The organism is Nocardia sp. Marseille-Q1738, assembly GCF_965283145.1.
Window position 1 is genome coordinate 1,482,289 of record NZ_CBDIMS010000001.1, and the last position, 54,843, is coordinate 1,537,131.

Annotated in this window: 56 protein-coding genes (2 of these 56 cut by a window edge); 21 read left to right on the top strand and 35 right to left on the bottom strand. The window is 69.1% G+C overall.

Annotation, left to right across the window (positions count from 1 at the left end; all coding sequences use genetic code 11):
- Window positions 1-892 carry the 5' portion of a helix-turn-helix transcriptional regulator gene (locus tag ACWPXK_RS06575; RefSeq protein WP_454195078.1) on the bottom strand. The gene continues 59 nt to the left of window position 1, outside the view, so the window shows 892 of its 951 coding nt (coding positions 1-892); the start codon lies at window positions 890-892; its stop codon lies off the left edge, out of view.
- Between the two features lie 62 nt (window positions 893-954).
- On the opposite strand from ACWPXK_RS06575, the gene ACWPXK_RS06580 reads away from it, so the two are divergent.
- Window positions 955-2,109: an epoxide hydrolase family protein gene (locus ACWPXK_RS06580; RefSeq protein ID WP_454195079.1), complete on the top strand. Its 1,155-nt coding sequence runs from the start codon at window positions 955-957 to the stop codon at window positions 2,107-2,109.
- A gap of 60 nt (window positions 2,110-2,169) precedes the next feature.
- Here ACWPXK_RS06580 and ACWPXK_RS06585 read toward each other — a convergent pair whose 3' ends face one another.
- The 4 genes from ACWPXK_RS06585 to ACWPXK_RS06600 form a co-directional block, all read right to left on the bottom strand.
- A complete protein-coding gene (locus ACWPXK_RS06585) occupies window positions 2,170-4,143 on the bottom strand; it encodes a 5-oxoprolinase/urea amidolyase family protein (RefSeq protein WP_454195469.1) in 1,974 nt (657 codons plus the stop codon).
- An 80-nt stretch (window positions 4,144-4,223) separates the two neighbouring features.
- The gene (locus tag ACWPXK_RS06590; protein ID WP_454195080.1) at window positions 4,224-4,838 is read right to left on the bottom strand and encodes an urea amidolyase associated protein UAAP2; all 615 of its coding nucleotides are present in this window, start codon (window positions 4,836-4,838) and stop codon (window positions 4,224-4,226) included.
- Window positions 4,835-5,635, bottom strand: coding sequence for a DUF1989 domain-containing protein (locus ACWPXK_RS06595; RefSeq protein WP_454195081.1), 801 nt, complete (start codon window positions 5,633-5,635; stop codon window positions 4,835-4,837). The genes ACWPXK_RS06590 and ACWPXK_RS06595 overlap by 4 nt, the downstream gene beginning before the upstream one ends.
- 283 nt (window positions 5,636-5,918) lie before the next feature.
- Window positions 5,919-7,454, bottom strand: a complete 1,536-nt coding sequence (locus tag ACWPXK_RS06600) for an amino acid permease (RefSeq protein ID WP_454195082.1) — start codon at window positions 7,452-7,454, stop codon at window positions 5,919-5,921.
- Window positions 7,455-7,674: 220 nt separating this feature from the next.
- On the opposite strand from ACWPXK_RS06600, the gene ACWPXK_RS06605 reads away from it, so the two are divergent.
- The gene (locus tag ACWPXK_RS06605; protein ID WP_454195083.1) at window positions 7,675-8,349 is read left to right on the top strand and encodes a TetR/AcrR family transcriptional regulator; all 675 of its coding nucleotides are present in this window, start codon (window positions 7,675-7,677) and stop codon (window positions 8,347-8,349) included.
- Here ACWPXK_RS06605 and ACWPXK_RS06610 read toward each other — a convergent pair whose 3' ends face one another.
- The 7 genes from ACWPXK_RS06610 to ACWPXK_RS06640 form a co-directional block, all read right to left on the bottom strand.
- On the bottom strand, window positions 8,350-9,966 hold the full coding sequence (locus ACWPXK_RS06610) for a TerD family protein (RefSeq protein WP_454195470.1): 1,617 nt from the start codon (window positions 9,964-9,966) through the stop codon (window positions 8,350-8,352). It abuts the gene before it with no gap.
- 152 nt (window positions 9,967-10,118) lie between these two features.
- Complete coding sequence (locus ACWPXK_RS06615) at window positions 10,119-10,649, bottom strand: hypothetical protein (protein ID WP_454195084.1); 531 nt, start codon at window positions 10,647-10,649, stop codon at window positions 10,119-10,121.
- A gap of 108 nt (window positions 10,650-10,757) precedes the next feature.
- Window positions 10,758-11,558: a family 1 encapsulin nanocompartment shell protein gene (locus ACWPXK_RS06620; protein ID WP_454195085.1), complete on the bottom strand. Its 801-nt coding sequence runs from the start codon at window positions 11,556-11,558 to the stop codon at window positions 10,758-10,760.
- Window positions 11,555-12,607, bottom strand: a complete 1,053-nt coding sequence (locus tag ACWPXK_RS06625) for a Dyp-type peroxidase (RefSeq protein ID WP_454195086.1) — start codon at window positions 12,605-12,607, stop codon at window positions 11,555-11,557. Before ACWPXK_RS06625 ends, ACWPXK_RS06620 begins: the two co-directional genes overlap by 4 nt.
- 59 nt (window positions 12,608-12,666) lie before the next feature.
- Window positions 12,667-12,993, bottom strand: a complete 327-nt coding sequence (locus tag ACWPXK_RS06630) for a cupin domain-containing protein (RefSeq protein ID WP_040782960.1) — start codon at window positions 12,991-12,993, stop codon at window positions 12,667-12,669.
- 193 nt (window positions 12,994-13,186) lie between these two features.
- Window positions 13,187-13,711 (bottom strand): dihydrofolate reductase, encoded by a 525-nt coding sequence (locus ACWPXK_RS06635; protein ID WP_454195087.1) that lies wholly within the window; start codon window positions 13,709-13,711, stop codon window positions 13,187-13,189.
- On the bottom strand, window positions 13,708-14,535 hold the full coding sequence (locus ACWPXK_RS06640; protein ID WP_454195088.1) for a thymidylate synthase: 828 nt from the start codon (window positions 14,533-14,535) through the stop codon (window positions 13,708-13,710). Before ACWPXK_RS06640 ends, ACWPXK_RS06635 begins: the two co-directional genes overlap by 4 nt.
- 37 nt (window positions 14,536-14,572) lie before the next feature.
- Here ACWPXK_RS06640 and cobF point away from each other — a divergent pair, with 37 nt between their 5' ends.
- Window positions 14,573-15,316 carry a precorrin-6A synthase (deacetylating) gene (gene cobF / locus ACWPXK_RS06645; RefSeq protein WP_454195089.1) on the top strand — a complete coding sequence of 248 codons (744 nt, stop codon included), beginning with the start codon at window positions 14,573-14,575 and terminating at the stop codon, window positions 15,314-15,316.
- A gap of 276 nt (window positions 15,317-15,592) precedes the next feature.
- Window positions 15,593-16,462, top strand: coding sequence for an Fpg/Nei family DNA glycosylase (locus ACWPXK_RS06650; protein ID WP_454195090.1), 870 nt, complete (start codon window positions 15,593-15,595; stop codon window positions 16,460-16,462).
- 12 nt (window positions 16,463-16,474) lie between these two features.
- Here ACWPXK_RS06650 and ACWPXK_RS06655 read toward each other — a convergent pair whose 3' ends face one another.
- Genes ACWPXK_RS06655 through pdxR form a run of 4 tightly spaced genes read right to left on the bottom strand, consistent with a single transcriptional unit; the run spans window position 16,475 to window position 21,071 of the window.
- A complete protein-coding gene (locus ACWPXK_RS06655; RefSeq protein WP_454195091.1) occupies window positions 16,475-17,986 on the bottom strand; it encodes a carboxylesterase/lipase family protein in 1,512 nt (503 codons plus the stop codon).
- A 13-nt stretch (window positions 17,987-17,999) separates the two neighbouring features.
- A complete protein-coding gene (locus ACWPXK_RS06660) occupies window positions 18,000-19,436 on the bottom strand; it encodes a dihydrolipoyl dehydrogenase family protein (protein WP_454195092.1) in 1,437 nt (478 codons plus the stop codon).
- A 7-nt stretch (window positions 19,437-19,443) separates the two neighbouring features.
- Window positions 19,444-19,689, bottom strand: a complete 246-nt coding sequence (locus tag ACWPXK_RS06665; RefSeq protein ID WP_454195093.1) for a DUF2630 family protein — start codon at window positions 19,687-19,689, stop codon at window positions 19,444-19,446.
- Window positions 19,686-21,071, bottom strand: a complete 1,386-nt coding sequence (gene pdxR, locus ACWPXK_RS06670; protein WP_454195094.1) for a MocR-like pyridoxine biosynthesis transcription factor PdxR — start codon at window positions 21,069-21,071, stop codon at window positions 19,686-19,688. The genes ACWPXK_RS06665 and pdxR overlap by 4 nt, the downstream gene beginning before the upstream one ends.
- A gap of 81 nt (window positions 21,072-21,152) precedes the next feature.
- Between pdxR and ACWPXK_RS06675 the strand changes: the two genes are divergently transcribed.
- Window positions 21,153-21,839, top strand: coding sequence for a pyridoxamine 5'-phosphate oxidase family protein (locus ACWPXK_RS06675; protein WP_454195095.1), 687 nt, complete (start codon window positions 21,153-21,155; stop codon window positions 21,837-21,839).
- Between the two features lie 148 nt (window positions 21,840-21,987).
- Here the strand turns inward: ACWPXK_RS06675 and ACWPXK_RS06680 are convergent, their stop codons facing one another.
- From ACWPXK_RS06680 to ACWPXK_RS06690, 3 genes are all read right to left on the bottom strand, one after another.
- Window positions 21,988-22,725 carry an MspA family porin gene (locus ACWPXK_RS06680; protein ID WP_454195096.1) on the bottom strand — a complete coding sequence of 246 codons (738 nt, stop codon included), beginning with the start codon at window positions 22,723-22,725 and terminating at the stop codon, window positions 21,988-21,990.
- Window positions 22,726-23,122: 397 nt separating this feature from the next.
- A complete protein-coding gene (locus ACWPXK_RS06685) occupies window positions 23,123-24,403 on the bottom strand; it encodes a hypothetical protein (RefSeq protein ID WP_454195097.1) in 1,281 nt (426 codons plus the stop codon).
- A 5-nt stretch (window positions 24,404-24,408) separates the two neighbouring features.
- Window positions 24,409-25,182, bottom strand: coding sequence for a crotonase/enoyl-CoA hydratase family protein (locus ACWPXK_RS06690; protein ID WP_454195098.1), 774 nt, complete (start codon window positions 25,180-25,182; stop codon window positions 24,409-24,411).
- Between the two features lie 53 nt (window positions 25,183-25,235).
- Between ACWPXK_RS06690 and ACWPXK_RS06695 the strand changes: the two genes are divergently transcribed.
- Together ACWPXK_RS06695 and ACWPXK_RS06700 are read left to right on the top strand one after the other, a co-directional pair.
- Window positions 25,236-25,886: a TetR/AcrR family transcriptional regulator gene (locus ACWPXK_RS06695; protein WP_454195099.1), complete on the top strand. Its 651-nt coding sequence runs from the start codon at window positions 25,236-25,238 to the stop codon at window positions 25,884-25,886.
- On the top strand, window positions 25,873-27,492 hold the full coding sequence (locus ACWPXK_RS06700) for an acyl-CoA dehydrogenase family protein (RefSeq protein ID WP_454195100.1): 1,620 nt from the start codon (window positions 25,873-25,875) through the stop codon (window positions 27,490-27,492). Before ACWPXK_RS06695 ends, ACWPXK_RS06700 begins: the two co-directional genes overlap by 14 nt.
- A gap of 80 nt (window positions 27,493-27,572) precedes the next feature.
- On the opposite strand, the gene ACWPXK_RS06705 is transcribed toward ACWPXK_RS06700, so the two are convergent.
- Window positions 27,573-27,995: a nuclear transport factor 2 family protein gene (locus ACWPXK_RS06705; RefSeq protein ID WP_454195101.1), complete on the bottom strand. Its 423-nt coding sequence runs from the start codon at window positions 27,993-27,995 to the stop codon at window positions 27,573-27,575.
- A 71-nt stretch (window positions 27,996-28,066) separates the two neighbouring features.
- Here ACWPXK_RS06705 and ACWPXK_RS06710 point away from each other — a divergent pair, with 71 nt between their 5' ends.
- Entirely contained in the window at window positions 28,067-28,981 is a 915-nt protein-coding gene (locus ACWPXK_RS06710) for a LysR family transcriptional regulator (RefSeq protein ID WP_454195102.1), read from the top strand.
- Window positions 28,982-29,192: 211 nt separating this feature from the next.
- Complete coding sequence (locus ACWPXK_RS06715) at window positions 29,193-29,876, top strand: nucleoside/nucleotide kinase family protein (RefSeq protein WP_454195103.1); 684 nt, start codon at window positions 29,193-29,195, stop codon at window positions 29,874-29,876.
- A gap of 250 nt (window positions 29,877-30,126) precedes the next feature.
- Here the strand turns inward: ACWPXK_RS06715 and pgi are convergent, their stop codons facing one another.
- Window positions 30,127-31,764, bottom strand: a complete 1,638-nt coding sequence (pgi, locus tag ACWPXK_RS06720; RefSeq protein ID WP_454195104.1) for a glucose-6-phosphate isomerase — start codon at window positions 31,762-31,764, stop codon at window positions 30,127-30,129.
- Between the two features lie 105 nt (window positions 31,765-31,869).
- Between pgi and ACWPXK_RS06725 the strand changes: the two genes are divergently transcribed.
- Entirely contained in the window at window positions 31,870-33,324 is a 1,455-nt protein-coding gene (locus ACWPXK_RS06725; protein ID WP_454195105.1) for an NAD-dependent succinate-semialdehyde dehydrogenase, read from the top strand.
- A gap of 46 nt (window positions 33,325-33,370) precedes the next feature.
- On the opposite strand, the gene ACWPXK_RS06730 is transcribed toward ACWPXK_RS06725, so the two are convergent.
- A complete protein-coding gene (locus tag ACWPXK_RS06730; RefSeq protein ID WP_454195106.1) occupies window positions 33,371-33,565 on the bottom strand; it encodes a hypothetical protein in 195 nt (64 codons plus the stop codon).
- Between the two features lie 168 nt (window positions 33,566-33,733).
- Window positions 33,734-34,027: a chorismate mutase gene (locus ACWPXK_RS06735; protein WP_067478964.1), complete on the bottom strand. Its 294-nt coding sequence runs from the start codon at window positions 34,025-34,027 to the stop codon at window positions 33,734-33,736.
- Between the two features lie 381 nt (window positions 34,028-34,408).
- Here ACWPXK_RS06735 and pcrA point away from each other — a divergent pair, with 381 nt between their 5' ends.
- Both pcrA and ACWPXK_RS06745 read left to right on the top strand, forming a co-directional pair.
- Window positions 34,409-37,000: a DNA helicase PcrA gene (gene pcrA / locus ACWPXK_RS06740; RefSeq protein WP_454195107.1), complete on the top strand. Its 2,592-nt coding sequence runs from the start codon at window positions 34,409-34,411 to the stop codon at window positions 36,998-37,000.
- A gap of 90 nt (window positions 37,001-37,090) precedes the next feature.
- Window positions 37,091-37,516, top strand: coding sequence for a hypothetical protein (locus ACWPXK_RS06745; RefSeq protein WP_454195108.1), 426 nt, complete (start codon window positions 37,091-37,093; stop codon window positions 37,514-37,516).
- Between the two features lie 80 nt (window positions 37,517-37,596).
- On the opposite strand, the gene ACWPXK_RS06750 is transcribed toward ACWPXK_RS06745, so the two are convergent.
- Window positions 37,597-38,889: a M23 family metallopeptidase gene (locus ACWPXK_RS06750; protein WP_454195109.1), complete on the bottom strand. Its 1,293-nt coding sequence runs from the start codon at window positions 38,887-38,889 to the stop codon at window positions 37,597-37,599.
- Between the two features lie 539 nt (window positions 38,890-39,428).
- On the opposite strand from ACWPXK_RS06750, the gene sucC reads away from it, so the two are divergent.
- From sucC to purH, 6 genes are all read left to right on the top strand, one after another.
- A complete protein-coding gene (sucC, locus tag ACWPXK_RS06755; RefSeq protein ID WP_454195110.1) occupies window positions 39,429-40,595 on the top strand; it encodes an ADP-forming succinate--CoA ligase subunit beta in 1,167 nt (388 codons plus the stop codon).
- Between the two features lie 25 nt (window positions 40,596-40,620).
- Window positions 40,621-41,535, top strand: coding sequence for a succinate--CoA ligase subunit alpha (gene sucD / locus ACWPXK_RS06760; RefSeq protein ID WP_040782761.1), 915 nt, complete (start codon window positions 40,621-40,623; stop codon window positions 41,533-41,535).
- A gap of 452 nt (window positions 41,536-41,987) precedes the next feature.
- Window positions 41,988-43,049 carry a DUF5336 domain-containing protein gene (locus ACWPXK_RS06765; protein ID WP_454195111.1) on the top strand — a complete coding sequence of 354 codons (1,062 nt, stop codon included), beginning with the start codon at window positions 41,988-41,990 and terminating at the stop codon, window positions 43,047-43,049.
- Between the two features lie 95 nt (window positions 43,050-43,144).
- Window positions 43,145-44,656: a cell division protein PerM gene (locus ACWPXK_RS06770; protein WP_454195112.1), complete on the top strand. Its 1,512-nt coding sequence runs from the start codon at window positions 43,145-43,147 to the stop codon at window positions 44,654-44,656.
- A 38-nt stretch (window positions 44,657-44,694) separates the two neighbouring features.
- Window positions 44,695-45,372 (top strand): phosphoribosylglycinamide formyltransferase, encoded by a 678-nt coding sequence (purN, locus tag ACWPXK_RS06775; RefSeq protein ID WP_454195471.1) that lies wholly within the window; start codon window positions 44,695-44,697, stop codon window positions 45,370-45,372.
- On the top strand, window positions 45,369-46,940 hold the full coding sequence (purH, locus tag ACWPXK_RS06780; protein WP_454195113.1) for a bifunctional phosphoribosylaminoimidazolecarboxamide formyltransferase/IMP cyclohydrolase: 1,572 nt from the start codon (window positions 45,369-45,371) through the stop codon (window positions 46,938-46,940). Before purN ends, purH begins: the two co-directional genes overlap by 4 nt.
- 63 nt (window positions 46,941-47,003) lie before the next feature.
- On the opposite strand, the gene ACWPXK_RS06785 is transcribed toward purH, so the two are convergent.
- From ACWPXK_RS06785 to rpmB, 5 genes are all read right to left on the bottom strand, one after another.
- Entirely contained in the window at window positions 47,004-47,465 is a 462-nt protein-coding gene (locus ACWPXK_RS06785) for a hypothetical protein (protein WP_454195114.1), read from the bottom strand.
- Between the two features lie 102 nt (window positions 47,466-47,567).
- Window positions 47,568-47,822: a 30S ribosomal protein S18 gene (gene rpsR / locus ACWPXK_RS06790; protein WP_011211513.1), complete on the bottom strand. Its 255-nt coding sequence runs from the start codon at window positions 47,820-47,822 to the stop codon at window positions 47,568-47,570.
- A gap of 34 nt (window positions 47,823-47,856) precedes the next feature.
- On the bottom strand, window positions 47,857-48,162 hold the full coding sequence (rpsN, locus tag ACWPXK_RS06795) for a 30S ribosomal protein S14 (protein WP_454195115.1): 306 nt from the start codon (window positions 48,160-48,162) through the stop codon (window positions 47,857-47,859).
- Window position 48,163: 1 nt separating this feature from the next.
- Entirely contained in the window at window positions 48,164-48,334 is a 171-nt protein-coding gene (rpmG, locus tag ACWPXK_RS06800) for a 50S ribosomal protein L33 (protein WP_019049259.1), read from the bottom strand.
- Window positions 48,335-48,345: 11 nt separating this feature from the next.
- A complete protein-coding gene (rpmB, locus tag ACWPXK_RS06805) occupies window positions 48,346-48,582 on the bottom strand; it encodes a 50S ribosomal protein L28 (protein ID WP_067474136.1) in 237 nt (78 codons plus the stop codon).
- A 102-nt stretch (window positions 48,583-48,684) separates the two neighbouring features.
- Here rpmB and mrf point away from each other — a divergent pair, with 102 nt between their 5' ends.
- The 3 genes from mrf to rpmF are packed head-to-tail and all read left to right on the top strand — an operon-like array spanning window position 48,685 to window position 50,466.
- Complete coding sequence (mrf, locus tag ACWPXK_RS06810) at window positions 48,685-50,034, top strand: ribosome hibernation factor-recruiting GTPase MRF (protein ID WP_454195116.1); 1,350 nt, start codon at window positions 48,685-48,687, stop codon at window positions 50,032-50,034.
- The gene (locus tag ACWPXK_RS06815) at window positions 50,031-50,291 is read left to right on the top strand and encodes a type B 50S ribosomal protein L31 (RefSeq protein ID WP_454195117.1); all 261 of its coding nucleotides are present in this window, start codon (window positions 50,031-50,033) and stop codon (window positions 50,289-50,291) included. Before mrf ends, ACWPXK_RS06815 begins: the two co-directional genes overlap by 4 nt.
- 1 nt (window position 50,292) lies before the next feature.
- Window positions 50,293-50,466 (top strand): 50S ribosomal protein L32, encoded by a 174-nt coding sequence (gene rpmF / locus ACWPXK_RS06820; protein ID WP_364324093.1) that lies wholly within the window; start codon window positions 50,293-50,295, stop codon window positions 50,464-50,466.
- Window positions 50,467-50,926: 460 nt separating this feature from the next.
- Here the strand turns inward: rpmF and ACWPXK_RS06825 are convergent, their stop codons facing one another.
- From ACWPXK_RS06825 to ACWPXK_RS06850, 6 genes are all read right to left on the bottom strand, one after another.
- The gene (locus tag ACWPXK_RS06825) at window positions 50,927-51,370 is read right to left on the bottom strand and encodes a hypothetical protein (RefSeq protein ID WP_454195118.1); all 444 of its coding nucleotides are present in this window, start codon (window positions 51,368-51,370) and stop codon (window positions 50,927-50,929) included.
- A gap of 379 nt (window positions 51,371-51,749) precedes the next feature.
- On the bottom strand, window positions 51,750-52,559 hold the full coding sequence (locus tag ACWPXK_RS06830) for an MHYT domain-containing protein (protein ID WP_454195119.1): 810 nt from the start codon (window positions 52,557-52,559) through the stop codon (window positions 51,750-51,752).
- Window positions 52,552-53,109: a GTP-binding protein gene (locus ACWPXK_RS06835; protein WP_039801302.1), complete on the bottom strand. Its 558-nt coding sequence runs from the start codon at window positions 53,107-53,109 to the stop codon at window positions 52,552-52,554. Before ACWPXK_RS06835 ends, ACWPXK_RS06830 begins: the two co-directional genes overlap by 8 nt.
- 100 nt (window positions 53,110-53,209) lie before the next feature.
- Entirely contained in the window at window positions 53,210-53,581 is a 372-nt protein-coding gene (locus ACWPXK_RS06840) for a DUF742 domain-containing protein (RefSeq protein ID WP_364324099.1), read from the bottom strand.
- A gap of 7 nt (window positions 53,582-53,588) precedes the next feature.
- Window positions 53,589-53,999 carry a roadblock/LC7 domain-containing protein gene (locus ACWPXK_RS06845; protein ID WP_039801134.1) on the bottom strand — a complete coding sequence of 137 codons (411 nt, stop codon included), beginning with the start codon at window positions 53,997-53,999 and terminating at the stop codon, window positions 53,589-53,591.
- Window positions 53,996-54,843, bottom strand: the final stretch of a protein-coding gene (locus tag ACWPXK_RS06850) for an ATP-binding protein (protein ID WP_454195120.1). 2,053 nt of this gene lie beyond the right edge of the window; 848 of the gene's 2,901 nt are visible here — the last part of the coding sequence; the start codon falls outside the window, past its right edge; it ends in the stop codon at window positions 53,996-53,998. Before ACWPXK_RS06850 ends, ACWPXK_RS06845 begins: the two co-directional genes overlap by 4 nt.

A 54,843-nucleotide genomic window follows, 5' to 3' on the forward strand; every position in this document is an offset into this window, starting at 1 on the left:
GTGGTTCGTGGACACGGAACGGGAAGCCGAAGGTGGCGACGTAGATCGCCAGCTCGTCGAGCGAGTTGGCTCCGGTTCGGAGTAAACAGCTCTCGGCGTCCAGCGCCTCGATCACTCCGATGGTCGGAGGGATGCGTTCGGCGGCGACTTCGGCGGGGACGCCCAGGGTGATGCGTGCCGCGTAGGCGTACGGCGCGGTCGTGACGCCACGCGAGAGGTACCCGGACAGGTCGGCGTCGGGCGACTCGCGCGGCGTGAAACGGGGTCCGGTGGGGATGCGGGGCTGCATGCGGTCGACGCGATAGGTACGCCAGTCGTCGCGGTCGACGTCCCATCCGACGAGGTACCAGCGGCGGCCGGTGTGGGCCAGCCGATGCGGCTCGGTGGTGCGCAGCGACGCGACGCCGTCGTGACCGCGATAGTCGAACCGCAGACGGTGGTTGTCGCGGATGGCGCCCGCGACGGCGGTGAGGGTGTCGGGGTGGACGGTGGGGCCGCCCGCGGGCACCGTGATGGTGGCCGCTTGCAGCATGCCGACGCGATGGCGCAGCCGCGACGGCAGCACCTGCTCGAGTTTGGCGAGGGCGCGCAGGGAACTGTCCTCGATGCCGGCGATGGTGCCGCCCGCCGCGGTGCGCAAGCCGAGCGCCACGGCCACCGCCTCGTCGTCGTCCAGGAGCAGCGGCGGCAGTTTCGCGCCCGCGCCGAGCCGATACCCGGCCACTCCGGGCGTCGCGTCCACCGGGTAACCGAGATTGCGCAGCTTGTCGATGTCGCGGCGGACGGTGCGCACATCCACATCGAGCCGTTCGGCCAGTTCGGCGCCGGTCCAGTCGCGCGGGGTCTGTAACAGCGACAGCAGGCGCAACAATCTTGCGGAGGTTTCCAGCATGGGAAAAGTCTGCCCGAATGCTAGGGCGGAACCTGTCCTAGGTGGGTCATACGGTCGAAGGCATGAGCAACGACATCCACCCGTTCCGCATCGACGTTCCGCAGCAGCAGCTCGACGATCTGCACTCCCGCCTCGACGCCACGCGCTGGCCCACCCCGCTGCCGGGCGACGGCTGGGACACCGGGACGCCGACCGCCTGGCTGCGCGAGCTGGTCGAATACTGGCGTGCCGAATACGACTGGCGGGCAGCCGAACAGCAGCTCAACGCCTACCCGCAGTACACGACGCGGATCGACGGGCAAACCATCCACTTTCTGCACGTGCGCTCGCCGGAAGCCGACGCGCTGCCCCTGCTGATGACGCACGGCTGGCCGGGCTCGGTCGTCGAATTCCTCGACGTGATCGGTCCTTTGACCGATCCGCGAGCGCACGGGGGCGACCCCGCCGACGCCTTCCACTTGGTCATCCCTTCACTGCCGGGATTCGGGTTCTCCGGACCCGTCGCCGACGCGGGCTGGACCATAGCTCGGATCGCCGCGGCTTGGGACGAGCTCATGCGCAGGCTGGGTTACCCCCGCTACGGCGTGCAGGGCGGTGACATCGGGGCGGCGGTGAGCCCGCAGGTCGGCCGCACCACGCCCAGCCGGGTGGTGGGAGTGCACGTCAACGGCGGACCCGGTCCCTTCCCACCGCTGCCGCTCGCGGAGGAGGAGCTGGCGAGCCTGACCGATCTGGAACGCGATCGCATCCGGCGGATCGAGGCGTTCATGCAAGAGGAGTTCGGTTACATCGCCATCCAGTCCACCCGGCCACAGACCCTGGCCTACGGGTTGGTGGATTCCCCGGTGGGCCAGCTCGCCTGGATCATGGACAAGTTCCGGGAGTGGACGCATCCTCGCGGCGTCGACCCGGACAAGATCATCGGCCGGGATCGCTTGCTGACCAACGTGATGCTCTACTGGCTCACCGGAACCGCAGGCTCGGCGGCCTACGTCGGCTATGCCCAGGACGCTCCGTGGGGCGAAACACAGCAGAACTCCGGCGTGCCGACGGCAGCCTTGGTCTTCGCCCACGACATCGGCATCCGCCGCTACGCCGAGACCGAGAACACCATCACGCGCTGGAACGACGTCGACCGCGGCGGTCACTTCGCCGCGATGGAGGAACCCGTCCTGCTCACCGCGGACATTCGCGAGTTCTTCCGCGACCTGCGCTGAAACCGATATCGATGGGGACTGCTCCGGCCGTGGCGGAGCTCTTCGGCTGGTGACGGGAACCTAGACGGTGAGCTCGCCCGCCGATCGCCAGGAGTTGCGTTCGGCGGTGAAGGCCTCCGCTTGCCTCGCGCGAAAGACCTCGATTGATTCCGCATTGCCGGCGAGGAACTTCCGGTAGTCCGCCAGGCGGAATTCCCCGTCCTCGGCCCGCACCCGGACGTTGCCCGCGGCGAAGTCGGCGCGCAGGTCGAGGAGTTCGTCCGCCTCGACCGGATACCACCGGATGCGGTCGAAATACCGCAGCAGCCATGGTGTTTCAGCGCCAGAGGCGGCTCGATCGGCGCCCGGCGGCAGCGCGGACGTCGTCGCGGTGCGGTGATTCCACATCTGGGTGGTACGCCCGACGAACTGGTAGCCGCCCGGTCCTTCCATGCCGTAAACGCACAGGTAGGCGCCGCCGATGCCGACCGCGTTCTCCGGGGTCCAGGTACGGGCGGGGTTGTACTTCGTCGTGACCAGCCGATGCCGGGGGTCGGTGGGGGTGGCGACCGGCGCGCCGAGGTAGACGTCGCCGAGTCCGAGCACCAGGTACTCGGCCCCGAACACGGTGTCGTAGACATCGGAGACGGTGTCCAGGCCGTTCATGCGACGAATGAACTCGATGTTCCACGGACACCACGGCGCGTCGGCGCGCACGCCGTGCAGGTAGCGGGTGATGGCCTCGCGCGTGGACGGGTCGTCCCAGGACAGCGGCAGGTGGACGACGCGGCTCGGCACCACGAGCTGATCGGAAGCGGGCAGCCGCGCCTCGGCCTCGGCGAGCAGGTCGAGCAGCACGGGCACCGGCAGGACGTGCGGATCCACCCGGATCTGCAACGAGCGGATGCCGGGCGTCAGTTCGGTCACCCCACGCACGCGAGCCACCAGCAGGTGCTGGTGCAGGGCGTGCACGCGGGCGCGCAGGCCCAGATCCAAGGTCATGGCGCCGTATTCGACGAGCACCCCGTCGTCGCCCGCGCGGCGGTAGGTCACGGCGGTCTCGTCGTCCACGTCGGCGCGGCGCAGCACGCCGTCGTCACCGTCGCCGCCCGTCGACAGCACGGTCGGCCACGCGGCGCGGCGCGCGGTCCCCAACTCCCGGATCGAGGCGGCGCGGTCGCCGCGCACGAGCACGAAACGCACGGTGTCGCCGGGGGACAGCTGGCCGAGCTTCCAGCGGTCGGCCGCCACGACGGTGACCGGGCAGACGAAACCGCCCAGGCTCGGTCCGTCGGGGCCGAGCAGGATGGGAGTGTCGCCGGTGAAATCCAGCGCGCCAACCGAATACGGCGTGTCGTGGATATTGGACGGGTGCAGTCCCGCTTCGCCGCCATCGGTGCGAGCCCACTCCGGTTTCGGGCCGATCAGCCGGACGCCGGTGCGATCGGAGTTGAAGTGCACCTCGTAATCGGTCACGACCACGGTGTCGAAGTCGGCGCGGGTGAAGAATTCCGGTGCGCCGTGCGGTCCTTCGGTAACCGCGAGTTCCCAGCGCCGGGCCAGCACGGGCTGTTCGTCCATCGGGACGGCCGCCACGACCCTGCCGTGGTGCGCGCCCAGCGGAAGCGATTCACCGGCGCGCAGTGCTCCGCGGTTGCTGCCCCCGAACCGGCCGAGGGTGAATGTGGCGGCGCTGCCGAGATATTCGGGCAGATCAATGCCGCCCCCGATCAGCACATAGCAGCGCATACCCGGCCCGCGTACGGCGCCCACGTCCAGCATGCCGCCCGCGGGCACCCGTACGGTGCGCCACTGCGGAACACGGATACCGTCCACGGTCACGTCGGTCGGTGCGCCGGTGACGCACACCCAGGTCGCCGCGGTGAACCGGAGCGCGGGACCGGCGAGAGTGCACTCCAGACCGGCGGCGCCCTCGTCGTTGCCGACCGCGCGATTGCCCAGCCGGAACGACAGATCGTCCATCGGTCCCGACGGCGGGACGCCGATATGCCAGTACCCCACCCGGCCGGGCCAGTCCTGCACCGTGGTCAGCATCCCGGGACGAACGACCTCCACCGTGTTCGGTTCCGCTGCGCCGGGGAGCGATCCGGTGCCCACCGGGAGCTGGGCGACGGTCATCGCGACACCACCATGCGCACCGGGGTCGGATCGAAGCCGTTGCACGGGTTGTTGATCTGCGGGCAGTTGGAGACCAGCACCAGCGTGTCGATCTCGGCGCGCAGGGTGACCCGCTTGCCCGGTGCGGACAGACCGTCCACGATCCCCAACGTGCCGTCCGCCTCGACCGGGACGTTCATGAACCAGTTGATGTTCGACACCAGATCTCGTTTGCCGAGCCCCCAGCGCAACCCTTCCGCGAGGAAGTTCTCCACACAGGCGTGCTGGTGCCGGGTGTGGTGGCCGTAGCGCAGCGTGTTGGACTCCTGCGAGCAGGCGCCCGCGATGGTGTCGTGATTGCCGACCTCGTCGGCCACGACGGTCATCAGCGCCGTTCCCGCATCGGTGCGTAGCACGCTGCCGGTGGTGAGGAAGATATTGCGCTGCGCGGCGACCGTGGCCTGCGCGCTGTACCGCTCGGTGTGGTCGGCCGCCGAGTAGAGCAGGCAGTCCACCGCCTGGTTACCGTGCAGATCGATGATCTCCAAGTGGTCGCCCGCGCGGACCACGGTGGACCATGGGGAGCGGGCGGGGACGGTCTCGTCGAGCACGATGGTGCGAGCCGTGGTCATGCGGTTGCCTCCAGAGTCAGTGCGGCCGTCCATGCCTGTTCGGTGTTCTGCACCGCCCGTTGGAATTCCGGGTCGTCGTCGACGGTCGCGGCGAGGCCTTCGGGGGCGGCCCACGCCACGACATCGAGATCCGTCGCGGGCCGCTCGTCGAGCGGGTGTGCGGAGTTGGCGACGAGCACGGTGACCGGAAGATGCACGAGCAGATCCACCGAAGCGCCGGGGGCGGCGCTGCCGGTGGCGGTGAGGTTTCCGTCCGGCTCCACCCGGACGCCACGGAAGAACGAGACCGTCGGCCCGATGTCGCGGGGTTCGAGTCCATGTTTGGCGCCCGCCAGCAGCAGCTGGGCGCGGGCCTGAGCGGTAGGGCCGCAGAGCGTGTCGTGGTGGCCGGATGTGTCGGCGAGCACGGTCGCCAGGATGCGTCCCTGATCCGATAGCAACGGATGGCCGCCACCCAGATACGCCTGCCACGGCACCTTGACCGTGTCGGCGACGTTCAGGCGCTCCCACGGCGCGTCGGTGCGCACCAGCAGCAGGTGCGCGCAGGCCGCGCCCGCCGGGTCGGACAGGCGGACGCGAGTGCCGCGGCCGAGTGCGGCGTTCGCGTAACCGTCTGCCGGAATACGTTGCGCGAAGGTAATTTTCGAGGCCGGTACGGTGGCGGGCAGGTCGGGACCCGCGATGATCGCCGCCGCGGCCTGCGATCGTGCGTGCGCCCGTGCGCCGGACGTGTCCGCGGTGCTTGTCACAGTTTTTTTCCCTTTCGTGCGCTGGGTCGTGGTGGTTGCGTGGTTCATCGGGACGGACGCGGGTGGATCGGTCGCTCTCATCCGGAGATGTGCGACTCGTGTGGTCCACCGGGCCGACGAGCGATCGGCGAATCTGGAGTGAGGCATTCCCCGGTCGTATGGGATGTGGCGGCGAGTCGCGGTGGTGGGTCCGGCCGCGCTGAGTCGTTGCCGATACTGCGACGTCCGGCATTTCCGGTCACGTCTGGCGTCATTGCGCGGCTCGCGATCCCTGTGGTCGAGGCCGGGTGCGGCGTTGGCCCGGCACGCTCATCGCCGCACCCGGTGCTGATCAGGCGGGCTGTGGTGCGGGCTCGGGGCTTTGCACCCGACGCGTGGCACCCAGAACGCTGCGATGCACCAGCGCACCGATTCCCAGTACCAGCAGCACGAAAAGCGGTGCGGCCCAGAGCATCCACCAGCCGCCCCCATCCGGTGTGTAGACCTCCGCGCGTGGCCAGGCCAGGTTCACCACCATGGCGATGCCCCAGGCCACGGCGAGCGCGTTGATCGGAATGCCGAAGCGGCCCAGGCGGAACAGGCGCGCGTCGGTGCCCGAGCCGGGCAGTCCGGTAAACCGCCGGACCAGCAGCGGCACCGTCACCAGCAGGTATGCCAGATACAGCGTGACGATGCAGACGCTGGCCAATGTCGCGAAAATGGCGGCGTTGCCGAGGTTGAGCAGCAGCAGGCCGATGCCAGAAGCGCCGATCACGATGGCGGGCAGCACGGGCGTGCCGTAGCGCGGGTGCACGGCGGCGAGCCTGCGTGCGAAGGGCAGTTTCCCGTCCCGTGCCATGGAGAACATCAGCCGCGAGCCCGCGGTCTGAATCGCCAACGTGCACACGGTGATCGCGACCGCGACGCAGCCCAGCAGCACCTTGCCCGCCGGGCTGTCCAGCTTGGCGGTGAGCACATAGGCCAAGCCGTCGGCGGCCAGGGCGCCATCGGACAGGCTCGGCGCGGCCATCAGCGCGCCCAGCAGCATCAGACCGCCGCCAAGCGCCGAGACCGACAGCGCGGTGAGAATGGTGCGCGGTGCGACGTGGCGCGGGTTCTTCGTCTCCTCGGAAAGCTCACCCGCGGAATCGAATCCGACCATCACATACGCGGCCATCAAGCCCGAGACCAGGAACGCGGCCCAGTAAGGACCGGGCGCGGCCTGATCGGTGTGCAGCACCACGCCGGGGCCGCGTTCGGTGGTGGTGAAGAACAGCGCGATGATCGCGAGGACGCCGACGATCTCGACGGTGACGCCGATCGAGTTGATCCGTGCCATCAGGTCGATGCCGATCACGTTGATCACCGTGGTGAGCGCCAGCAGAATGCTGCCGAGCGCCACGGCATTGGTCGCGCCGGACGGCGAGGTGAGCGCGGTATCCGTGCCGACGAGCTGGAATCCACTCCAGATCGAGGGCAGCACCACTTGCAGCGCGATCGCCGCCGCGGCGGCCGTGACGATCTGCGCAATGATCATCATCCAGCCCGCGAACCAGCCGACGAGCTCGCCGCCGAGCCGCCGGGACCACTGATAGATGCAGCCCGAAATCGGGTAGCGCGCGGCGAGTTCGGCGAAGTTCAGCGCCACCAGGAACTGTCCGGCGAACACGATCGGCCAGGTCCAGAAGAAGGCGGCTCCGCCGAACGAATAGCCGAAGCCGAAGAACTGGAAGATCGTGGTGAGGATGGAGACGAACGAGAAGCCCGCCGCGAACGAGGCGTAGCGGCCTAGCTTGCGATGCAAGACGGGCTGATACCCGAACTTGGCGAGGTCGGCGCTGTCGCCGCTGAGGTCGGAGGAGAGGATCGGGGCGAGGGTGGTGGCCATGGGCGGTCCTTCGGCGTGCGGCCAATAACTATCAGACGACAGTTTTACGGTCGCGATCGCGCTTCCGGTGACCTCCGTGTATCGCTTCCGGCAACCGCGGTAACTTCTGCGTTGCCGGTATTTCTATCAAGTGACAGAAACTGCACCGCATTCCGTGGGCAAACCGACCGGACGGCCACCGCGCCGCGGCGTCTCCGCGGCTACCTGCCAGAATGGCGGCGTGACGAACCTCGGTCCCGGCCGTCCGCGCGTCGCTCAGCGCCGCCGCCGCGGGCAGACGCCGCGTGCCGAAATCCTGGACGCCGCAGGCGAACTGTTCACCACCAACGGCTACGCCAACACCTCCACGCGTGCGGTCGCCGACGCCGTCGGCATCCGGCAGGCCTCGCTGTACCACCACTTCGCCGCGAAGGACGACATCCTCGACGCGTTGCTCGCCGAAACCATCGCACTGCCGATCGAGCTGGCCGAACGGCTGCGCGAGGCGCCCGAGCCGGTGCAGGTGCGGCTGTACGCGCTGGCTCTGTTCGACGTGCGGCAGCTGTGCGCGTCCCGCTGGAATCTTGGTGCGCTGTACCTGCTGCCGGAGCTGCGCACCGAGCGCTTCGCCGCGTTTCGCCTGCGCCGCGACGAATTGCGCGGGCACTACGAGACATTGGCCGCGCAGGTGCTTGCCGAAGGCGGCGGCGCGAGCACACCGGGCGCGGAGCTGTTGCCGTTCCGTTTGGTCGAGACCGTGATCAGCATCCGCTCCGACGAGGGCGCCGCGCCCGCCTACGCGGAGCAAACCATCCCGGGGGCGGTGCTGCGCACGCTCGGCTGGCTCGGCGATCTCGACACGATCAGTGCCGAGGCAACCGAGCTGCTCGACCGCTTGGCGCTGCCCGCCCGGTGATCAAGATTTGCCTTCGCCCCGCACCCAGTTCAAGCCCCAGCCGTAGACCTTGTCCACCTCGGTCACACCCCAGCGCGGGCGGTTCGGCGGCGGCGGGACGAACCGGCCTTCGCGGCGCAGCACCAGGTGCGTGCCGGTGTTCTCGATCAGCGCGAGCACCACGTCGCGGGAGTTGTCCGTGCAACCCTCCACGCTCAGCTCGATCGGCGGCGCACCGACCGGGTACAGCGTCGCGGTCAACCGGATGCCACGGAAGTCGGCGGCGCCGTCATAGAGGGTGGCGAAGACCAGGATTCGGCGGAACTCAGCGGCGTGGTCGAGATCGACCCGTAGGTTCTCACCGGCGGCCGCGCCGGACCGGTCGTCGGCGTCCAGCCGGATGAACGGCGCCTCGTCCAGCGCGCCGAAGTTGCCGACCGGACGGATATCACCCGTGCGACCGTCGACCAGCTCCCAGAAGCAACACAGGTCCAGATCCAGCGCGGCCGCACTCGAGCCTGCGACCGTGGCGGTCCAGTCCAAGTTGATCCGCATGATGCCGGAGGTCGCACCCCGCTCGGTCAGCGAGACCGAAGGAAAGTTCTCGCTCAGCGAGATCATGCTGGTGCCGACCTGCTGCCCCGTAGGCGCGGCGTGCCCGGGCTGAGCCGACCATCCTGACGGTAAGGGGTTCGCGTACTGGCCCGGCGCTGGCGTTTGGTGGCCTGGCGGTGCGTACTGGCTCAGTGGCGTTGGAATTCGGCCAGGTGGCGCAACTGGCTGGCCTGCGGGCATCGGGTACTGGCCGGGCGGTGGTGTGACGTGGCCTTGCCATGTTGTCGCGCCGGACGGATCCGGTGCCGCCGAGGAAGGGGACGCGGCGGACTGGCCCGGCTCTGGCGGAGCCGGTGCCGTCGGCGGCACGAATCGGTACAGCTCGGCGGGTACGGGTGCTGCTGGTGACGATGGGAAGGGATTCGCTTCGGACGGAATCGGCGCGGAAGGCGGTGACGGCGCGCCGAAACGGCTCGATTCGGGGAGAACCGGCGCGGACGGTGGTGGCGGCGTGAACTGGTGCGGTGGTGCGGGAGGCAATGGCGGCGGAGCGTATTCGTGCGGCGGCGCGGGTGTGTCGTCGACGGCGATGCCGTAGTCGGCGGCCAGCCCGGCCAAACCGGAGGTGTAGCCCTGGCCGACCGCGCGAAACTTCCATCCGCCCTGGCGGCGGTAGAGTTCGCCGAGCACGACCGCGGTCTCGGCCGATGCGCCGACGTCGTCGAAACGCGCGATCTCCGCCCCGGTGCCCGAGTCGACGATCCGCACGGACAGTCCGTCGAGCTGCCCGATCGAGCCGCCGTCGGTGGACGCTGCGATCACGATGGCGTCGATCTGCGGCTCCACTCGCGCCAGGTCCGACGACAGCACGTCCAGCGAGGTCGGACCCGGCCGCTTCCCCTCGTGCCGGACCGCGCCGGAGGGGTGGACGGGCTGGTTGTAGAAGACGAAATCGCTGTCCGAACGCACCTTCCCGGACACCACGAGCAGTGCGGAGGCATCGGCGTCCGGCGCCCCCGTCCGCCAGCCCACCTCGATCCGGACGGCGGACGCCGGTACCGGCACATTGGCGCCCTTCAGCATCGACACATCTGTCAACGTAACCGAAACCGGCGCACGGCGTCTCGCATGCGATCAATCCACACCCCGACCGGACGCGCGGCTATGAACGGCTGGGTGGAGTGGTCGCGGCGATGACCTTCGGCGTGTGTCGACCTACACCGTGCCCGCGGACCTCAGTGCGTCGGCGGCGCAATCTGCCAGTGCTCGTGCAACGCGCCCGCGATCTGCGGAAGCACGGTCACCGGAATCCGCTTGCGGCGCAGGATCGCCCGGATCTCCGTGACCTGATCGCGTTTACGCATGTCATAGGCGCCCGCGACCGGGCGGACCACCGGCGGTATGGACAGCAGGACCAGCTCGCCGTGCGGTTCGTCACCACCGGACAGGTCCAAGGCCAGCGACCAGCGGGCGCGTTCGTCGAGCGTGAAGCGACCGGCTACCACCCGATCCCAGGAGATGCTGGAGACGGTCCATGGTGTGCGCCGGTAGATGGCATGGTCGGTGAGCACGACCGCGTCCCTGGTGAACAGCGCGGCCAGCACCGCGATCCCGACGACCGCACCGGCCAGCAGCCCGGTGAACACCCGGTTCACGCCGAACGAGACGACGAACGAGGCGCAGATCGTCACGGTCGCCAGGATGCCGAGCACGCTGTAGAGGGCCGCCCGCTGCGTCGGGACCACACCTGCGCGCACCGTTGTCATCTCATCTACCTGCCTCTGGTGCATTTCCGGCACACGCTACCGCCCTGGGCGCCGGAGCACACCTGGCGATTCCCATCTGTGGCCGAGCCAGGCGCCGCCGTAGCGTTCTCACACGGTCAGCGCGACCGCCGCTTCCGCGGTGTACACCAGGAACGTCAGGCTCTGCTGGAAGTACAGCTGGACCGAGGTGGCGTCGTGCGACAGGTAGCCGATGGACAGGTCCTGCCCGATGCGCAGATCGAAGTCGCCGCCGCGGGTGGTGAGCACGATCGCGCCGGTGATGGCGGGCGCCCAGATGATCTCGCCCTCCGGGATCAGGCGTTCGATGTGGGTGCGGATCGGATGGCCGTGATCGGAGGTCTCGCTGACCGCGGTGTACAGGTCGGCGCTGAGCAGCACCGAGTACGGCCCGTCGACACCGGCCAGCCGCAATGCGCTCAGCGCCTGGGCGATGGCCTCCGGCACCTGCCGCGGGTCGCCGGGCACCGTGATCGCCTGGTTGGAAGAACTGGCCCGGATACCAGTGATGTGCGCGGCCGGGTACCCCTCGAAGATCGCGCGGTCCTCGGCGAAGGCGATCTTCTTCGCGGCGTCCTTCACGGGGTCGAGGTCGGTGTCCTGAGCGCCGCGCTCGACATTGTCGAGTTCCTCGCGGGAGAGGGTGAACGGCACCCGCAGTTCGACCAGCGGCGCGACCACCCGCCGGCGGGCGAGCACGCCTTCGCCGGGCGCCTCGATCGCGGTGGTGTGCCCGGTGCCGACCCCGGAGTAGTCGGTGCCGTGCGGGCCGGACAGGTCGACGACGCGGCGGCCGGCGATGTGCCGCTTGAACGTGCGCGTCGCCTCCTCCTCGATGGCCGCCCAGGCCTCGGAGGTGATCGGCGCGAGTTCGCGATGGAGGTTGTTCATGACCGGGTACTCCTTTTCAACGTGCCGATGCCGAGTGAACCGTCACCCGTAAGCACCGCGTTGCCGGACGGACCTGCCGGACCAGCGCCGTCGAGGGATACCGCGGCTTCCGCCGTCTCCCACGGTGCGGGTGGCAGTTCGTCGAGGAAATCGACGGTAGGGGCGAAGAACGAGGTGCCGGTGACGGCGACGGAGAAATCCAGGAGGCGGTCGTAGGCGGCCTCCTCGGTGCCGAGGAACATGCGGGTGAGCATGCGTTCGATGACGCTCGGGGTGGCCGCGTAGGCGATGTAGTAGGTGCCGAACTCGCCGTCGCGCACGCTGCCGAACGGCATGTTGGCGCGCACGATCTGCCGCTCGGTGCCGTCCGGATCGATCAGCGTGTTGACCGCGACGTGCGAGTCGGCGGGCTGGTCCTCGTCGGACAGTTCGAAGTCGTCCAGCTTGGTGCGGCCGATCACGCGCTCCTGCTCCTCGACCGACAGCGCCCGCCAGTCCGCCAACGGGTGCGTGTACTTCTGCACGGTCACGTAGCTCCCGCCGGCGAACGGCGGATCCTCGTCGCCGACCAGTGCGGCGGCGGCCGCGGCGCGCCCTTCGGGGTTCTCGGTGCCGTCCACGAAGCCGAGCAGGTCGCGCTGCTCGAAGTAGCGGAAGCCGACGGTCTCGTCCACGATGGTCGCCGCACCCGCGAGCCGGTCGGCGATGGCCATGGCCAGTTCGAAACAGGCGTCCTGCACCTGTGCCCTGAGGTGGAACAGCAGGTCGCCCGGTGTCGCCGGCGCGGTGTGGCGCTCACCGGCAAAACCGGGGAACTCGTGCAGCTCAGCGGGTTTCGGCCCGGCGAAGAGCCGGTCCCACGCTGCGGAGCCGATCGACGTGACGCAGCTGAGGCCGGCGCCGGGCAAGCGGAAGCCCACCGAGCGGCGCAGGCCGTTGATGTCGGCGAGCAGATCGCGCACTACCGCTTCGCCACCCTCGTCGATCGTGGCGACCAGGAAGATGGCGGCCGGTGTGAGCGGTTCGAGGATCGGCTGCGGCTCACCCATGATCGAACACACTAGCGCTCGACGGGCACCGCCGCCGGGCTGGGCCGCACAGGTGGCTACTACTTGGCTACCGTCAGCAGGAACGCGACGTCGTCGACCGCCTTGACGCTGTGCCGCGCCTTGGGCACCACGATCAGGTCGCCGGCCGATCCCTTCCACTCGTTGGCGCCGCTGATCAGCGTCAGCGTGCCGCTCAGCACCAGCAGGGTGGCCTCGCCGTAGTTGTCGTGCTCGGCCAGGCTCTGCCCGGCCGTCAAGCCGACCACCGTTTGCCGCAGAGCATGCGTATGACCGCCGTAGATGGTTTGTGAACTGCGTCCGCTCGTGGCGGTGGCAGCCAACTTCAGTTGTTGGCGCGCGACCGCAGTCAGCGATTTCTTGTCCATGGACCGCCTTTCACAGATCACCACAGCCGATGCCGGGCTGGTGGCATCGGCTCGAGGCGCTCGGACGGACGAACGTCCGGCCGCCGCATATCGAGGAGTATGCCCGACACCGCCGCGGCGCGGGTCCGGTTTGACGGGCACCGTGGCCGTGCGGTGTGTTGGCCGGGCCGCCGTTGCGGTGCCGCTGGCCCATTTACGCCGAGCCCGCACGGGTGTAGTGCCGGATGCGGAAGCGCAGTCCCGTGGTCGACGTGCGCCACGGCTCCGGCTCGTCGGGCCGCCATTCCGGCCCGATCGGAGGTGCGTAGGCGTCGCCCTCGACCGCGGTGTCGACCTCCGTGACGCACAGTTCGGTCGCGAAATCCAGCGCGGCGCGGTAGATCTCGCCGCCTCCGGCGACCCACACGGTGTCGGGCGCGCACCGGGACAGCGCCTCGGGCACCGACGCGACGCGCTCGGCGCCTTCCGCCGACCAGTCGGGCTGCCTGGTCACCACGATGTTGCGGCGGCCGGCGAGCGGACGGAACCGCGGCGGCAGCGAATCCCAGGTCCGCCTGCCCATCACCACGGGATGGCCCCAGGTGACCTGCTTGAAGTGCGCCATGTCCTCGGGTACGCGCCAGGGGATGGTATTGCGGAAGCCGATCACTCCCTCCAGCGTCTGCGCCCAGATCAGCCCGATCGTGCGCTCGGCTCCGTCGTGCGCCGCCGCGCTCACACGGCCACCGGGGCCTTGATGGCCGGATGATGCTGGTAGCCGACCACTTCCACGTCCTCGTAGCGGTAGTCGAACAGCGTCGGCGCGGGACGCAGCCGCAGCGTGGGGAACGGGTAGGGCTCGCGGGTCAGCTGCTCGGTGACCTGGTCCAGATGGTTGTCGTAGATGTGACAGTCGCCGCCGGTCCAGATGAAATCACCGGGCGTGAGCTCGGTCTGCTGCGCGACCATGTGAGTGAGCAGCGCGTAGCTGGCGATATTGAACGGGACGCCGAGGAACAAGTCGGCGCTGCGCTGATACAGCTGGCAGGACAGCTTGCCGTCGGCCACGTGGAACTGGAAGAACGCGTGGCAGGGGGCCAGCGCCATCTTGTCCAGGTCGGCCACGTTCCACGCGGACACGATGATGCGCCGGGAATCCGGGTCGGTGCGCAGGGTCTGCAGCACCTGGGCGATCTGGTCGATGTGGGTACCGTCCGGCGTCGGCCAGGACCGCCATTGCACGCCGTAGACCGGGCCGAGTTCGCCGTGGGCGTCGGCCCATTCGTCCCAGATGGAGACGCCGTGCTCGCGCAGCCACCCGATGTTGGAGTCGCCGCGCAGAAACCACAGCAGCTCGTAGACGATCGACTTCAGATGCACCTTCTTGGTGGTGACCAGCGGGAACCCGGCTGAAAGGTCGTAGCGCAACTGATGGCCGAAGACGCTGCGGGTTCCGGTCCCCGTCCGGTCGGCCTTCCTCGTGCCGGACGTGAGCACCAGCCGCAGCAGATCCTCGTACTGGGTGTCGGGGGTGGAAGCCGGATCGAGCGCGTCAGGGGCCACGCCTGGCAACTCTAGTCGTCCTGGCAAGCTCGCCCGCATGCGCAAGCTCTACGTGATCGGCATCGGCGCCGGAGATCCCGACCAGGTCACCCTGCAGGCGGTCAAAGCGATGCGGCAGGTCGACGTGTTCTTCGTGATCGGCAAGGGCGAGGCCAAGCAGGAGCTGCTCGACGTGCGAACCGCGATCCTGGACGAGCACATGGACCGGCCGTACCGGATCGTGCCGATCGCCGACCCGCCGCGCGACCGCACGCCCGCCGACTACCTGGACGTCGTGGAGGACTGGCACGACCGCAGGTCGGCGCTGCTGGAATCGGCTTTCGCCGAGGTCGACGGGGTCGGCGGCATCCTGGTCTGGGGTGACCCCGCGTTGTATGACAGCACGCTGCGGATGATCGAGCGGGTGCTCGCCCGCGGCGTGGCGCGCTTCGACTACGCGGTGATTCCCGGCATCACCAGCGCGCAGGCGCTGGCCGCCCGCCATCGCATCGTGCTGCACGGAATCGGGGAACCCCTGCGCATCACCACCGGCCGCCGCCTGCGCGAGGAGGGACTCGGCGCCGAGAACGCGCTGGTCATGTTGGACGGCGACACCTCGTTCACCGCGATCCCGGACGAGGACGTGCACATCTGGTGGGGCGCCTATCTCGGCATGCCGGACGAGACGTTGATCGAGGGTCCGCTGCCCGCGGTGCGGGACGAGATCGTCCGCCGCCGGACCGAGCTGCGCGAGCGCAAAGGCTGGATCATGGACATCTATCTGCTGCGCCGCGGCCGGTGAGCGTCGTAAAGACACCTTTTGGTCGTGCTGCCCATGTCAGTCGACGCTCCGTGTATGTACCGGACAGTGCTGGGTGCGCTGGGTGCCGTACCCGGCTTACCTTCCGCAGTCCTGCGTGCACCTGCGGTCCCGGCGCAGCCGACCGGCTGTGGTTGCGTTGTCGATCAGAACATCGAGCGGAGTCGAAAGGCGGTTGCGGTAGTGATTGAAGCCGCCATTTGACTCCGCTCGATCAGCTGGCCGGATTTGTCGGTGGGGCTGGGTACGCTGGACCGCGTGCCTGAACTGCCCGAAGTGGAGGCGTTGGCGCAGTTCCTCCGAGAACATGCGGTCGGCGCGGTGGTCGGGCGTGTCGACGTGGCCGCGTTGAGTGCGGTCAAAACATTCGAGCCGCCGGTGACGGCACTGTCCGGGCGGGACGTGACCGGGGCGGGGCGCTGGGGCAAGTTCCTCGGCATGGCATGCGACGGGCTGTGGCTGATCACGCATCTGTCCCGGGGCGGGTGGTTGCGCTGGATCGACGAACCGAGCCCTACGCCGCCGAAGCCGGGCGGCAAGAGCCCGCTCGCGTTGCGGGTGCATTTCTTCACGCCGGAAGGCGCGACGCCCGCGTTCGACCTCACCGAGGCGGGCACGAAGAAGCGGCTCGCGGTGTACGTCGTGGAAGACCCCAAGGCGGTGCCCGGCATCGCGCGTCTCGGCCCCGACGCGCTGGAGCTGACCGAGGCACAGTTCGCCGAGATCCTGCACGGCACCTCCCAGCGGATCAAGACCGCGCTCGTCGACCAAGCGTTGCTGGCCGGCGTCGGCAACGCCTACTCCGACGAGATCCTGCACGTCGCGCGGATCTCACCGTTCGCGAACACGAAGACCCTGCCCGCCGACAAGCTGGCCGAGTTGTACGCCGCGATGCGCGAGGTGCTCACCGACGCGGTGCGGCGGTCGGTCGGCCAGGATGCCGCCCGCCTCAAGGGCGAGAAGCGTTCCGGCATGCGGGTGCACGCCCGCACCGGGCTGCCCTGCCCGGTCTGCGGCGACATCGTCCGCGAGGTCGCCTACGCCGAGCGGTCCTTCCAGTACTGCGCCACCTGTCAGACCGGCGGCAAGGTGCTCGCCGACCGGCGGATGTCCCGGCTACTGAAGTAGCGTCCCGGCGTCTCAGGTCAGCGTCGGCACCTGGACGCCTTGCCAGGCGAGCCTTTTCGCCCGGTCCGGATCGTGTTCCACGCGCGTCGGGTAATCGATGATCAGGGTCGACCTGCGCGCCTCGGTATAGGCGGGCCAGGACGGCAGCGGAGCGCCGGTGTCGGCGAAGGCGAGCCAGTTGTCCTGGAACTGCTCGGTGACCGCCCGCAGCCCGCGTCGACCGCCCGCGGCGGTCAGCGCTCGGCCGAAGGGGGAATCCGCGGCGCCGAAGACCGGGATGAGGTCGGTGGCGTGCGTGGCGCCGAGACCGGCCAGATGCAATGCGCGCGGGGCGAAGTCGTAGCGGTAGGCGTAGGTCGGCGCGTGTCTGCTGTGGCCTTCCATGACGGTCAGCGCAGGACGCCAGAAGGTGAAATCGCCACCCGCGCGTATCGCGGCCCTCGCCTGCGGGTAGCCGGGATATGCTGCGGCGATGCGGGATTCCGCGCCCTCGCCGGAGCGGGCGAGCGCGGCGCGCAGCCGCCCGGGTGTGGTGGGCAGCTCATCGGCGAACCTGGCGAACAGTGTTCCTTCGTCCCGGTTCGTGCCGATGATCAAGGGCACCCGCTGGGCGGAGCCTTCGACGATCGCGTCGATGGGGGCGTGCGGCAGGAATTCGCCGTCCACGACCGGACAGGCCGGGAAGACGCCCGGTTGCTCGCGCAGCACTTGGTTCAGGGTGCGGTCCACCGCGCGGCGGATATCGTTGGCGCCCGCGGTGCGCAACGCGGCGCCCGCGTTCTCGGGCGTCGCGCCCAGCGCCGCGACGCAGCGGCGGGCGAAGGCGCGAGCTTCCTCGGCGGTCACCGCCCAGTCGGCGGGCGGGCTCTGCGAGATGGCGCGGTGGAACAGGCCTTTCGCCGCCGGAGTGGCCATCAGGCCGAGCACGGCGTGCGCGCCCGCCGACTCGCCGAAAATCGTCACGTTGCCGGGGTCGCCGCCGAAGGCCGCGATATTGGTGCGCACCCACTCCAGTGCGGCGACCTGGTCGCGCAAGCCCAGGTTCGTGTCGAACGGCTGCGCCGGCGTGCCGAACTCGCTGAAGTCGACGTAGCCGAACGCGCCGAGCCGGTAGTTCATCGACACCACGACCGCGTCGCCGCGCACCGCGAGCCGCGCACCGGAATACAGCGTCAGCGCGGAGGTGCCGATCAGGTAGCCGCCGCCGTGGATGAAGAACAGCACCGGCCGTGGACGCGTGGCCTGCGTGGCGGGCGCGGTGACATTCAGTGTCAGCGCGTCCTCGCTGGTCGGCTGGTAGGCGCGCGGTCCGATCCGCGCCCCGGAGCGATGCTGCATCGCGGCGGAGGTGAACTCCGTGGCCGCCCGGACACCGGACCACGGCCGCACCGGCTGCGGGGCGCGAAATCGCAAGTCGCCCACGGGAGGAGCAGCGTAGGGAATGGACCGCCAGCGGAGTACGCGGCGGCCACGGTGACCGCGGACGACTCCATCGGCGGTCGCGATATCCGTTGTTGCCACCATCCACCGATGGTAGCTACGCGCGCCGCGTCTCCAACAGGCGCAGCCAGAACTCGCTGACCGCGGGGAAGGCCGGCACCGCGTGCCAGAGCCGGGACAGCGGCACGCCGCCGACCACCGCGATGGTGGCCGCGTGCAGTTGCTCGCCCACGTCGGGACCGACGAACGTGGCGCCGAGCAGGGTGTCGGTGGCGCTGTCGATCACCAGCTTCGCGTGCCCGGCGTAGTCGTCGCGGGAGAGCGCCGAACCGGCCACCGCGATGTCGAGTTCGACGGTCTCGACCGCGTGGCCCGCCTTCCGGGCCGCGGCTTCGGTCAGGCCGACGGAGGCGACCTCCGGCGCGGTGAACACCACCTGCGGCACCTTGCCGTGGTCGGAGCTCGCGACGAACCGCGCGTCGTCCAACGGCTTGCCCTCGGTACGCGCCGCGATCACGTCACCGCACACCCTGCCCTGGTACTTGCCCATATGCGTGAGCGCCGCGCGATGGTTCACGTCGCCGATCGCGTACAACCACCCGCCGTCGACGCCGCGGACGGTGAGATGGTCGTCGACCGCCACATAACCGTCGGGCAGTCCGACCGCGGCCAAGCCGAGCCGCTCGGTGGCGGGCGCGCGTCCGGCTGCCACCACGAGTTCGTCCACCTCGAGAGTCGACTCGCCCTCCGGGCCGCGCAACCGCACCGTGACCGGATCGCCGTGTATCCACCCCTCGCCGGTGTCCTTCGCCACCGGACGCTCGACGGCGGTCGGCTCGGTGCCGAACCGCACCCGCGCGCCCGCCGCGGTCAGTGCCGCGGCCACCCGCTCGCCCGCGAACGGTTCCGCCGCGGCCAGCAACGCCGAGCCGCGCACCAGCACGGTGACTTCGGCGCCGAGCGCGGCCAGCCAGGTCGCCGCCTCGCAGGCCACCACGCCACCACCGACGACGGCGACCCGGCGCGGGACCTCGTGCAGATTGGTGACGTCGCGGGACGTCCAGGGCAGCGCGGCGCGCAAGCCGGGCACGTCGGGGATATTGGCGGTGGTGCCGGTGGCCAGTACCACGGCGTGCCTGGCGCGTAGCTGCCGACCGTCGACGTCGACCAGGCGCTCTCCGGCCAGGCTCCCGGTGCCGCGCACGACGTCGACGCGGTTGTCCTTCGCCCAGTCGACCTGCGAGGAGTCGTCGTGGTCGTGCACGAACGCGTCGCGTCGCCGCAGAACAGCCTCGACGTCGAGGCTGTTCACCGCGACACCTGGCATCGCCCGCGCGGCCGCCAGCACATGGCCCGGCCGCAGCAGGGCCTTGCTCGGGATACAGGCCCAATAGGAGCATTCGCCGCCGACGAGTTCGCGTTCCACGATGGCGGCCGTGCGGTCACTGCCCGCGATGGCGTAGGCGGCGGCGTTCTCGCCCGCCGGTCCGCCACCGATCACGATGACGTCGTATTCGGTCGGTGTGTTCGACATGGCGGCGCTACTGAAGGTAGCCCTCGACCTGGGAAACGGAATTGGGCTGGACCGCGTCCGCGGACTCACCGAGGCCGAGCCGCGCCCTGCGGTGGCGGAGCAGGTCCCACGCCTGATCCAGCATCACTTCCAGTTCGGCCAAACGCTGGCGTTCGGTCTTCGGGTCCAACTCGCCCCGGGTGGCCTGCGAGCGCAGCTCATGCTCCTGGTCGACCAGCTTCTTGATACGCGCCAAGACGTCCTGTTCGCTCATGCGGACAATGCTACGGGCCGGGCCAGGCACTCGGCGGCGATCGGGACGGCGGTGACCAGATCCGGCCAGGACAGCGCGGTGTAGCCGAGGGCGACGCCGAAGTGATCACGCCGAGGTCCCAGATGATGCCTGGCCAACCCGTCGAGCGCGACGCCACGACGCCGTCCGGTCGCGATAACGCGCTGCTCGGCGTCGGCCGAGTGCACCGGAACGACGACATGCGAACCGGCGTCGTCGCCGACCACGTCGAGCCCGCGCTTGCGCAGCTCGGTCACCACCAGCGCGCGCCGCGGCGGCACTGCGCGGCGCAGCCTGCGCAGGTGCCTGGCCAGATCGCCGTGCGCGGCCAAGGCCACCAGCACCTGCTGGCCTGCCGGGCTCGGGCCGGTGCCGGTGCGCTCCCGGTGGGCGAGCACGGCTTCGGCGATTTCCGGTGCGGCCAGCAGCCAGCCGACGCCGAGGCCAGGGGACAGGATCTTGCTCGTGGTGCCCAAGTGGACCACGACATCGGGAGCCATGGTGGCGAGCAATGGCAGCGGCGCGGTGTCGTAGCGCAGTTCACCGTCGTAGTCGTCCTCGATGACGACGATCCCGCACCGTCGCGCGTGCTCGATCAGCTCGACCCTGCGGGCCGCGGGCATCCGTGCGCCGAGCGGAAACTGGTGTGCCGGAGTGCAATACACCGCCTTGATACCTGGCGGCAGTAGATCGACGCGCAGGCCGTGCGCGTCCACCGGAACCGGAAGCAGATCGACCCCCGCCGCCGCGAACGCGCCCGCGGCCCGCTGATAACCCGGGTCTTCCATGGCTACGGCATCGCCGGGCCGCAGCAGGGCGGCCGCCAATTCCCCCACGGCTGAACTTGTTCCAGCGGTGGCCAGCAATGTGGTGGCGCTGCCCGCGCCGAGCCCGCGGTGACGCAGCAGGTGCTCGGTGACCGCCGTGCGGAATTCCGGTTCACCCGCGCGGTCTTTGCGTACCAGCGGCGTGTGGTCGGCGGCGGCCCGCCAGGCGCGGCGCCACGCGGCCGGATCGATGGCCTCTATACACGGAGCGCCGGGGGCGAGGTCGAACAGGTGTGATGCGACGTCCGTGTGGTGGGACGCGGCAGCGGGCGCGGGCGCCACGGCGGGAGCGGTGGTCAGATAGGTGCCGGAACCACGCTTGCCGCTGATCCAGCCTTCCGCGTGCAGCTGGTCGTAGGCGGCGGCCACCACCGTGCGGCTGACGCGGAGCCGATCGGCCAGCGCGCGGGTGGACGGCAGCCGGTCGCCCCCGCGCAGCGGTCCGTTGGTCGCGGCATGGCGTAGCTGGTCGGCGATCTGCACCGACAGTGGTTCCGGCAGGTCGCGATCCAGCTCGAGAGGAAGGTCGTCCAGCATGGTTCCTCCTCGAAATGGACTGCTGGAATTCGGCTGAATTGGCACTTTGATAATGCCATTTGTGGTCCGATCCTGGGTTTCATGACCGAATCAGCACGGACTCCGCTCTCGCCTACGCCCCGTAGCACACCGAACCGGCACAAGGACCGGGCGCGCACCGATCGCGCCGACCTGGATACGGTGCTCGACGCCGGGCTGGTCTGCCACCTGGGGGTTCTGCTCGGCGGCACGCCGGTCGTGCTGCCGACCATCTACGGCCGCGACGGCGACACCCTCTACGTGCACGGCTCGACCGGCGCCGGGAGCCTGCGCGCGGCGATCGCCCACGACATCTCGGTGGCGGTGACCCTGGTGGATGGCGTGGTCTATGCGCGTTCGGCCATGCACTTCTCGATGAACTACCGCTCGGCCGTCGTGCTCGGCCGCGCCGTCGAGGTGACCGGCCACGACGAATGCCTGCACGGACTGCGCGTTATCGTCGAACATGCCGCGCCGGGCGCTTGGTCGCGCGTGCGCCCACCGAGTAAGAAGGAACTCGCCGCGACGAAAGTGCTCGCCCTCGATCTCACCGAGGCCTCGGTGAAGGTCCGCACCGGCGGCCCCGTCGACGACGCGGCGGATATCGAGGCGGGCGGTGTGTGGGCCGGTGTGCTTCCGCTACGCCAGGTGTGGGGAGCGCCGATCAGCTCGGACGATCTGCCGCCGGGAATTGCCGTCCCGGACGATGTCCTCCGGCGGCGCGAATCGAGCCTGGTCCCGATCCACTGACCGGCAGACCGCCTCGGACCCGCGAAATGTCCGCCGTGCTCGCGTATTTCGCGACGCCGGTCGGTTCTTCGCATTCGCTCGTGGCCATGGGACGGTTGTGTGCGGACGCCGAACCCACGCCACGAGCGCTTACCGAGTCAGGGTCGGTTCAGAACACGAAATGAGGGCCGTATCCCGTCGTTTGCGCGATGCCGTTGGTGGCCTCGACGCGGGCGGTGATGAATGGCATGGCCGAGGCCGGGGAGAGGCATCCGTTGACATTCAGCGGGGTATTGCTGTGCGCGAAGGTGAAGGGGAACGTCGAGTCCTCGTCCAGGTCCGCCTCGGCGATCACCGCGGCGGTCACGCTACCCGGGGCCAGACTCACCGTGATCTCACCGCCGAGTTCCCCGTTGACACCGAAGCTGGTATCCGCGCCGAGTGCAATGGTGGGAGCGACGATGACGGGAAAATCCTCGATCATCCCGAACTCGTTGAGCCCGCCGAAGTCGATCCCACCGAACTCGATTGCGATTCCGGGGGTGAAGTCGACACCGGCACCGGCGGCCGCGGCGATGGATACCTGGATGCCGTCGGAAATGTCCACCGCGCAGCCGATCAGATATCCGGCGACGATCTGCCCGCCGCGCAGCGACGAGGGTCCGTCGGAGACGACCGAGAAATCTCCGGACACCTTGGCCGCGTGCGCGAACGGTACGCCCAATGTGAGAGCACCGCCAGTGGGCAGGACATGGTTGGCATCCACCGACGCGATCAGGTGCAACCCGCCGGTGCCTACCTCCCCCGGCTCCGCGTCCGCCGCGGTATCGGCGCCGGTAACAGCACCGATGGTGGTCAGCATCACCGCGGTGATCGCGGCCAGAGTACGCGAATGCTTGCGGTTCATCATGCTCCAGTCGAGTAGCTGTCGGAATGGAACTTCGGACGCAAACGGCAGTCGCACACCAAGATCGCCCCAGATTCTGCTCGGCGTGTGCGGCCGAAACTTTACGGTAGGTGCAGCTCAGGGGCCGGTAATTGGGCCCGGCGCGGCGAGTCGACCGACGCGACCGGCTTTCGGTCCACGTCGGCATCGCGGGCAGGATTCTGCACCATAGCAAGTCGCGTGCTAACCCGGCGAGTGTCTGGCACGGGTGTCGGCTGGATTTCGCCCCATTGTCGGCATCGTCGGCATTCCCGCAGGGGTTGAGGACCATTACCCCGACGCGGTCGAGGTGGATGGGGCAGAGGGTCTGCCCCGGCTCAGTCGTGAACGGCTGTATCGGGATCGCTGGGCGACGAATTCACCACGAGCGCGTGCGCAGCCCGGCCGAGGCAGCGGTGCGCACCGCCAGTTCGCGTAGCGCCGCGGCGGACTCGATGCGATCCGGATCCAGGCTCACCAGACTCAGCACGTAGTCGTCACCGATCCGGCACAGATAGCCAGAGAGTCTGGTGCGCGGCAGTCGCGCGGTGGTCAGGCCAGGGTGGATGGCGCGGGCGGCGACGCCGGTGCAGCGATGGGGGCCGAGCGTGCGCAGGGACGCGGGCAGCGCCCCGATGTTGGAGCACAGGATGTCTCGCTCGCCCGCGCCCTTGGACAGGGCGTAGGCCCAGCGGTCCGGGATCACCTGGAGCAGTTCTTCGGGCATGCCGCCCGGCGCGGACATGCGGTGTTCATAGGCCGAACGGGCCAGTGCGCGGATGGTCGCGGGGGTGTCGGCTCGGCCGATCGCGATCTGGGTCATGGCGAGGTCGTTGTCCACGCGTGGTTCGGCGCGGGTGTCGACGGGCAGACTGGCCTCGATCGTCTCGGCGGGAAACCCGCTGTTCCACAGCATGGTCGCGACGAGGTGGATGAACAGGCTGTTGGCCGTGCCGCCCTGTCGTGCGGCAGCGCGATCCCATTCCGCGACGGGACATTGCAGGATCGCACTGTGGGTCATGGTTCCGTACGCGGTGTGTGTCCTGTCGTCCCGGAGCGCGGCGGATGGCTGGTGCGGTATCCCGTGCCGCAACGCCGAAGCGGTGCCGCGCAGCACGATCGCCCATTGCTGCCAGGCATCGCGCCAATCCGATTCCCGCGCAGCGAAATTCGGCCTCGGTGCGCGCTCGCCGCCCAACGCGTCGTCCACGGCCAGCGCCAGCGCCCGCCCGTCGGCCAGTGCGTGGGAACACGTGAGGGAGACGAGGGAACCACCGTCGTCCAGCGCCGCGGTCGCGAGTCGCCATCCGGGGCCGTATTCCGGATCGAGCCCGTCGCCTTGCGCGTCGGCCCAGTCGAGCAGTTGCGCGACGGGGAGGATGCGCTCGGCCTGAATGCCGGAGCCGAGCGCCGGCGAGGCGCTGGCATGCGCGATCGGATACGCGCGGACGTTCGGTTGCCAGGATCGGCGAGCGCCCGGCACACGTGGTCGAGCCACCCTGCGTCCTAAAGGCCCCGAGCACAGTGCGTCGTGCACTCGCGCCAGCAGGGCTGGGTCCACGCGGTCGGCCGTCCGCCAGAGGCCTTGCAGCGCGATCGGGGTGCCCAGCCCGCGGTGGGTGCGGAGGAAGATCTCATCGACGACGCTCAGCCGGGTCATCGGAGTCAGGCGCGACCGCCGTGCCTGCCCGCGCCCGCCGCGAAGCGCTGCGCGCCCTCCAGCGCACCACCCGCCAACGCCGTCAGGCCGTGCCGGAACTCGTTGCGCAGCGCGGACTCCTCGCTCATCCCATCCTGCTCCAGCAGCGACATCCGGTCCGAGCGCAGACACGCCTGGGGCAGCGCGGCCAGGTCCGCGGCGAGTTCCTCCGCTGCCCGGCGCGCTTCCCCGGTGGGCACCACGCGGTTCACCAGACCGATCTGCAGGGCCTCCACGGCGCCGACCGGCCGTCCGGTGAGCACGAGGTCCATCGCGCGGCCGGTGCCGACGATGCGCGGCAGACGGATGGTGCCGCCGTCGATGAGCGGGACGCCCCAGCGGCGGCAGAACACACCGAACGTGCTGTCCTGCTCGGCGACCCGCAGGTCGCACCACAGTGCGAGTTCGAGCCCGCCCGCCACCGCGTAGCCGGAGACGGCGGCGATCACCGGCTTGGACAGCCGCATGCGCGTCGGCCCCATCGGGCCGTCGCCGTCCTCGGTGGCCTGGTTGGAGCGCTCGGTGCCGAGTGCCTTCAAGTCGGCGCCCGCGCAGAACGTGCCGCCATCGCCCCACAGCACGGCGACCGACGCATCGGGGTCGGCGTCGAACTCGCGGAATGCGTCGGCCAGCGCGGCGGCGGTCGGTCCGTCGACCGCGTTGCGTGCCTCGGGGCGATGCAGGATCACGGTTGTCACAGGGCCGTTGCGTTCGATCAGAACCGTCACGAGGTCGACCATACGCCGTAAAAGCACCCTTGTGTGAAGAAATGAATCTGTGCTTCACTTCTTGTGTGGCCTACCGCAGGACCCCCGCAGTACAGGCCCGCCTGGACGCTCAGGCGGGGCTGATCGTGCAGGCCGCGACCAAGGTGCTGTCCCACGGCGGATATGCCGCGCTGTCCATGGCCGCGGTCGCGGCCGAGGCCGGAGTTGCCACCGGCACCGTCTACAAGAACTTCGACGGCAAGGCCGATCTGGTACGCGCGGTCTTCCGCAAGGTGGTCGCCCGCGAGGTCGCGGCGGTGGCCGCGGCCGGTGCGCACGGAACGGCGCTGGAACGGGTGACCGCGGCGGTGGAGACCTTCGCCGGTCGCGCGCTGAAGAACCCGAACCTGGCCTACGTATTGCTCGCCGAGCCGGTCGACACCATCGTCGACAGCGAACGCCTGCACTTCCGGCGCTCCTTCGCGGAAACATTCGAATCGGCGGTGGCCGAGGGCGTTTCGCGGGGCGAGCTTCCGCCGCAGGACCCGAGGATCAGCGCCGCGGCCTTGGTCGGCGCGATCGGCGAGGTGCTGGTCGGCCCGCTCGCCGACGCACCGCACGGGGAATTCGTCGTCCCCGAACTCATCGCTTTCGCGATACGCGCGCTCGGCGTGCGCGACAACCCGGGCACCGATGGCGCTCGGCTGGAATCAGGAGTGTCAGATGCAGACGCATGAAGTCTTCAATCAGGTGCCCGACATCGTGCCGTTCGACGCCGCGCGCAACCCCGCGCTGATCGAGGGCTTGCACCGGGAAGGCGCGGGCTGGGCCGAAGCCGAGGTGCGCGAACTCGGCGCGCTCGCCGGCGGCGCCGAGGCGCAGGAGTGGGGCAGGCTGGCGAACGAGTACCCGCCGGTGCTGCGCACCCACGACCGGTACGGCCACCGCATCGACGAGGTCGAGTTCCACCCGCACTGGCACGACCTGATGCGCGTCGCCGTCGAGCACGGCCTGCACGGCGCGCCGTGGCTGGACGAGCGGCCGGGCGCGCACGTGGCCCGCGCGGCGAAGTTCTACACCTGGGGCATCGCCGACGCGGGCCATATGTGCCCGATCTCGATGACCTACGCAGTGGTGCCCGCGCTGCGGCACAACCGGGAGCTGTCGGCGAAGTACGAGCCGCTGCTCGGCTCCCGCGTCTACGACTTCGGCCTGCGTGAGCCGTCCACCAAGGCCGGACTGATCGCGGGCATGTCGATGACCGAAAAGCAGGGCGGCTCCGATGTCCGCGCCAACACCACCACCGCGACACCGCAGCCGGACGGCTCGTACCGGATCGTCGGGCACAAGTGGTTCACCTCCGCGCCCATGTCGGACATGTTCCTCACACTGGCGCAGGCGCCCGGTGGGCTGTCCTGTTTCCTGCTGCCCCGGGTGTTGCCGGACGGCACCCGCAACCCCATCCGCATCCAGCGGCTCAAGGACAAACTGGGCAACAAGTCCAACGCCTCCTCCGAGATCGAGTACGAAAACGCCGGCGGCTGGCTGGTCGGCCAGGAAGGCGCTGGCGTCAAGACCATCATCGAGATGGTGAACATGACCAGGCTGGACTGCGTCATCGGCTCGGCCACCGGGATGCGCGCGGGCACGGTCTACGCGGTGCACCATGCCCGGCACCGAGAAGCCTTCGGCGCCAAGCTGATCGACCAGCCCGCCATGCGCAACGTGCTCGCCGACCTGGTGATCGAGTCCGACGCCGCGACCACGGTGATGATGCGGTTGGCCGGGGCCACCGACCGGGCCACGCAGGACCCGGCCGAGGCGGCGCTTCGCCGCATCGCGTTGGCGGTCACCAAATACTGGGTCTGCAAGCGGGCGCCGTCACACGCGGCCGAGGCGCTGGAATGCCTGGGCGGCAACGGGTATGCCGAGGAATCCGGTATGCCGCGGCTGTATCGCGAGGCGCCGCTGATGTCCATCTGGGAAGGCTCGGGCAACGTCGCGGCGCTGGACGCGCTGCGGGCCATGGGCCGTCAGCCGGAGACCGTCGAGGCGTACTTCAACGAAGTGTCGCTGGCGAAGGGCGAGAACCCCCGGCTGGACGACGCGATCGCCCGCCTGGGCAAGGAGCTGTCGGATTTCAACGACATCGAATACCGTGCGCGCCGGGTGGTGGAGCTGATGGCGCTGGTGCTGCAAGGGGCGCAACTGGTCCGGCACGGCCACCCCGCCGTCGCGGACGCTTTCTGCGCCACCCGGCTGGGCGACGACTGGGGCATCGCGTTCGGCACGCTGCCTACCGGGGTGGACACGGGCGCGATTGTCGAGCGCGCATTCGTCTGAGGCGCCGTTCTCCCGACTGTCGACCTGTCCTGAGGTGGACGCTGCCTAGTCCCGAGAGCAGGGCTTCGCACCGGAAAGCCTCAGGCGGGCCGAGTCAGCACGCGTTCGACCAGCGCCGTGTCGCAGTGCTCGACCACTTCGCGCAGCTTCCCTTCGGCGACGCGGAAGAGGAAGCAATAGGTCTGGTCGTAGGTTTCGCCGCGGGTGGTCACGGCGTGGGCGCGGGCCTGCACCACGACGCGATCACCCTCGGCGACGATCACGTCGGCGGCACTGCGGTATTCGGTGAACTGGGCCATGAGTGGCCGCAGAAGTTGGTGTAACACCGTACTTTTCGGTTCCCACGTGCCGCTCCAGGACCAGTCGCCGGGGAAAACCCACCGGAAGTCGTCGGCCATGGCGTCGCTCAGCGCGCGGGTATTGCCGAGCGCCATCTGCTCGAAGATGTCCTCGAGCAGCTTCTTGTTCTCGATCGCGGACGTGTCCAGTGTTCGCTCAGTCATGCCGTCGACGCTATGGGCGGGAAATTCATGCGACAAGCGAAACTCTGACATGCTTGGTATGAGTAGTGCGCATGAGTGAGTTCACTGTCCTCGGCCTGCGCGTTGTGCGGGAAGCGGCCACCTGCGGGTCCTTCTCGACCGCCGCGGAGAATCTCGGCTACACGCAGTCCGCGGTGTCGAGGCAGATCGCCTTGATGGAGCGGGCGGCCGGGCGTGCGCTGTTCGAGCGGCACGCCCGCGGCGTCCACCCCACCGAGGCGGGGCGCATCGTCGTGCGGCACGCCGAAATAGTGCTCGGCGAGCTGGAGAACGCCCGGCACAGTATCCGCCACTTGGAGGCCCGCCCACCGGGCCGGCTACGGATCGGCGCGTTCTCGACCGCGATGGCCGCCCTCGTGCCGCAGGCGATCGCCGCTGTGGTCGGCGACCAGCGTGCGCGGATATCGCTGCGGGAGGGGCTGAGTCCCAGATTGCTCACCGCGGTCGCCCGGGAAAGACTCGATGTTGCGGTGGTGACCGCGCCCGACGCCGCTCCTCCTGGAGTCGAGATCCAACCTTTGCTCAACGATCCGTTGCTCGTCGCGCTCGCGCCCACACACCCTCTCGCGGGCGTCACCAGCGCCACCCCTGAGATGCTGCGCGGCGAACGATGGATCGCCGGAAGCCAGGAGCCCGGCTCCACCCTGCTCGGCGCCTGGCGCGATCTCGGATGGGAACCGGATATCGCGTTCGTCGCCCGCGACTGGTTCGCCAAACTGGGCCTCGTCGCGGCGGGGCTCGGCGTCACCGTGGTCCCCGGCATCGCCGTCCCCGTGTTGCCCCCGACCATCGCTCTTCTCCGCATCGATCACCCCTCCGCCGTCCGCCGGACCGTTATCGCCCACCGCCGTGACCGCGACAACCCCGAATTCCGGCAGGCGTTCGCCGAAGCGCTGCGCGACCACGCGGCCGTGTTATCCGCTCAGGTACGTCAACGTCTTCGGTAGCCGTGCGCGAGATGCGGTCGAGGGGCCATTTCTGGCGGGTATGAGGTCATGCGGGGACACAAGGCCCCTGGGCTCGGTCGCGGGGCGGACTCGGTATCGGATCGGCTCTGCGGGAGTTTTCCGAACGCACTCAACGTGGTGATGGGCCGTGGTACGCGAGGGCCCAAGCGGCAGGCGGGCGGGCATCCGGAGCGGCGGTAGTGTGGCGGTGGTGGCAGGGGAGTTCGTTGAGAGGCCGTTGAGCTGGCTGGCGCGGCGGGTGCGGGACCGGGCAGGTGGTGAACGGTATCTGCTCGGCATCGCGGGGCCGCCGGGCGCGGGCAAGTCCACGTTGTCGGTTGCGTTGCGGGACCTGATCAATGCCGAGGCGGGCAGCGCGGTCGCCGAGATCGCGCCCATGGACGGGTACCACCTGATCAACGATGTCCTGCGGGCGAGGGGAAGTCTTGCGCGCAAAGGGGAACCGGACACTTTCGACGTCGACGGGTACGTCGCGGGACTGCGACGATTGCGGAGCACACCGCTCGGACAGCCCGTTGCCTGGCCCACCTTCGATCGGACGATCGATGCGCCGGTACCCGGTGGGGTGGTGTTCGACCGGCAGTCCATCGTGCTCACCGAGGGCAACTACCTGCTGCTGGACGACTTCGACACTCGGCAATGGTCGGCGGTCCGCGCACTGCTCGACGAGTGCTGGTACCTGGACGCGGCGCGGAACGTAATCGAGAATCGCTTGCTGCGCAGGCATGTTCGCGGCGGCCGCACACCCGAGGCGGCCGCGACGAAAGTGCGCGACAGCGACCTACGGAACGCGGACCTGGTCGCCCCCACGAGCGCATACGCCGACTTGGTGCTGTGTGAGCGTGCCCGGGGCTACGCGGTCCGCGAGCGCTGAAACGCTCCGACACGCCGCAGTGCCTGACATGCGGTGACGCTCGGCCGCATTGTGCAGCGGAGTACGCACGGCGGACCGAGCACCGACCGGCGCGTGCCGCTATCCCTGCGGACGCTGCGGCCAGCGTCATCGGCTGCGGGGTTCAGCGGTGCACGCGATACCGGCGGACGCGCAAAGCGGTCTGCCCCTGCTCGGTGACGTGATCGGCGCGAGTCCTTCCGGGCGTGCGGTCGACCAGCCGCGGCCGGGGTCAGCGGTTCGCGCGGTACCAGCGGATGAGCGCGTCGGTGGACGAATCATCCTGTGGCTCAGGGTCTTCGGCTGCGGTGAGCAGCGGGGCCAGGGCGAGCGCCTGCTGCTTGCCGAGTTCGACGCCCCACTGGTCGAAGCTGTCGATGCCCCAGATGGCGCCTTCGACGAACACCTGGTGCTCGTAGAGGGCGATGAGCTGGCCGACGACCGATGGAGTGAGCTGCGGCGCGAGGATGGTGGTGGACGGACGATTGCCGGGCATCACCTTGTGCGGCACCAGCTTCGGGTCGGCCCCCTCGGCGGCGATCTCCTCGGCGGTCTTGCCGAAAGCGAGCACCTTGGTCTGCGCGAACAGATTGCTCATCAGCACGTCGTGCATGCTGCCGGTGCCGTCGCTGGTCGGCAGATCGGCGGTGGGCCGCGCGAAACCGATGAAGTCGGCCGGGATGAGCCGAGTGCCCTGGTGCAGCAATTGGTAGAAGGCGTGCTGGCCGTTGGTGCCCGGTTCACCCCAGAAGATCTCGCCCGTGGAGGTGGTGACCGGGGTGCCGTCGGCGTGCACCGACTTGCCGTTGGACTCCATGGTCAGCTGTTGCAGGTAGGCGGGGAAGCGCGCCAGATCATTCGCATACGGCAGCACCGCATGCGACTGCGCGCCGAAGAAATTCGAGTACCAGACCCCGAGCAGGCCGAGCAGCACGGGCGCGTTCGCCTCCAGCGGCGCGGTGGCGAAATGCCGGTCCACGGCGTGCATACCGGCGAGGAACTCCGTGAAGCGCTCCTTGCCGACGGTCGCCATCACCGAGAGCCCGATCGCCGAGGCCACCGAGTAGCGGCCGCCCACCCAGTCCCAGAAGCCGAACATGTTCTCGGTGTCGATGCCGAAACGCGCCACCCGCTCGGCGTTGGTCGAGACCGCGACGAAATGCTTGACGACGGCGTCCTCGCCGAGCGCGGCCACCAGCCAGCGCCGGGCCGCGGTCGCGTTGGTCAGCGTCTCCAGGGTGGAGAACGTCTTGGACGCGACGACGAACAGCGTGGTGGCCGGATCCAGCCCGTCGAGCTTCGCGACGAGATCCGTGGGGTCGACGTTCGAAACGAACCGAGCGCCGATGCCTGCGTCGGCGTAGTGGCGCAGCGCCTGATGCACCATCACCGGACCCAGATCCGACCCGCCGATGCCGATGTTGACCACGGTCTTGATGCGCTCGCCGGTCGCGCCGCGCCACTCACCGGAGCGCAGCGAATCGGTGAACTCACCCATCCGGCGCAGCACCTCGTGCACCTCGGCGCCCGCGTCGACGCCGTCGATGGTCAGGCTTTCGCCCTTCGGCAGCCGCAGCGCGATGTGGCCGACCGCGCGGTCCTCGGAGGTGTTGATGTGCTCGCCGCTATACATCGCGTCCCGGCGCTCCGGCACGCCCGCTTCCCGCGCCAATTCCACCAGCAGGTGCAGGGTTTCCCTGGTCACGCGGTGCTTGCTGTAGTCGATGTGCAGGTCCCCCACCTGAACCGTCAGCTCCCTGCCCCGGGCCGGGTCCTCGGCGAAGAACTCCCTGAGGTGTCGTCCGGCGATGGCGCCATGGTGATCGTGCAGTTTCCGCCATGCCGCCGTCGCGGTGATGTCGCTGCTCACGTCCGCCGAGACTACAAGCAGGCACGGCGGTGCGCACGGGACCTCGCGCTATTTATCGCGGCTGGTTCACTTCGGCCGGACCCGGCGCGGGCTTACGCTGGCTGCATGGTGTCCGAACGTGAACTCCTCGAGTCCGTACCCAAGCGACTGTGGATCGGCGGGCCCGTCGACGCCACCGGCGCAGGCACCTTTCCGGTGCACAATCCGGCCACGGGGGAGGTGCTGACGCAGGTCGCGGACGCGACACCGGAGGACGCGCCGCGCGCCCTCGACGCCGCCGTCGCGGTGCAGGAGGAATGGGCGGCCACCTCGGCGCGCGAGCGGGGCGAGATCCTGCGGAAGGTGTTCGAGCGGATCACCGCCCGTGCGGAGGAATTCGCGCTGCTGATGACCCTGGAGATGGGCAAGGCGCTGCCGGAGAGCCGCAACGAGGTGCGCTACGGCGCCGAATTCTTCCGCTGGTTCAGCGAGGAGGCCGTCCGGGTGCACGGGCGCTATCTGCATGCGCCGTCCGGCACCGGGCGGATCATGGTGCACAAGCAACCGGTCGGCCCCTGCCTGGCCATTACGCCGTGGAACTTTCCGCTGGCCATGGGCACGCGCAAGATCGGCCCGGCGCTGGCCGCGGGCTGCACGATGATCGTCAAGCCCGCCTCCGCGACGCCGCTGACCATGCTGTTGCTGGCCCAGTTGTGCAGCGAGGCCGGTCTGCCCGACGGCGTGCTGTCGGTGCTCACCACCAGCCGCTCCAGCGCGGTGACCCAGCCACTGCTGGACGATCCCCGGCTGCGCAAGCTGACCTTCACCGGTTCCACCGAGGTCGGCAAGAAGTTGGTGGAGAAGTCCGCGAACCGGCTCCTGCGCACCTCCATGGAACTCGGCGGGAACGCGCCGTTCGTGGTGTTCGACGACGCCGACGTCGACGCGGCCGTGCAGGGCGCGATGCTGGCCAAGTTGCGCAACGGCGGCGAGGCGTGCACCGCCGCCAACCGCTTCCACGTGCAGAACGGCGTCCGAGCGGAGTTCACCGCGAAGCTGGTCGAGGCGATGTCGAACAACGTGCGGCTCGGGCCGGGCACCGATCCCGACACGACACTCGGTCCGCTGATCAACGAGGAACAACTCCAGACGGTCGGCGAATTGGTGGACGATGCCGTCGCGGCAGGCGCACAGGTCCTGATCGGCGGCAAGGCGCCCGGCGGCCCCGGCTGGTTCTACCCGGCCACGATCCTCGCCGACGTCCCGCCGCAAGCCAGGATTCGGCGCGAGGAAGTGTTCGGCCCGGTGGCCCCGATCATCGGCTTCGAGACCGAGGAAGAGGGACTCGCCGCCGCCAACGACACCGAATTCGGTTTGGTCAGCTACGTCTACACCCGCGACCTCGACCGAGCACTCCGGATCGCCGAAGGCCTGGAATCCGGCATGGTTGGCGTCAATCGCGGCGTCATCTCCGACCCCGCCGCCCCCTTCGGCGGCGTCAAGGCGTCCGGCTTCGGCAGGGAGGGCGGCACCGAGGGCATCGAGGAGTATCTGTCCACCAAGTACATCGCCCTCACCTGAGGCGTGTGATGGGGGTGTTCAGCCGAGTCGGCTGACCACCCCGCGGTTACGACCGACTTTCGAGTTCGGCGTCGACCTCGGCATCCGACGCGATTGTGACACCGGATTTCGTGGCCAGCCTGCTCAGCGTGATCTGACTTCGGATGACCTCACGATGTGTCTGGTACATGATCTCGCCGTAGCTGATCTCGATATCGGTGACGCGACCTTCCAGCGCCGTCACGCGTCGTTCGAGATTCATCGTTATTCCCCCTTCGTCCGGCCCCCGCGGGCTCGTCGATGCGGGCGGAGCCTATCCCAGACCACCGACAGACACACCGGATCCGGACATGAAACGACCGCCCCGGGGTGTGCCCACCCGGGGCGGCCTTATGGGATGCGACGGTCTTGCGAGCGCGCCGCGTAGTTCTCAGTGGCCGAGGCGACCGCGACCCAGACGAAGCAGCAGCATGGCGAGGGTGTGGCCTTCCTGGCCGAGTTCGCTGAAGCGCTCCAGCACCTTCATTTCCCGACTGTGCACGAGGCGCGGCCCGCCCGACGCCATCCGGGTCCGGCCGATGATCCGGGAGATCTCCGTCCGGCGCTTGATCGCGGCGAGGATCTCGGCGTCGAGACGATCGATCTCCTTGCGGAGCTTGTCGATCTCGGCCTCGGTCTGCGGCAGCGCCGAATCGGACCCGGTCGTCGTGGCAGGGGTGCTCATCATTCATCTCCTCGTGTCAGAACTTGGATCGGAGCGTGCGCTCGGCTCGTTACCGATCGGTTCTTTCACCGTGAAACAGACCTGGTGGGGCCTTGCATTGTCCCCCCAGACGGTGCGCTCAGGCATAGGCTCCGCGATTCCGACATCCGGCGGGTAACCGAAGCGGAGGTATCGGGAGGGCGCTGAGCATTCCGCCAGTCTGCCACGGGCTGGAAGGTATGCAAAACAACTACATTTGTGAATCGCCCGAGAAGCCCAGGTCGTTTCGCCGCGGCTTCCCAGCAGTGGGGGTCCTCTCGTTCGCCGAGCCGGTGCCGAATGGATACCGAAGCGCCCCGGGGCTTCAGGTCTGTCGGTGCCCGCCGGTAGCGTGGATGGGCGATGGACATCACGGTGGCTCCCAAGACGCAAACGGGTCGGGTCGTGCACCCGGATCCGACATCGAAACCGCTGGTCGCAAGGAACGACGCGGAGCGGCCGCAGCATGCCCCCGTGCCGCAGGCACCGCTATCGGAGGCCGAGCGGGAACAGCAACGGGTCGAGCGGGAGAAGCGGCGTGCCGAGGAGGCCGAACGGCTGCTCGACGGGCTGAATCCGCCACAGCGCGCGGCGGTCGTGCACACCGGATCGCCGCTGCTGATCGTGGCCGGCGCGGGGTCCGGCAAGACGGCCGTGCTCACCCGGCGCATCGCCTACCTGCTCGCCGCGCGTGGCGTGACCCCGGGCCAGGTGCTCGCCATCACCTTCACCAACAAGGCCGCCGCGGAGATGCGAGAGCGGGTGAGTGGGCTGGTCGGCCCGCGTGCGAACGCGATGTGGGTGTCCACGTTCCACTCCAGCTGCGTCCGGATCCTGCGTACCCAGGCGGCGCTGCTGCCCGGCTTGAATTCGAATTTCTCGATCTACGATGCCGACGATTCCCGGCGCCTGCTCACCATGATCAGCCGCGATCTGGACATCGACGCCAAGAAGTACTCGGCACGCCTGCTGGCGACCGCGATCTCGAATTTGAAGAACGAGCTCATCGATCCGGCCAGGGCCGCCGCGGACGCCGAATCCGACGATGCCGAGCTGCCCGGCCTGGTGGCCAGGGTCTACACCGAATACCAGCGCAGGTTGCGTTCGGCGAACGCGCTGGACTTCGACGACCTGATCGGTGAGACGGTGGCGCTGCTGCAGAACCACCCGCAGGTCGCGGAGTACTACCGTCGCCGTTTCCGGCACGTCCTGGTGGATGAGTATCAGGACACCAACCACGCGCAGTACGTCTTGGTGCGTGAGCTGGTCGGGCACCATGCGGACGACGGAGAAGACCGGCCGCAGGACCGTGTCCCGCCGAGCGAACTGTGCGTTGTCGGTGACGCCGACCAGTCCATCTACGCCTTCCGCGGTGCGACCATCCGCAATATCGAAGAGTTCGAGCGCGATTTCCCCGACGCGGAGACCATCCTCTTGGAGCAGAACTACCGCTCCACGCAGCACATCCTCTCCGCCGCCAACGCGGTGATCTCGCGCAACGAGAAACGGCGCGAGAAGAAGCTGTGGACCGATTCCGGCGAGGGCGATCTGATCACCGGCTACGTCGCCGACAACGAGCACGATGAGGCGTCCTTCGTGGCACGCGAGATCGACCGGCTGGTCGACCAAGGCGAGGCCAATTACGGCGACGTCGCGGTGTTCTATCGGACCAACAACAACTCGCGCGCGCTGGAAGAGATCTTCATCCGGATGGGACTGCCCTACAAGGTGGTCGGCGGTGTCCGCTTCTACGAGCGCAAGGAGGTGCGCGACATCGTCGCCTACCTGCGCGTGCTGGAGAACCCGGACGACGCGGTGAGCATACGGCGCATCCTCAACACGCCCCGCCGCGGCATCGGCGACCGAGCCGAGGCATGCGTGGCGGTGCACGCCGAACAGCGCGGAATCGGTTTCGCCGCCGCGCTGCGCGATGCCGCGGACGGGAAGGTGGCGCTGCTGAACACCCGCGCGCAGCGGGCCATCGCGGGCTTCCTCGACCTGCTCGACGAGATCCGGGCGGCGGGCGAACGCGCGGAGTCCGATTTTCCCGATGTGGGCAATGTCGTCGAGGCGGTGCTCGAGCGCACCGGTTATCGCGCCGAGCTCGAGGCGTCCGACGATCCACAGGACGGCGCACGCCTCGACAACCTCAACGAATTGGTCAGCGTCGCGCGGGAATTCAGTTCCGAGGCGCACAACAACGCGGAGGCGGCCCGGCAGGAGGGGCTGGTGCCCGAAATAGGCGAAGGCGAGCCCGACCCGGGTTCGCTCGCCGCGTTCCTGGAACGGGTCTCCCTGGTGGCCGACACCGACCAGATTCCGGACGAGGGCTCCGGCGTCGTCACGATGATGACGTTGCACACGGCCAAGGGCTTGGAGTTCCCCGTGGTGTTCGTGACCGGTTGGGAGGACGGACAGTTCCCGCACATGCGGGCGCTCGGCGATCCGACCGAGCTGGCCGAGGAACGCCGCCTCGCCTACGTCGGCATCACCAGAGCAAGGCGGCGCCTGTATCTGACCCGAGCGGTCGTGCGCTCCGGCTGGGGACAGCCGGTTTCCAATCCGGAATCGCGCTTCCTGCAAGAGATTCCGGGTCATCTCATCGACTGGCGCCGCCTCGAGCCGGCCGGATCGTCCGCGACCAGGGGTATCCGGCGGCGCGGCGGTGACGACGACGGGTTGGAGCGCGACTGGACGCGGGGCGACGGCTGGTCGGAGCCACGGCCGGGCCTGCGGGACCGGGGCCCGCGCAGGCCCGCGCCCGGCGGAGCGACGCGCAATAACACGAATTTGACACTCGCCGTGGGCGATCGGGTCAGTGACGACAAATACGGTCTCGGCCGCGTGATCGCCGCCGAGGGCTTCGGGCCGCTGGCCACCGTGACGATCGATTTCGGCACCGCGGGCAAGATCCGGCTGATCCCGCAATACAGCCGAACGCTGGTCAAGCTCTGAGCGTGCGGGCCGCGCCCAGCACGGGCGGGCCGGTACGACGGGGCCTTTCGACCCTGCCCTTGGTCCCGCCGCGCCGGTAGGGTCCGCGGCATGGACACGGTCGCACAGCACATCCTGTGGTTTCTGCCCATGCTGTGGCTCGGCATGGTGCTGGCCATCTCGTTCCTGGAGGCGCCGTTGAAGTTCCGCGCCCCCGGCGTGACGCTGCCGCTCGGCCTCGGGATCGGTCGCTTGGTGTTTCGCGCGCTGAACGCCGTCGAGGCCGCGCTCGCCACGCTGCTGGTGCTCGCCGCGTTGATCGTGGCGCCCGGTGCGGCCAGCTGGTCATGGCTGGGCGTCGCCGTGGCGCTGCTCGCCATCCAGATTCTCGTGGTGCGGCCGCCGCTGACCCGCCGTGCCGACCGCGTTCTGGCAGGCGAGAACCTGCCGCGTTCGCACGCCCACTACTGGTACATCGGCTTGGAGGTCGCCAAAGTGGTCGCGTTGCTCGGCCTGGCGATCGCTGCCGCGCCGTAAGGGTCTGCGTCACAGGCGATTCGGACAGCACTGACCGCGAAACCCGTGTGGCGGGTCCGCAGTGTGGCCGGGCGGGTCGCTCAGTCGCGCATCTGGCCGAGGCTGATGCCGCGGGTGGCCAGCCAGGGAACCGGGTCTACCTTGTCGACGCCGTTCAACCAGACCTCGAAGTGGCAGTGCGGTCCGGTGGAAAAGCCGCGATTGCCCATCGTGGCGATCTGGTCGCCGGCCAGCACGCGCTGGCCCTGCGAGACCGTGGCGGTGTCGATGTGGCCGTAGATGGTGACGGTGCCGTCGTCGTGGAGCAGGCGGACCCACATGCCGAAGCCTGCGGCGGGGCCCGCCTCGATCACGGTGCCGTCGGCAACCGCGTAGATCGGGGTGCCGATCGGGCCCGCGATGTCGATGCCGAGGTGCTGCACGCCCCAGCGGGCGCCGAATCCAGAGGTGAAGTTGCCTGCGGCGAAGAACTTGTGGAACAGCGGGCGAAGTTTCGCGGACTCCTGCGCGGCGAGATCCTCCGCGTACTTCTGGCCCTTCTGCAGGATGTCGTTGAACTGGTCCAGGTTGGCGGGTGCCGAGACGTTCAGCACCTGCGGCGATTCCAGTGAGGCGCCGGGGTCGGCCACGTTCATCGACTGAGCGGCAATCTCGTGGATCTGCCCCGCGGCTTCGTAGTCGACGGTCTGCGACGGCTGCTCGGGCGAGGCTAACGCGGCCTGCCCGGCGGCGACGACCGCACCGGCGGCGACGGCGGCGACCGCGGCGCGGCCCTTGAGGGCGGCGGGCGGTGCGGGCACCCGGTGCGCGCCACCACGCTTGTTCGCGGCGCGGCGCGCGGGGATCACGGTCGGCACGGCCGGGAGCTCGGTCCCGGTTTCGGTCGACTCGGGTCCGGCGGTCTCCGACGCCCAGGATTCCTCCGGGGCCCAGCAGCCGGTGTCCTCGGCGACCCATTCCTTCGCTTCCGGCGCCCAGTGCTCCTCTTCGGCCCACGCGTCACCGTCGGACCACGCGCCACCGTCGGACCACGAGCCCTGTTGTGACCAATCCTGCTGGGCCCAGGCGTTGTTCGACGCCCAGGAGCCGTCGTAGCCCGTGCTCTGGTCGGCCGCGTGGTCGTACGCCGCGTGGTCGTAGGCCGCGTCGTGAACCGGGGGTTCGAACGACGCGTGATCGGTTGCGAAGCCGGGCTGCTGGCCCGCGGCCGCGTGATAGTCGTACTGCGAGGCCGCGCCGTACTGGGAATCCCCATATCCGTCGATCTGGGTATCCGGGTAGGGGCTCGCCGCGCCGAAGGACTCGTCGTCCTGGCGGTAACGATGTCCGGATCGCAGGCGATCATCGGAGGCGAAGGTGGAGCGATAGTTCATCGGCGGTGCCACATCGTGAAGCGGGAAGAACTCGAATATCCGCTGGTCGGCGGCGTCGATCGGTCGTATGCGGAGCGGCTCTCAGGCTGCGGAGCGCTGTGCTGCGTCAAAGCTTGCCGTCCTCCTAGTCGTGACCGTGTTGTGACATCGACCGCAATGACGGTAACGAAACGATTGCGCCCCCACAAGCGCTGCGGACATTCCGTAACAAACATGTGAGATTGATCACTTCGACCGTGCTGAATATCTCACCGCGGTATGGGCACACCCGAGAGATCGTTCGACGACAAGCTGTAGTAGAACCTGGCCCGCTCCCGGGTTCGGCGGCTCTACCTGGCATGCCGTCAGCTACCTACTCGTCAGTAGCGGTGGCCAGCGGTTTTGCCGAGGCGCGGCACCGGTCCGTGACCTGCGCCACTTAGGATGAACGTGGCCGATTGGCCCTCCATGTGACTGGTTAAAGTCCGACCCGACCCGCTTCCGACGTCGGGCCGCCAACAAAGACGTTGTCATCACAACGCAGACGAGACGGTGAGTACATGGATCTCTTCGAATATCAGGCGAAGGAGCTCTTCGTTAAGCACGGAGTGCCTTCGTCCGAGGGCCGCGTCACGGACACGGCCGAGGACGCCCGCGCGATCGCGGCGGAAATCGGCAAGCCGGTGATGATCAAGTCCCAGGTGAAGGCCGGTGGCCGCGGCAAGGCGGGTGGCGTCAAGTACGCCGCCACCCAGGACGACGCGTTCACGCACGCGCAGAACATCATCGGCCTGGACATCAAGGGCCACATCACCAAGAAGATCCTCGTCGCCGAGGCCAAGGACATCGCGGAGGAGTACTACATCTCCTTCCTGCTGGACCGGGCCAACCGGACCTACCTGGCCATGTGCTCGGTCGAGGGCGGCATGGAGATCGAAGAGGTCGCCGCGACCAAGCCGGAGCGGCTGGCCAAGGTTCCGGTCGACGCGGTCAAGGGCGTCGACCTGGCGTTCGCGCGCTCGATCGCCGAGCAGGGCCACCTGCCCGCCGACGTGCTGGACGCCGCGGCCGTGACCATCCAGAAGCTGTGGGAGGTCTTCGTCGCGGAGGACGCCACCCTGGTCGAGGTCAACCCGCTGGTGCGCACCCCGCAGGACGAGATCCTCGCTCTGGACGGCAAGGTCACCCTCGACGAGAACGCCGGATTCCGCCACCCGGAGCACGAGGCGTTCGCGGACAAGGACGCGACCGATCCGCTCGAGCTGAAGGCCAAGGAGAACGACCTCAACTACGTCAAGCTCGACGGCGAGGTCGGCATCATCGGCAACGGCGCAGGCCTGGTCATGTCGACCTTGGACGTCGTCGCCTACGCGGGCGAGAACCACGGCGGCGTGAAGCCGGCCAACTTCTTGGACATCGGCGGTGGCGCCTCGGCCGAGGTAATGGCCGCCGGTCTGGACGTCATCCTGAACGACGAGCAGGTCAAGAGCGTGTTCGTCAACGTGTTCGGCGGCATCACCGCCTGTGACGCGGTCGCCAACGGCATCGTGAAGGCGCTGGAGATCCTGGGTGACAACGCGAACAAGCCGCTGGTGGTCCGCCTCGACGGCAACCGGGTCGACGAGGGTCGCAAGATTCTCGTCGAGGCCGCGCACCCGCTGGTGACGCTGGCGCAGACAATGGACGAAGGCGCCGACAAGGCCGCCGAACTGGCAGCCGCCCGATAACGACGGCCGAGTAAGGACGAAAACAATGTCTATCTTCCTGAACAAGGACTCCAAGGTCATCGTCCAGGGCATCACCGGCGGCGAGGGCACCAAGCACACCGCGCTGATGCTGAAGGCGGGCACCCAGATCGTGGGCGGTGTGAACGCGCGCAAGGCGGGCACCACCGTCGCGCACACCGACAAGGACGGCAACGCGGTCGAGCTGCCCGTCTTCGGCACCGTCGCGGAGGCCATCAAGGAGACCGGCGCCGACGTGTCCATCGCGTTCGTGCCGCCGAAGTTCGCCAAGGACGCCATCATCGAGGCGATCGACGCGGAGATCCCGCTGCTCGTGGTCATCACCGAGGGCATCCCGGTGCAGGACACCGCCTACGCGTGGGCCTACAACGTGGAGAAGGGCGCCAAGACCCGGATCATCGGCCCGAACTGCCCCGGCATCATCACCCCCGGCGAGTCGCTGGTCGGCATCACCCCGGCCAACATCACCGGCAAGGGCCCGATCGGCCTGGTCTCGAAGTCCGGCACGCTGACCTACCAGATGATGTACGAGCTGCGTGATTTCGGCTTCTCGACCTCCATCGGCATCGGCGGCGACCCGGTCATCGGCACCACCCACATCGACGCCATCGAGGCGTTCGAGAAGGACCCGGAGACCAAGCTGATCGTGATGATCGGCGAGATCGGCGGCGACGCCGAGGAGCGTGCGGCGGCCTACATCAAGGCCAACGTCACCAAGCCGGTCGTCGGCTACGTGGCGGGCTTCACCGCTCCCGAGGGCAAGACGATGGGCCACGCCGGCGCCATCGTGTCCGGCTCGTCGGGCACCGCCCAGGCGAAGAAGGACGCGCTGGAGGCCGCGGGCGTGAAGGTCGGCAAGACGCCGTCCGAGACCGCCGCGCTGGCCCGCGAGATCCTGGAGAAGGCCAGCATCAGCGCCTGATCCGGTACGCATCACGCACGAAGGCCGCCTCCGAATTCGGGGGGCGGCCTTCGTCATGTGTGGCCGGTGGGCTCAGGCTTGGGCAGCAGCCGAGCGTCCTGACCAGCCACGTGTGGAACCGTTGGTCTTGCGGGAACTCGTCGTGCTTTTCCTCACCCCTTCACACGAAGCGGCCGGACAAATGGTTCACCGGCATAGGTGATTCCCCGTCCTCGAGAAGCCGGACAGTGTGAAAACAGCCACCGCGGGCAACAGTTAGGTAGGCGGTCGGTGGTCTCGCTAGAGGCTGCGGGTCGGACACGTGTCTCGAAGCGTGCGGCGACCTGCCGGGACGCGGACGGATTCGCTCGTCCCGGCGATCGGCGCAGGGTGACCTGGGCCGGGCAGTGCAGTAGCGTCAGAAGTAATCCAGCCGTGAAGACCATGAACGACTCGATTTAGGAGACGACGACATGTCATACCCGACCGGGGGCTCCGGGTACAACACACCCTCGCCCTCAGCGCCATCCAGCCAGAGCGCTGCTCCTGGTGGCGCCACTTCAGGTTCGAGCGCTACCGGTTCCGATGCCAAAGGTCTGCCGTTCCTCCTGGTGGTCGGCGTAGCGGCGCTCGGCGTGATCAACTTCCTGCTCGGCTTCCTGCCGTTCCTTGGCAGCAAGCCGATCGACCTCGGCGGACGGCGGGTCAGCGAGCCGGAGACGGCCAACCTTTTCGAGGTGGCGTCCGGCTCGCCGCTGCTCGGACTGCTGCTGCTCGGCGGCCTGCTCGCCGGGCTGTCGTTGCTGCCGAAGCAGAACTGGATCGGCGCGGCCGCCGCGGCCTCGACGGCGGGCTTCATCGCGCTGCTGTTCCAGTCGTTCAGCTTCGGTGAGGGCAGCGAGCTGGAGGTGGGCGCGTACATCGTGCTGGTCCTGGCGTTCGTGCAGACCGCGGTGGCGATCACCGCGGCGCTGTTCGACGCGGGCATCGTGAAGGCGCCCGCGCCGCGCCCGGCCACCGCGCCGAGCGGGTTCGGGCAGGGCGGTTACGGCCAGCAGCCCCCGTCGTTCGGGCAGGCGCAGCAGTCCTTCGGGCAGGGGCAGCCAAGTCAGCCCGGTTACGGACAAAGCGGGCCGTACGGGCAGTCCGGCTACGGCCAGTCGGCCCCGCCGCAGTTCCCGTCGCAGCAGCCTTCGCCCTACGGGCAGAGCCAGCCGAGCTACGGCCAGGGGCAGCAGACCCAGCAGGGCCAGCCCTACGGCCAGCCGCAGTCGCCCTACGGGCAGAGCCAGCCGACCACGGCCTACGGCGCGTCCCAGCAGCAGGGTTCGCCCTACGGCGCGCAGCCGCGTCCGGACGAGAGCGCGACCCAGCACTTCGGCGGGCAACCGTCCGGCCAGCAGTCGCCCTACGGTTCACAGGGCTTCGGACAGCAGCCGAGCCAGCCGAGCCAGCCGTTCGGCGGCGAGCAGGGTGGCGATCCATCCTCCGACGCCACCCAGGCATTCCGTCCCTCGGACGACAACAACAAGTAACGCCGCGCCGCTTCCCGGCGCGACAGCAGCGTGGCAGCTCCTCTTCCGGCGCGCCTGACCCGCTCGCGCCGGGGAAGCTGCCACGCTGAAAAGCCATGAGCTCCCCCAGAACCTCCTCGACGCGCCGAACCCGCGCGTCGCAGCCGCATCCCGATGCGGACGAGGCCGGGTTTCTGTCACTGACTCCGGAGCGATCCAGGGTTCTCGTCTCGGTCGCGGCCCGTCCCGCGGCATTCGGGCTCACCACCTTCGCCGTTCTCGTGCTCGTCACGCTGCTGACCTCGGGCAGTGATCTCGCGGGCGCCTCCGGCGCGGTCGCCGCCAGCTGGCTGGGCGCGCACCAGGTTCCGCTGGTGATCGGCAAGACTTCGCTCGGCCTGCTTCCGCTGCTGCCGACCGCGCTGCTGGTCTGGCTGGCCGGGCGGGAATGCGCACAGGCCGCGGAACCGGACTGCACCAAGGCCGATCTCGGGTGGATCGTCGGTGCCGCGGTAGGCGGTCCGCTGCTGGTCACGTCGGTCTGCCTCGCCGTCGCCGAAGACGCATCGGGTGTCATCGCGCTGCAACCCCCGAACACCCTCGCCGCCTTCGCGTGGGTCGCGGTGCTGTATCTGCTCGCCGCCGTCGCGGGCATCGCCATTCGTATCCGCCGACTGCTGTTCGTGCTGGTGCCCGTACCCGACTGGGCCGTCTCGGGGCTGTACGGCGCGGGCCGGTCGGTGTTGCGGCTGCTGGGCTGCGCCACCGCGGTGGTGGTCGTGTCGTTCCTCGCGCACGTCTCGCGGGTCGATGACACCTATCAGTCGGCGGGTAACGCTGTGGGCGTAATCGGACTGACCCTGCTCTCGCTGCTCTATCTGCCGAACCTGGTGGTCCACACGGTCGGTGTGCTGGTCGGCTCCAGCGCGCATGTCGGCGCCGCCTCCTTCGGCGTGTTCTCGGTGGTCGGCGGCCCGATTCCGGCTTTCCCGCTGCTCGCCGCGGTACCGACGGGGCCGGCGGCGGGATGGTGGCTGGTGCTGTTGCTCGTCCCGGCCGCGGTCGGCGTGCTCGGCGGGCTGGATTGCGCCCGTACCTCGACCGACCGGATCACCGCACCGTGGGCGACGCTCAGCTCGGCCGCGCTGGCGTCGCTCGCCCTGGCGGTGGCGGGCGCGGTCGCGGGCGGCCAACTCGGCACGTTCGGCCGGGTCGGGCTGGACCTGCCGATCTTCATGCTGATCACCTTCGCCTGGCTCGCGATTCCCGGCTACGCGGGTCTGGCGTTCGCACGCTGGTTCCTCGTGCCGGTCGGCGTCCCGCCGGCCGACTACACCGATCCGTACGACGACTACGACGACTACGACGACGAAGACGACGATTACTACGCCGACTCCGACCACGACGACTACTACGCGGACGACGACTACTACGACTACCGCGACGACGACCGCTCGCTCGGCTACGACATGCCGGAGCTGGAAGACGCACTCGACGCCGAGCTCCTCGACGAACCGGCCGCGATCGAGACGGGCGATGCGCGCCACGGCGACCCCATGGCCGACATCGTCGACGCCGAGGTGGTCGAGACGGACCTGCCGGACAGTGACCGGGTGGATGGTCGTTAGGCTCTAACCCGGCGGTGCCGCATCCGTACGCCATACCGATCGATCGCAGGAGTATTACGCTGACGTCCTCGCATGCCCCGTGGAAGCCCGCCGCGGCGCCGGCCACCGTCGTCGTGCTGGCGTCGGGCACCGGCTCGCTGCTGCGCGCACTGTTGGACGCCGCGTCCGCTCCCGGCTATCCGGCGAAGATCGTCGCCGTCGGCGTCGACCGCACCTGCGCCGCCACCGGCCACGCGGACGCCGCGGGCGTGCCGCATTTCCGGGTGGCGCTGAAGGACTTTCCCGACCGCGCCGCCTGGGATGTCGCGTTCACCGACGCGGTCGCGGCCTACGCCCCGGATCTGGTGGTGTCGGCGGGCTTCATGAAGCTGCTCGGCCCGGCCTTCCTGGACCGGTTCGGCGGCCGGATCATCAACACGCACCCGGCGCTGCTGCCCGCGTTCCCCGGCGCGCACGGAGTTCGTGACGCGCTGGCCTATGGAGCGCGGGTCACCGGTTGCACGGTGCATCTGGTGGACGAGGGTGTGGACACCGGCCCGATCCTCGCGCAGGAGGCGGTGGCGGTGCTGCCCGGTGACGATGAGGCCACCCTGCACGAGCGCATCAAGGTTGTCGAGCGACGGTTGCTGGCGGAGGTCGTCGCCGCCGTCGCCACGAGAGGCATTGTCTCCGACGGACGAAAGGCAGTTATCCCAGATGAGCGAGTTCTCCGGTGAGTGAACGCAAGCCGATCAGCAGGGCGCTGGTGAGCGTCTACGACAAGACGGGTCTCGTCGAGCTCGCGACCGGTCTGCACGCCGCGGGCATCGAGCTGGTCTCGACCGGATCCACCGCGGGCAAGATCGCCGACGCGGGCATCCCGGTGACCAAGGTCGAGGACCTGACCGGGTTCCCGGAGACCCTCGACGGCCGGGTCAAGACGCTGCATCCGCGGGTGCACGCGGGCATTCTGGCCGACTCGCGCAAGCAGGAGCACGTCGATCAGCTGGTCGAACTCGGCGTGGAGGCGTTCCAGCTGGTCGTGGTGAACCTCTACCCGTTCACGCAGACCGTGGCGAGCGGGGCGAGTCCCGACGAGTGCGTGGAGCAGATCGATATCGGCGGGCCGTCCATGGTGCGCGCCGCGGCGAAGAATCATCCGTCGGTGGCGGTGGTGGTCGACAGCCGCGACTACGACGACGTGCTGGCCGCGGTGAAGTCCGGCGGGTTCACGCTGGCCGAGCGGACCGCTTTGGCGGCCAAGGCTTTCCAGCACACCGCGAGTTACGACGTCGCGGTCGCGAGCTGGCTGACCAACGTGCTGGCTGTCGACGGTGAGGCCGACGCGGCGGCGACCCGGTTCCCCGAGTGGCTCGGCGGCACCTGGGAACGCTCGGCGGTGCTGCGCTACGGCGAGAACCCGCATCAGGCCGCCGCGCTGTACACCAACGGCGACGGCAGCCTCGGGCTGGCGCAGGCACGGCAGCTGCACGGCAAGGAGATGTCGTACAACAACTACGTCGACGCCGACGCCGCCTGGCGGGCGGCCTTCGACCACGAAGACCCGGCGGTCGCGATCATCAAGCACGCGAACCCGTGTGGCATCGCGCTCGGCGCCGATATCGCCGAGGCGCACCGCAAGGCGCACGCGTGCGATCCGGTCAGCGCGTTCGGCGGGGTGATCGCCGCGAACCGGGAGGTCACCGTGGAGATGGCCGAGCAGGTCGCGGAGATCTTCACCGAGGTGATCGTCGCGCCGTCCTACGCCGACGGCGCCGTGGAAGTGTTGCAGCGCAAGAAGAACGTGCGCATCCTCGTCGCCGAGCCGCCGCGGCGCGCGGGCACCGAACTGCGCCCGATCAGCGGCGGTGCGCTGTTGCAGCAGCGCGACGTGCTCGACGCCGCGGGTGACGACCCGGCCAACTGGACGCTGGCCGCGGGCGAGCCCGCCGACCCGCAGACCTCGGCCGATCTGGCGTTCGCTTGGCGCGCGTGCCGTGCCGTGAAGTCCAACGCGATCCTGCTCGCCCACGACGGCGCGTCGGTCGGCGTCGGCATGGGCCAGGTCAACCGGGTGGACGCGGTCGGTCTCGCGGTGCAGCGGGCCGGTGACCGGGCCAAGGGCTCGGTGGCCGCCTCCGACGCCTACTTCCCGTTCCCGGACGGACCGCAGACCCTGATCCAGGCCGGTGTCCGCGCCATCGTCCAGCCCGGCGGCTCGGTGCGCGACCAGGAGACCATCGACCTCGCCCGCGAGGCAGGTGTCACCCTGTACCTCACCGGGGCGCGCCACTTCGCCCACTGACGTAGGGCACCAGCGAGAAAAGGCCGCGTCGGGCCCTCGGTCCGGCGCGGCCTTCGCTGATCCCTAGACCGCGCTGAGCACCGTGCGGTTGCCCAGCGGCGCTTTCAGCGGCACCTCCAGCGTGCCGAAAACCGCGATCATCGTGCACATTCGGGCCACCGCGTCGGCGCGGGTGCCCGAGCGCAGTTCGACCGTCACCGTCGAATCGGTTTCGGTGACCGTGGCATCCACGCCGTAACACTCGGGCGTCCCGGTTTGGAAGTTCACGGCTATCTTGTCGTCCGCCAACCTGGTCCATGATCGGAACGGGATCGGATGCGCGCCGACGATGGTCGGGTCGGCGGTGAACACGGTGCCCTGGTTCCCGTGCGGGTCCTCGATCGGTGTGCTCGGCGCCGCGGTCTGCGTCGTGCTCGTGTCCGGTTGTGGTTCCGTGTCTTTCGAGTCGCCGCAGCTCGTGGCCGCGAGGCAGGCGAGCACTACGGCGACAGCTGCGGCGGCGCGTCCGGCCGGTATCCGATCCATGCCGCAACCCTAGTCCCGGCGCTCTTTCGCGATCGGTGGCCTCGGTGGAAACGACAAAGACCCCCGAGTTCCTCGGGGGTCTCTCGCGTATCGAAAGCCCGACTAGCGGCTGGTGAACGGCAGCAGCGCCATCTCACGGGCGTTCTTCACCGCGACAGCGACCTGGCGCTGCTGCTGCGGGGTGAGCCCGGTGACCCGGCGGCTGCGAATCTTGCCGCGATCGGAGATGAACGTGCGCAGCAGGTTCACGTCTTTGTAGTCGACCGTCTCGATACCCGCGGCGATGAGCGGGTTCTTCTTCGGGCGACGGGCCTGCTCGGCGCGAACCTTCTTCGAGGGTGCTCGCTTGACTGCCATATGACGGGTTCCTTCTCACGAGATCAGTGGTTGCCTACCAGCTCGATTTGTGCACACCGGGCAACTCGCCCCGGTGGGCCATCTCGCGCACACGCACACGGGAGAGTCCGAACTTCCGGAGATGACCGCGCGGTCGTCCGTCGGCGGCGTCCCGATTGCGCAATCGTACCGGACTGGCGTCTCGCGGCTGGCGCCGCAGTTCGGCTTGGGCGGCCTCCCGATCGGCGTCCGAGGTGCCCGGCTTCCGGATGATTTCCTTCAACTCCGCGCGGCGCGCGGCGTAGCGCGCCACGATCGCCCTGCGCTGCTGATCGCGTGCGATCTTCGACTTCTTGGCCATCTCAGCGCTCCTCGCGGAAGTCGACGTGCTTGCGCACGACCGGGTCGTATTTGCGCAGCACGAGGCGATCGGGGTCGTTGCGGCGGTTCTTGCGGGTCACGTAGGTGTACCCGGTGCCCGCGGTGGACTTCAGCTTGACGATCGGGCGGATGTCGGTCGATTTCGACGCCATGGGTCGCTCCTTTAGATCTTGTCGCCGCGCGCCCGGATCCGGGCCACCACGGCCTCGATCCCGTCCCGGTCGATGGTCTTGATGCCCTTGGCGGAGACGGTCAGCGTGATGCGCCGGCCTTCGCTGGGCAGGTAGTAGGTCTTGCGCTGGACGTTGGGGTTCCAGCGGCGGCTCGTCCGCTTGTGCGAGTGCGACACGGACTTGCCGAATCCGGGCTTGCGCCCGGTGACCTGGCAGTGGGCCGACATGCGGACTCCCTCCAGTAGATGACAATCGTTTTCGACAAAGGCTGACCGGGACTGTACCGTTGTGCGACGGCAAATGAAAATCGTTACCGAAAGGGGTTGCCGGTGGTCGCCGCAGATTCCACCCTGTTCCCACCCGAGTCCGACCGGAGGACGCCCGTGGTGGTGCTCGCCGGTTTCGCCGGACTCGCCGCGGCGGGCGTGGATCACGCGGCCGCGGCGCTGGGCGCGGCGCCGGGTACGGTCGTCGTCCGCCACGACCTCGCCCAGTTGCGCGAGGGCATCGTGCACCGGACGGTGCGCACCGCGACGGGGGAGACCTCCGCCGTGCTCGAGCTCGCGCACGGCTGCGTTTCCTGCACGCTGCGGATGGACCTGCTCCCGCTGCTGTGCACACTTGCGCGGCGCGATGCGGTCGACCGCATCGTGCTCGCGCTCGATCCCGCGTTCGAGGCCGAGGCGGTGTGCCAGGCCATCGAGCACGTCGTGGTCACCGGCGTGCACGGTCGCGTCGACGGTCCCGCCGGGCGCGACGTGCGGGTGGACGCGGTGCTCGCCTGTCTGGACGCCGGCACGTGGCTCGCCGACGCGACCGGGGAGGACACGCTCGCCGAGCGCGGCCTCGCTCGCGCCGACGACGACCGCACGGTGGCGCAGGTCGCGGTCGGTCAGGTCGACTTCGCCGATGCCGTCATCGCCCTCGGCGCCGTGGACACGCACGAGACGCTGCTCGACGCGCGGACCGAGCGGGGCAAACTCGCCGCGGTGCTGGCGCGGCTGGTCCCCGGTGCGCCGGTCGACTGGGTCGACGAGCCACACGAACTCACGCCCGCCGGGGTCGAAGCGCTGCTCGCGCGCATCTGCGCCGACTCGCGGCGCGGCCGCATCTTCGACGCCCACGCGCCGCTGCTGCGCGGCACCCCACCCTTGACCAGCGACTACGGCGTCGTCCTTGTGGAGTTCGCCGCGGGACGCCCGTTCCATCCCGGCCGCCTGCACGAGGCGCTCGATGTGCTGTTCGACGGCGTGGTGACCGCGCGCGGCCGCCTGTGGCTGGCGACCCAGCCCGACGAGGTCGTCTGGCTGGAATCAGCGGGCGGCGGCCTGCGGGTGGGCGGCGCCGGGCGGTGGCTGGCCGCGATGTCCCCCGAGGAGCTGGCCGAGGTTGACCCGGAGCGCCGGGCGATGGCCGCGCTGCGCTGGGACGAGCGTTTCGGGGACCGGGACATCTCGCTGGCGATCCTGGTGCACGACGCCGATCCGGCGGAGATCCGCGAGGCGCTGCATTGGGCACTGGTGGAGGACGAGGAACTGCTGCTGGTCGAGCAGGCACCCGATCTGGTGGCCCAGTGGGAGGACCCGTTCGGGGAGTGGCACGCCGATCCCTGCGCGGACGGCGACGCCGCGGACCGAGCGGTCGAAGACGTGAAAAGCCCGAGAGGAGAGGCGAAATGAAGAAGGGAATCCATCCCGACTACCACCAGGTGGTCTTCGAGGACGTGAGCACCGGCAAGCGGTTCCTCACACGTTCCACGGCCACCAGCGCGCGCACCGTGGAGTGGACGGACGGCAATACGTATCCGCTGCTGACAGTGGATGTGACGGCCGACTCGCACCCGTTCTGGACCGGCGCGCACCGCGTGCTGGACACCCAGGGACGGGTGGAGAAGTTCGAGCGCAAGTACGGCAAGCGCGTCCGAGGGGAGGCCTGACATGGCGGTGCCGAAGCGGAAGATGTCGCGATCGAACACCCGAAGCCGCAGGGCGAACTGGAAGGCCGCACCGGTCGAACTGGTGCCGGTCACCGTCGGAGGCGTCGTGCATCAGGTACCGCGCAGGCTGGTCGCGGCCGTGCGGCGCGGCCTGATAGATCTCGATCGGCTGTAATCCTTGGCAGCGCCTGCGGCGCTGCGTATTCGGTGTGGGACTCCGAGTGATGGCTTGCTACTGCTCGTTTGCTATCGGGGCGGCAAACTTGGCGCAGCTGGTCGGTTGTCCGAAAACCAGTGGTGACGTGACCTTGGAACGAATCCACACCCCTCATGGCTATCATTCAGCTACCGATATGGCCTGCATCACGTCGCACTATTGCGTCCAGTGCGGTTGCGATCGGATAGCTACGTCATGAAATCGATACCGCCGGTTGGTTTTTGGTGGCGAAAAAGTACGCCGAAAATGATGCGCACAAGGTCGGACAGCGGTACCCTCGTGCTCGAGGGCGGGTTCTCCTGGTCCCCAGGAGAACCCGCTCATCGCCAATCTGAACGGCGTCTCGCCGATCCGGCTCTCCCAATCCCCTTCTCCCACCGCCGATCCCGGCTACCTAACGGTGGCGGCGATGTGCGGCTCAGTTTTTCGAGGTCAGCTCCGCAGGTCCGGCCTTGTCGTCGGTCTCGTGCCGCTCGGCGCCGTCGTGGCCCCGCGACCCGGCCAAGTCCGCCCACAGCGCCTCCAACCGCGCCAGCTGCTCACCGACCAGCGCGGCGGGACCCTCGATCAGCGAGAGCGGCCACGGCAAGTGCGGCCCGTCCAACCGCTGCACCTGCTCGGTCAGCTCGGCTGTTGTCGCCTCCAGTTCGCTGATCTCGGTCCGCAATTCGACTATTTGCGTTCGCAATTCGGCGTATTGGTGCTCCAACTCACCGATGCGCGCCATCGCGGCGGCCAACCCGTCCACCAGCGTGCGATGCTCGCCGTCCACGTCGGTGCCGAGCTGCGGCCAGCCGGACAGGCCGGGCCCGCGCAGCTGAACCTGGATGTCGCGCAGCACTGCCTCTTGTTCCGGCGTCACGTCCGGATCCTCCCGTTCAAAGAAATCCACTGGCCGAAACCGGGTCCCGGCCTTCACATGGCAGCGCCGCCGACCGTCACCGGGCGACGCGCGCGACGCACGCGTGTCCGACGCTACGGCGGTACGTGAGCAGCTAGCTGGGCAGGCCTCGGGCACCGTCCCGCACCGCGAAGTCGAACTCCACGGCGCACGCTGGACGTCCAGCGGCGAAGCCCGGACCGAAAAGCATGGCTCCCACTGTAAGTCGATCGGGCGGGTCTTTCCGGGTCATCGCCGAATCCCGCCTACACCGATCAGCGCGAATCGGGGAGGCGGGTCGGCCAGCGTCGCGAAAACGGACCTGCCGCAGCGCGACTCGCCGTTCCGGGCGGCGGGCGAATCAGCTGGCGGGCTCCAGCTTCGGTCGGCGCGGCTTCGGCGGGGTAGCGAATTCGCGGCGGTCCGGAGCGATCAGCACCGCGGAGATCGGAACCGTCAGCGCCAGCAAGCCGATGACGAACATCGGGAACACGAAGTCGAACAACTCCACACCCTCGGGCACCTTCGCCGACCGATCCACGTCGAAATGCAATGCGGCCATCGCCGTGTAGTAGGTCGCGACCACACCGACGCCGAACAGCAGCACCGTCGCGGCGCGGGCCAGCGGGAAACGCACCGCCTGGAACGACCAGAGCGTCGCGGTCGCGGTGATCACCCCGATCACCGCCGAAACGGCGGCCAGCCAGATCGTCACGTCGACCGAACCCTGGATCGCGATCGAGCCGATGCCAAGGTAGTGCGTGAGAGCGATGCCGAGGCCGAGAACCAGCCCGCCGGGCAGCAGCAGCGCCAGGCGCGGTTTGCGGCCGATGGTCAGCAGCGCGGCCAGGACCGTCACGATCGACACCACCAGAGCCGCGACCAAGCGGCCCGAGTCGTAACGCATCGCGCTCCCCGGCACTCGCAGGCCGAGCATGGCCACCGACGTGGCCAGCCACGCCCCGACGCCGCCGAGCGAGATGGCCGCGGAAACCAGCCATACGAGCCGGAACTGGACCGAGCGCGCGCTGTGCACGAGGCATGCGAGGCCGACTACCGCGCCGAGCACGGAGATGCCCAAGGTCAGCGCGACCAGCCAGTAGCCGAGCGCGAACTGATCGACGGACGCCCCGGCGCCATTGCCCGCGGCCAGCGTCGCGACCTCACGCATGCCGGGCGGTTCCTTCCAGTTCGCTCGCCTTCAGCTGGGCGATCGCGTACTCGGTCACCGCGGCCAGCGCCTGGCGCACCTCGATCGCGTTGCGCGCGTCGATATCCACGATCGGCACACCCTCGCGGACCGAAAGCGCCTCGCGCAGCTCCGCGATCGGGAAGCGCGGCGCGTCGGGGAAGCGGTTCACGGCGATCAGGAACGGCAGCTTGCGCGCCTCGAAGAAGTCGACCGCGGCGAAGCTGTCCTCCAGCCGCCTGGTGTCGATCAGCACCACGGCGCCGATCGCACCGCGGATCAGGTCGTCCCACATGAACCAGAACCGTCGCTGGCCCGGTGTGCCGAACAGATAGAGCACCAGGTTGCCCGGCAGGATGATCCGGCCGAAATCCATGGCGACCGTGGTGGTTTCCTTCTCCGGCGTCTCGGCGAGATCGTCGATGCCGTCGGAGTAACGGGTCACCATCGCCTCGGTGCGCAGCGGAACGATCTCCGACACCGCACCGACGAACGTCGTCTTGCCCGCGCCGAAGCCGCCGGCGACGACGATCTTCGTCGAGGCGACCCGGTTCTCGAAGCCGTCCGGCCCAGGAGCGTTTCCTGTTCCGGTATTCCCACTTGGCCCGGGATTTCCACTGGGCCCCAGATTCCTATAGGGCGCGGAGTCCACGCAATGTCCTCTCCATCAACGAACGTCGCTCGTCATAGCTCGCCTCTTCGGTCAGGGTCGAATGCACGCGCATGGTGCCGTCGACGACGAGGTCGCCGATCACCACCCGGACCATGCCCAGCGGCCGGTCCAGATGTGCCGCGATCTCCGCGACCGACAGCCGATGCGTGCCGAGTCGCAGTATCTCGGTGCGGATGTCGCCGGTCGGCCAGTCGAGATGTGCAGTGTACGACAAGGTTTCGATTACTGCCTCCAGCGGCAGCTCGATCGCCGGTTCGGTACGCCCGGAGGTCAGGGCGTACGGCCGGACGCGGGTGGTTGGTCGTGGTCCGGGGCCGTATGGGTTGGACATCTCACACTCAGACGGCGGTACGGGCGGTGGCGGTGACCACCGAGCCCACCCGATCGACCAGCAGCGCCATCTCGTAGCCGATACGACCGATATCGTGCGACTTGTTCGCCAGCACGGCCAGGTGCGAGCCGTTGCCGACGCTCATCACCAGCAGGTAGCCGCGCTGCATCTCCACGATGGACTGCATCACCTTGCCGCCGTCGAACAGGGAGGCCGCGCCCATGGAGAGGCTGGCAAGGCCGGCGGTGACGGCGGAGAGCTGCTCGGCGCGGTCGCTGGGCAAATGCGGGCTGGTGGCCTGCAACAGGCCGTCCGCCGACACCAGTACCGCGTGGGACACGCCGGGCACATCCCGGGTGAAGCGGGCGACCAGCCAGTTCAGATTCTCGTCCGTGGTGCTGTTGTTCGCGTTGGTCATGCAAGCCCTCCGTCGTTGTACTGCGCATTGGCCCGCCCGCTGCGGACCCCACTGAGATGCCTGGTCAAGTTGTTGCGAATTTCTTCCGGATCACGCGTTCCGGCGTCCTCCGCCGGCGCCAGACCGCCGGGCACCAGTTGAGCGCCCGGCCTGCGGATCGGCAACCCGCCGACGGTGCGCGCCGTGGTCGTCGGATTGCTGGCATCCTCGGCGGCCAGCCAGCCCGCGTCACCGGGCGAAGACCATGTGCTGTCCGGCGATTGCGAGGTCGAGGGCTCGACCAGCCATTCCGAGACCATGCGTTGATAGATCGGAGTCGGCGAGGCGCCGGCCACCGGCTGCAGCCGGGATGAGGTGACCGTCGCGGGTTCGGGTGCCACCTCCTGCGGTGGGTCAGCGGGTGCGGTGGACGGCTTGCGGATCGGAAGACCGGACCGTGCGGTGGTCTGGGGTGCGACGCTCTCCCTGGCCACCGCCGGATTCGGTCCGGTGGCCGGCTCGTCGTCCTGGATCTCGGTCCACAGATCGGCGGGCGCGGGCTGCTGTTCGGCGTCGCCGGAGTGTTCACTCCCAGCGGACGTCGGCGGACCGAACGGACCGGTCGGGGTGTGGTCGGTCTCGGTGCGGGGAGTGAGCACCGGCCAGGGTTGGGTGGGCGGCTGATCGGCCGGATTGACCGCGCGGCCGACCGGCGCGGAGACCGCGGGCTGGTCGGGAGAATCGGCGACCCGGATGGCCGGACGGCGCTGGGGCAGACCGGAACTCGTCACGCCGAAGCGTGCGGCGTCACGCTGCGGCAGGCTCGGCACCGGTACGAGATTGCGGGGCTGCGCGCCGGTCGGCG

What these genes read in the sequence shown, in the direction of transcription:
- ACWPXK_RS06580 (WP_454195079.1), top strand. Translation starts at nt 955, where the DNA reads ATGAGCAACGACATCCACCCGTTCCGCATCGACGTTCCGCAGCAGCAG.
- ACWPXK_RS06585 (WP_454195469.1), bottom strand. Translation starts at nt 4,143, where the DNA reads ATGCTGACCACGGTGCAGGACTGGCCCGGCCGGGTGGGGTACTGGCAT.
- ACWPXK_RS06590 (WP_454195080.1), bottom strand. Translation starts at nt 4,838, where the DNA reads ATGACCACGGCTCGCACCATCGTGCTCGACGAGACCGTCCCCGCCCGC.
- ACWPXK_RS06595 (WP_454195081.1), bottom strand. Translation starts at nt 5,635, where the DNA reads ATGAACCACGCAACCACCACGACCCAGCGCACGAAAGGGAAAAAAACT.
- ACWPXK_RS06600 (WP_454195082.1), bottom strand. Translation starts at nt 7,454, where the DNA reads ATGGCCACCACCCTCGCCCCGATCCTCTCCTCCGACCTCAGCGGCGAC.
- ACWPXK_RS06610 (WP_454195470.1), bottom strand. Translation starts at nt 9,966, where the DNA reads ATGCTGAAGGGCGCCAATGTGCCGGTACCGGCGTCCGCCGTCCGGATC.
- ACWPXK_RS06615 (WP_454195084.1), bottom strand. Translation starts at nt 10,649, where the DNA reads ATGACAACGGTGCGCGCAGGTGTGGTCCCGACGCAGCGGGCGGCCCTC.
- ACWPXK_RS06620 (WP_454195085.1), bottom strand. Translation starts at nt 11,558, where the DNA reads ATGAACAACCTCCATCGCGAACTCGCGCCGATCACCTCCGAGGCCTGG.
- ACWPXK_RS06625 (WP_454195086.1), bottom strand. Translation starts at nt 12,607, where the DNA reads ATGGGTGAGCCGCAGCCGATCCTCGAACCGCTCACACCGGCCGCCATC.
- ACWPXK_RS06630 (WP_040782960.1), bottom strand. Translation starts at nt 12,993, where the DNA reads ATGGACAAGAAATCGCTGACTGCGGTCGCGCGCCAACAACTGAAGTTG.
- cobF (WP_454195089.1), top strand. Translation starts at nt 14,573, where the DNA reads ATGCGCAAGCTCTACGTGATCGGCATCGGCGCCGGAGATCCCGACCAG.
- ACWPXK_RS06655 (WP_454195091.1), bottom strand. Translation starts at nt 17,986, where the DNA reads ATGGTGGCAACAACGGATATCGCGACCGCCGATGGAGTCGTCCGCGGT.
- ACWPXK_RS06660 (WP_454195092.1), bottom strand. Translation starts at nt 19,436, where the DNA reads ATGTCGAACACACCGACCGAATACGACGTCATCGTGATCGGTGGCGGA.
- ACWPXK_RS06665 (WP_454195093.1), bottom strand. Translation starts at nt 19,689, where the DNA reads ATGAGCGAACAGGACGTCTTGGCGCGTATCAAGAAGCTGGTCGACCAG.
- pdxR (WP_454195094.1), bottom strand. Translation starts at nt 21,071, where the DNA reads ATGCTGGACGACCTTCCTCTCGAGCTGGATCGCGACCTGCCGGAACCA.
- ACWPXK_RS06675 (WP_454195095.1), top strand. Translation starts at nt 21,153, where the DNA reads ATGACCGAATCAGCACGGACTCCGCTCTCGCCTACGCCCCGTAGCACA.
- ACWPXK_RS06680 (WP_454195096.1), bottom strand. Translation starts at nt 22,725, where the DNA reads ATGAACCGCAAGCATTCGCGTACTCTGGCCGCGATCACCGCGGTGATG.
- ACWPXK_RS06685 (WP_454195097.1), bottom strand. Translation starts at nt 24,403, where the DNA reads ATGACCCGGCTGAGCGTCGTCGATGAGATCTTCCTCCGCACCCACCGC.
- ACWPXK_RS06690 (WP_454195098.1), bottom strand. Translation starts at nt 25,182, where the DNA reads ATGGTCGACCTCGTGACGGTTCTGATCGAACGCAACGGCCCTGTGACA.
- ACWPXK_RS06700 (WP_454195100.1), top strand. Translation starts at nt 25,873, where the DNA reads ATGCAGACGCATGAAGTCTTCAATCAGGTGCCCGACATCGTGCCGTTC.
- ACWPXK_RS06705 (WP_454195101.1), bottom strand. Translation starts at nt 27,995, where the DNA reads ATGACTGAGCGAACACTGGACACGTCCGCGATCGAGAACAAGAAGCTG.
- ACWPXK_RS06710 (WP_454195102.1), top strand. Translation starts at nt 28,067, where the DNA reads ATGAGTGAGTTCACTGTCCTCGGCCTGCGCGTTGTGCGGGAAGCGGCC.
- ACWPXK_RS06725 (WP_454195105.1), top strand. Translation starts at nt 31,870, where the DNA reads ATGGTGTCCGAACGTGAACTCCTCGAGTCCGTACCCAAGCGACTGTGG.
- ACWPXK_RS06730 (WP_454195106.1), bottom strand. Translation starts at nt 33,565, where the DNA reads ATGAATCTCGAACGACGCGTGACGGCGCTGGAAGGTCGCGTCACCGAT.
- ACWPXK_RS06735 (WP_067478964.1), bottom strand. Translation starts at nt 34,027, where the DNA reads ATGAGCACCCCTGCCACGACGACCGGGTCCGATTCGGCGCTGCCGCAG.
- pcrA (WP_454195107.1), top strand. Translation starts at nt 34,409, where the DNA reads ATGGACATCACGGTGGCTCCCAAGACGCAAACGGGTCGGGTCGTGCAC.
- ACWPXK_RS06745 (WP_454195108.1), top strand. Translation starts at nt 37,091, where the DNA reads ATGGACACGGTCGCACAGCACATCCTGTGGTTTCTGCCCATGCTGTGG.
- ACWPXK_RS06750 (WP_454195109.1), bottom strand. Translation starts at nt 38,889, where the DNA reads ATGAACTATCGCTCCACCTTCGCCTCCGATGATCGCCTGCGATCCGGA.
- sucC (WP_454195110.1), top strand. Translation starts at nt 39,429, where the DNA reads ATGGATCTCTTCGAATATCAGGCGAAGGAGCTCTTCGTTAAGCACGGA.
- sucD (WP_040782761.1), top strand. Translation starts at nt 40,621, where the DNA reads ATGTCTATCTTCCTGAACAAGGACTCCAAGGTCATCGTCCAGGGCATC.
- ACWPXK_RS06765 (WP_454195111.1), top strand. Translation starts at nt 41,988, where the DNA reads ATGTCATACCCGACCGGGGGCTCCGGGTACAACACACCCTCGCCCTCA.
- ACWPXK_RS06770 (WP_454195112.1), top strand. Translation starts at nt 43,145, where the DNA reads ATGAGCTCCCCCAGAACCTCCTCGACGCGCCGAACCCGCGCGTCGCAG.
- ACWPXK_RS06785 (WP_454195114.1), bottom strand. Translation starts at nt 47,465, where the DNA reads ATGGATCGGATACCGGCCGGACGCGCCGCCGCAGCTGTCGCCGTAGTG.
- rpsR (WP_011211513.1), bottom strand. Translation starts at nt 47,822, where the DNA reads ATGGCAGTCAAGCGAGCACCCTCGAAGAAGGTTCGCGCCGAGCAGGCC.
- rpsN (WP_454195115.1), bottom strand. Translation starts at nt 48,162, where the DNA reads ATGGCCAAGAAGTCGAAGATCGCACGCGATCAGCAGCGCAGGGCGATC.
- rpmG (WP_019049259.1), bottom strand. Translation starts at nt 48,334, where the DNA reads ATGGCGTCGAAATCGACCGACATCCGCCCGATCGTCAAGCTGAAGTCC.
- rpmB (WP_067474136.1), bottom strand. Translation starts at nt 48,582, where the DNA reads ATGTCGGCCCACTGCCAGGTCACCGGGCGCAAGCCCGGATTCGGCAAG.
- ACWPXK_RS06815 (WP_454195117.1), top strand. Translation starts at nt 50,031, where the DNA reads ATGAAGAAGGGAATCCATCCCGACTACCACCAGGTGGTCTTCGAGGAC.
- rpmF (WP_364324093.1), top strand. Translation starts at nt 50,293, where the DNA reads ATGGCGGTGCCGAAGCGGAAGATGTCGCGATCGAACACCCGAAGCCGC.
- ACWPXK_RS06830 (WP_454195119.1), bottom strand. Translation starts at nt 52,559, where the DNA reads ATGCGTGAGGTCGCGACGCTGGCCGCGGGCAATGGCGCCGGGGCGTCC.
- ACWPXK_RS06840 (WP_364324099.1), bottom strand. Translation starts at nt 53,581, where the DNA reads ATGTCCAACCCATACGGCCCCGGACCACGACCAACCACCCGCGTCCGG.
- ACWPXK_RS06845 (WP_039801134.1), bottom strand. Translation starts at nt 53,999, where the DNA reads ATGACCAACGCGAACAACAGCACCACGGACGAGAATCTGAACTGGCTG.